Origin of the sequence: Paenibacillus sp. MCAF9, from assembly GCF_052114265.1 — a bacterium.
GTDB lineage: Bacteria > Bacillota > Bacilli > Paenibacillales > Paenibacillaceae > Pristimantibacillus.
The window spans coordinates 1-57,671 of the sequence record NZ_JBFREL010000031.1 but is presented as its reverse complement, the minus strand read 5'-3'; the positions used below and the strand labels follow the sequence as shown (position 1 = coordinate 57,671).

58 protein-coding genes, 1 tRNA gene and 1 other RNA gene (1 of these 60 running past the window's edge) are annotated in these 57,671 nt (G+C 42.7%); 52 read left to right on the top strand and 8 right to left on the bottom strand.

The features are described from left to right. From AB4Z45_RS27890 to AB4Z45_RS27815, 16 genes are all read left to right on the top strand, one after another. Positions 1–66, top strand: the final stretch of a protein-coding gene (locus tag AB4Z45_RS27890; RefSeq protein WP_441912717.1) for an ATP phosphoribosyltransferase regulatory subunit. It extends 1,167 nt beyond the left edge of the window; the window shows 66 of its 1,233 coding nt (coding positions 1,168–1,233); its start codon lies beyond the left edge, outside the window; its stop codon occupies positions 64–66. Next, positions 63–707 (top strand): ATP phosphoribosyltransferase, encoded by a 645-nt coding sequence (gene hisG / locus AB4Z45_RS27885; protein WP_441912716.1) that lies wholly within the window; start codon positions 63–65, stop codon positions 705–707. The genes AB4Z45_RS27890 and hisG overlap by 4 nt, the downstream gene beginning before the upstream one ends. A 210-nt stretch (positions 708–917) precedes the next feature. Beyond that, a complete protein-coding gene (gene hisD / locus AB4Z45_RS27880; protein WP_441912715.1) occupies positions 918–2,213 on the top strand; it encodes a histidinol dehydrogenase in 1,296 nt (431 codons plus the stop codon). 162 nt (positions 2,214–2,375) lie between these two features. Next, complete coding sequence (hisB, locus tag AB4Z45_RS27875) at positions 2,376–2,975, top strand: imidazoleglycerol-phosphate dehydratase HisB (protein WP_372239028.1); 600 nt, start codon at positions 2,376–2,378, stop codon at positions 2,973–2,975. Between the two features lies 1 nt (position 2,976). Next, positions 2,977–3,594 (top strand): imidazole glycerol phosphate synthase subunit HisH, encoded by a 618-nt coding sequence (hisH, locus tag AB4Z45_RS27870; protein ID WP_441912714.1) that lies wholly within the window; start codon positions 2,977–2,979, stop codon positions 3,592–3,594. A 170-nt stretch (positions 3,595–3,764) separates the two neighbouring features. Continuing rightward, on the top strand, positions 3,765–4,523 hold the full coding sequence (gene hisF, locus AB4Z45_RS27865; protein WP_339206014.1) for an imidazole glycerol phosphate synthase subunit HisF: 759 nt from the start codon (positions 3,765–3,767) through the stop codon (positions 4,521–4,523). After that, positions 4,520–5,212 carry a bifunctional phosphoribosyl-AMP cyclohydrolase/phosphoribosyl-ATP diphosphatase HisIE gene (hisIE, locus tag AB4Z45_RS27860; RefSeq protein WP_441912713.1) on the top strand — a complete coding sequence of 231 codons (693 nt, stop codon included), beginning with the start codon at positions 4,520–4,522 and terminating at the stop codon, positions 5,210–5,212. Before hisF ends, hisIE begins: the two co-directional genes overlap by 4 nt. A 43-nt stretch (positions 5,213–5,255) precedes the next feature. Beyond that, the gene (gene hisJ / locus AB4Z45_RS27855) at positions 5,256–6,062 is read left to right on the top strand and encodes a histidinol-phosphatase HisJ (RefSeq protein WP_441912712.1); all 807 of its coding nucleotides are present in this window, start codon (positions 5,256–5,258) and stop codon (positions 6,060–6,062) included. 115 nt (positions 6,063–6,177) lie between these two features. Then, positions 6,178–7,128: a ribose-phosphate diphosphokinase gene (locus AB4Z45_RS27850; protein WP_076270752.1), complete on the top strand. Its 951-nt coding sequence runs from the start codon at positions 6,178–6,180 to the stop codon at positions 7,126–7,128. A gap of 165 nt (positions 7,129–7,293) precedes the next feature. Further along, positions 7,294–9,045, top strand: coding sequence for a tetratricopeptide repeat protein (locus AB4Z45_RS27845; protein ID WP_076270751.1), 1,752 nt, complete (start codon positions 7,294–7,296; stop codon positions 9,043–9,045). Between the two features lie 20 nt (positions 9,046–9,065). Next, entirely contained in the window at positions 9,066–10,013 is a 948-nt protein-coding gene (gene trxB, locus AB4Z45_RS27840) for a thioredoxin-disulfide reductase (protein WP_076270750.1), read from the top strand. A gap of 208 nt (positions 10,014–10,221) precedes the next feature. Further along, a complete protein-coding gene (locus AB4Z45_RS27835; RefSeq protein WP_339206020.1) occupies positions 10,222–11,172 on the top strand; it encodes an ROK family glucokinase in 951 nt (316 codons plus the stop codon). Positions 11,173–11,312: 140 nt separating this feature from the next. After that, positions 11,313–12,200 (top strand): RNase adapter RapZ, encoded by an 888-nt coding sequence (rapZ, locus tag AB4Z45_RS27830; protein WP_076270748.1) that lies wholly within the window; start codon positions 11,313–11,315, stop codon positions 12,198–12,200. 33 nt (positions 12,201–12,233) lie between these two features. Then, entirely contained in the window at positions 12,234–13,199 is a 966-nt protein-coding gene (locus AB4Z45_RS27825; RefSeq protein WP_339206022.1) for a gluconeogenesis factor YvcK family protein, read from the top strand. 6 nt (positions 13,200–13,205) lie between these two features. Beyond that, positions 13,206–14,135 carry a DNA-binding protein WhiA gene (gene whiA, locus AB4Z45_RS27820; protein WP_076270746.1) on the top strand — a complete coding sequence of 310 codons (930 nt, stop codon included), beginning with the start codon at positions 13,206–13,208 and terminating at the stop codon, positions 14,133–14,135. Between the two features lie 205 nt (positions 14,136–14,340). Continuing rightward, on the top strand, positions 14,341–14,610 hold the full coding sequence (locus AB4Z45_RS27815) for an HPr family phosphocarrier protein (protein ID WP_028609180.1): 270 nt from the start codon (positions 14,341–14,343) through the stop codon (positions 14,608–14,610). A 177-nt stretch (positions 14,611–14,787) separates the two neighbouring features. Here the strand turns inward: AB4Z45_RS27815 and clpP are convergent, their stop codons facing one another. Together clpP and AB4Z45_RS27805 are read right to left on the bottom strand one after the other, a co-directional pair. Further along, on the bottom strand, positions 14,788–15,372 hold the full coding sequence (gene clpP / locus AB4Z45_RS27810; RefSeq protein WP_169091151.1) for an ATP-dependent Clp endopeptidase proteolytic subunit ClpP: 585 nt from the start codon (positions 15,370–15,372) through the stop codon (positions 14,788–14,790). Between the two features lie 316 nt (positions 15,373–15,688). Continuing rightward, positions 15,689–15,763: transfer RNA gene (locus AB4Z45_RS27805), tRNA-Arg, on the bottom strand. 273 nt (positions 15,764–16,036) lie between these two features. Between AB4Z45_RS27805 and AB4Z45_RS27800 the strand changes: the two genes are divergently transcribed. The 10 genes from AB4Z45_RS27800 to AB4Z45_RS27755 all read left to right on the top strand — a co-directional run bounded on the left by AB4Z45_RS27800 (position 16,037) and on the right by AB4Z45_RS27755 (position 28,070). Beyond that, complete coding sequence (locus AB4Z45_RS27800) at positions 16,037–17,101, top strand: sugar-binding transcriptional regulator (RefSeq protein ID WP_441912711.1); 1,065 nt, start codon at positions 16,037–16,039, stop codon at positions 17,099–17,101. A gap of 88 nt (positions 17,102–17,189) precedes the next feature. Continuing rightward, positions 17,190–18,194: a type I glyceraldehyde-3-phosphate dehydrogenase gene (gene gap / locus AB4Z45_RS27795; protein WP_076270744.1), complete on the top strand. Its 1,005-nt coding sequence runs from the start codon at positions 17,190–17,192 to the stop codon at positions 18,192–18,194. Positions 18,195–18,369: 175 nt separating this feature from the next. After that, a complete protein-coding gene (locus tag AB4Z45_RS27790) occupies positions 18,370–19,554 on the top strand; it encodes a phosphoglycerate kinase (RefSeq protein WP_076270743.1) in 1,185 nt (394 codons plus the stop codon). Between the two features lie 39 nt (positions 19,555–19,593). Next, positions 19,594–20,352 carry a triose-phosphate isomerase gene (tpiA, locus tag AB4Z45_RS27785; protein ID WP_076270742.1) on the top strand — a complete coding sequence of 253 codons (759 nt, stop codon included), beginning with the start codon at positions 19,594–19,596 and terminating at the stop codon, positions 20,350–20,352. A 1-nt stretch (position 20,353) separates the two neighbouring features. Further along, positions 20,354–21,895, top strand: a complete 1,542-nt coding sequence (gpmI, locus tag AB4Z45_RS27780; protein ID WP_076270741.1) for a 2,3-bisphosphoglycerate-independent phosphoglycerate mutase — start codon at positions 20,354–20,356, stop codon at positions 21,893–21,895. A gap of 25 nt (positions 21,896–21,920) precedes the next feature. Then, positions 21,921–23,213, top strand: coding sequence for a phosphopyruvate hydratase (eno, locus tag AB4Z45_RS27775; protein ID WP_076270740.1), 1,293 nt, complete (start codon positions 21,921–21,923; stop codon positions 23,211–23,213). A 118-nt stretch (positions 23,214–23,331) separates the two neighbouring features. Next, a complete protein-coding gene (locus AB4Z45_RS27770) occupies positions 23,332–24,099 on the top strand; it encodes a sugar phosphate isomerase/epimerase family protein (RefSeq protein WP_430063731.1) in 768 nt (255 codons plus the stop codon). A 98-nt stretch (positions 24,100–24,197) separates the two neighbouring features. Beyond that, a complete protein-coding gene (gene secG / locus AB4Z45_RS27765; RefSeq protein WP_054025946.1) occupies positions 24,198–24,434 on the top strand; it encodes a preprotein translocase subunit SecG in 237 nt (78 codons plus the stop codon). Between the two features lie 173 nt (positions 24,435–24,607). Continuing rightward, positions 24,608–27,613, top strand: a complete 3,006-nt coding sequence (gene rnr, locus AB4Z45_RS27760; RefSeq protein ID WP_441912725.1) for a ribonuclease R — start codon at positions 24,608–24,610, stop codon at positions 27,611–27,613. A gap of 256 nt (positions 27,614–27,869) precedes the next feature. Further along, a complete protein-coding gene (locus AB4Z45_RS27755; RefSeq protein WP_028609190.1) occupies positions 27,870–28,070 on the top strand; it encodes a cold-shock protein in 201 nt (66 codons plus the stop codon). A gap of 88 nt (positions 28,071–28,158) precedes the next feature. On the opposite strand, the gene AB4Z45_RS27750 is transcribed toward AB4Z45_RS27755, so the two are convergent. Beyond that, positions 28,159–28,887, bottom strand: a complete 729-nt coding sequence (locus AB4Z45_RS27750) for a copper homeostasis protein CutC (RefSeq protein WP_441912710.1) — start codon at positions 28,885–28,887, stop codon at positions 28,159–28,161. Positions 28,888–29,024: 137 nt separating this feature from the next. Here AB4Z45_RS27750 and smpB point away from each other — a divergent pair, with 137 nt between their 5' ends. From smpB to AB4Z45_RS27660, 18 genes are all read left to right on the top strand, one after another. Further along, entirely contained in the window at positions 29,025–29,504 is a 480-nt protein-coding gene (gene smpB, locus AB4Z45_RS27745; RefSeq protein WP_076270736.1) for an SsrA-binding protein SmpB, read from the top strand. Positions 29,505–29,761: 257 nt separating this feature from the next. Beyond that, positions 29,762–30,127, top strand: a transfer-messenger RNA (tmRNA) gene (gene ssrA, locus AB4Z45_RS27740). 265 nt (positions 30,128–30,392) lie between these two features. Continuing rightward, on the top strand, positions 30,393–31,544 hold the full coding sequence (locus AB4Z45_RS27735) for a DNA cytosine methyltransferase (RefSeq protein ID WP_441912709.1): 1,152 nt from the start codon (positions 30,393–30,395) through the stop codon (positions 31,542–31,544). A 14-nt stretch (positions 31,545–31,558) separates the two neighbouring features. Next, a complete protein-coding gene (locus AB4Z45_RS27730; protein ID WP_441912708.1) occupies positions 31,559–32,722 on the top strand; it encodes a DNA cytosine methyltransferase in 1,164 nt (387 codons plus the stop codon). Then, a complete protein-coding gene (locus tag AB4Z45_RS27725; protein ID WP_441912707.1) occupies positions 32,719–33,507 on the top strand; it encodes a hypothetical protein in 789 nt (262 codons plus the stop codon). Before AB4Z45_RS27730 ends, AB4Z45_RS27725 begins: the two co-directional genes overlap by 4 nt. Next, positions 33,504–34,712 (top strand): AAA family ATPase, encoded by a 1,209-nt coding sequence (locus AB4Z45_RS27720; protein WP_441912706.1) that lies wholly within the window; start codon positions 33,504–33,506, stop codon positions 34,710–34,712. Before AB4Z45_RS27725 ends, AB4Z45_RS27720 begins: the two co-directional genes overlap by 4 nt. A 35-nt stretch (positions 34,713–34,747) precedes the next feature. Further along, positions 34,748–36,022, top strand: coding sequence for a hypothetical protein (locus AB4Z45_RS27715; RefSeq protein WP_441912705.1), 1,275 nt, complete (start codon positions 34,748–34,750; stop codon positions 36,020–36,022). Between the two features lie 271 nt (positions 36,023–36,293). Next, complete coding sequence (locus AB4Z45_RS27710) at positions 36,294–36,947, top strand: recombinase family protein (RefSeq protein WP_441912724.1); 654 nt, start codon at positions 36,294–36,296, stop codon at positions 36,945–36,947. 459 nt (positions 36,948–37,406) lie between these two features. Further along, entirely contained in the window at positions 37,407–37,763 is a 357-nt protein-coding gene (locus AB4Z45_RS27705; RefSeq protein WP_441912704.1) for a hypothetical protein, read from the top strand. Between the two features lie 424 nt (positions 37,764–38,187). Next, the gene (locus AB4Z45_RS27700) at positions 38,188–38,544 is read left to right on the top strand and encodes a hypothetical protein (RefSeq protein WP_441912703.1); all 357 of its coding nucleotides are present in this window, start codon (positions 38,188–38,190) and stop codon (positions 38,542–38,544) included. Positions 38,545–38,549: 5 nt separating this feature from the next. Next, positions 38,550–38,696 carry a hypothetical protein gene (locus AB4Z45_RS27695; protein WP_441912702.1) on the top strand — a complete coding sequence of 49 codons (147 nt, stop codon included), beginning with the start codon at positions 38,550–38,552 and terminating at the stop codon, positions 38,694–38,696. Then, entirely contained in the window at positions 38,693–38,866 is a 174-nt protein-coding gene (locus AB4Z45_RS27690) for a hypothetical protein (protein WP_441912701.1), read from the top strand. The genes AB4Z45_RS27695 and AB4Z45_RS27690 overlap by 4 nt, the downstream gene beginning before the upstream one ends. A 12-nt stretch (positions 38,867–38,878) precedes the next feature. Beyond that, positions 38,879–39,172 (top strand): hypothetical protein, encoded by a 294-nt coding sequence (locus AB4Z45_RS27685; RefSeq protein ID WP_441912700.1) that lies wholly within the window; start codon positions 38,879–38,881, stop codon positions 39,170–39,172. Positions 39,173–39,188: 16 nt separating this feature from the next. Continuing rightward, a complete protein-coding gene (locus AB4Z45_RS27680) occupies positions 39,189–39,539 on the top strand; it encodes a hypothetical protein (protein ID WP_441912699.1) in 351 nt (116 codons plus the stop codon). A gap of 19 nt (positions 39,540–39,558) precedes the next feature. After that, positions 39,559–39,771 carry a hypothetical protein gene (locus AB4Z45_RS27675; protein ID WP_441912698.1) on the top strand — a complete coding sequence of 71 codons (213 nt, stop codon included), beginning with the start codon at positions 39,559–39,561 and terminating at the stop codon, positions 39,769–39,771. Next, entirely contained in the window at positions 39,761–40,111 is a 351-nt protein-coding gene (locus AB4Z45_RS27670) for a hypothetical protein (RefSeq protein WP_441912697.1), read from the top strand. The genes AB4Z45_RS27675 and AB4Z45_RS27670 overlap by 11 nt, the downstream gene beginning before the upstream one ends. Before the next feature lie 213 nt (positions 40,112–40,324). Next, positions 40,325–41,554, top strand: coding sequence for a hypothetical protein (locus AB4Z45_RS27665; RefSeq protein ID WP_441912696.1), 1,230 nt, complete (start codon positions 40,325–40,327; stop codon positions 41,552–41,554). A gap of 1,459 nt (positions 41,555–43,013) precedes the next feature. Then, complete coding sequence (locus tag AB4Z45_RS27660) at positions 43,014–44,228, top strand: tyrosine-type recombinase/integrase (protein WP_441912695.1); 1,215 nt, start codon at positions 43,014–43,016, stop codon at positions 44,226–44,228. Between the two features lie 1,166 nt (positions 44,229–45,394). Here AB4Z45_RS27660 and AB4Z45_RS27655 read toward each other — a convergent pair. Next, a complete protein-coding gene (locus AB4Z45_RS27655; RefSeq protein WP_441912694.1) occupies positions 45,395–45,577 on the bottom strand; it encodes a hypothetical protein in 183 nt (60 codons plus the stop codon). 545 nt (positions 45,578–46,122) lie between these two features. On the opposite strand from AB4Z45_RS27655, the gene AB4Z45_RS27650 reads away from it, so the two are divergent. The 3 genes from AB4Z45_RS27650 (at position 46,123) to AB4Z45_RS27640 (ending at position 48,539) form a co-directional block, all read left to right on the top strand. Further along, positions 46,123–46,482 (top strand): hypothetical protein, encoded by a 360-nt coding sequence (locus AB4Z45_RS27650; RefSeq protein ID WP_441912693.1) that lies wholly within the window; start codon positions 46,123–46,125, stop codon positions 46,480–46,482. A gap of 179 nt (positions 46,483–46,661) precedes the next feature. After that, complete coding sequence (locus tag AB4Z45_RS27645; RefSeq protein ID WP_441912692.1) at positions 46,662–47,120, top strand: hypothetical protein; 459 nt, start codon at positions 46,662–46,664, stop codon at positions 47,118–47,120. A 318-nt stretch (positions 47,121–47,438) separates the two neighbouring features. Further along, positions 47,439–48,539 carry a hypothetical protein gene (locus AB4Z45_RS27640; protein ID WP_441912691.1) on the top strand — a complete coding sequence of 367 codons (1,101 nt, stop codon included), beginning with the start codon at positions 47,439–47,441 and terminating at the stop codon, positions 48,537–48,539. Between the two features lie 1,746 nt (positions 48,540–50,285). On the opposite strand, the gene AB4Z45_RS27635 is transcribed toward AB4Z45_RS27640, so the two are convergent. From AB4Z45_RS27635 to AB4Z45_RS27625, 3 genes are all read right to left on the bottom strand, one after another. Continuing rightward, entirely contained in the window at positions 50,286–50,480 is a 195-nt protein-coding gene (locus AB4Z45_RS27635) for a hypothetical protein (RefSeq protein WP_441912690.1), read from the bottom strand. 25 nt (positions 50,481–50,505) lie between these two features. Further along, complete coding sequence (locus AB4Z45_RS27630) at positions 50,506–50,676, bottom strand: hypothetical protein (RefSeq protein ID WP_441912689.1); 171 nt, start codon at positions 50,674–50,676, stop codon at positions 50,506–50,508. 70 nt (positions 50,677–50,746) lie between these two features. Next, complete coding sequence (locus tag AB4Z45_RS27625) at positions 50,747–51,325, bottom strand: helix-turn-helix domain-containing protein (RefSeq protein ID WP_441912688.1); 579 nt, start codon at positions 51,323–51,325, stop codon at positions 50,747–50,749. A gap of 251 nt (positions 51,326–51,576) precedes the next feature. On the opposite strand from AB4Z45_RS27625, the gene AB4Z45_RS27620 reads away from it, so the two are divergent. From AB4Z45_RS27620 to AB4Z45_RS27610, 3 genes are all read left to right on the top strand, one after another. Further along, on the top strand, positions 51,577–51,768 hold the full coding sequence (locus AB4Z45_RS27620) for a helix-turn-helix domain-containing protein (protein ID WP_441912687.1): 192 nt from the start codon (positions 51,577–51,579) through the stop codon (positions 51,766–51,768). Positions 51,769–51,846: 78 nt separating this feature from the next. Further along, positions 51,847–52,968, top strand: coding sequence for a tyrosine-type recombinase/integrase (locus AB4Z45_RS27615; protein WP_441912686.1), 1,122 nt, complete (start codon positions 51,847–51,849; stop codon positions 52,966–52,968). Between the two features lie 360 nt (positions 52,969–53,328). Continuing rightward, positions 53,329–53,613, top strand: coding sequence for a hypothetical protein (locus tag AB4Z45_RS27610; RefSeq protein WP_441912685.1), 285 nt, complete (start codon positions 53,329–53,331; stop codon positions 53,611–53,613). Positions 53,614–53,866: 253 nt separating this feature from the next. Here AB4Z45_RS27610 and AB4Z45_RS27605 read toward each other — a convergent pair whose 3' ends face one another. After that, complete coding sequence (locus AB4Z45_RS27605) at positions 53,867–54,658, bottom strand: hypothetical protein (RefSeq protein ID WP_441912684.1); 792 nt, start codon at positions 54,656–54,658, stop codon at positions 53,867–53,869. Positions 54,659–55,417: 759 nt separating this feature from the next. Here AB4Z45_RS27605 and AB4Z45_RS27600 point away from each other — a divergent pair. Then, complete coding sequence (locus AB4Z45_RS27600; protein WP_441912683.1) at positions 55,418–55,942, top strand: phosphotransferase-like protein; 525 nt, start codon at positions 55,418–55,420, stop codon at positions 55,940–55,942. Between the two features lie 575 nt (positions 55,943–56,517). Further along, positions 56,518–57,423, top strand: coding sequence for an AraC family transcriptional regulator (locus AB4Z45_RS27595; RefSeq protein ID WP_441912682.1), 906 nt, complete (start codon positions 56,518–56,520; stop codon positions 57,421–57,423). Positions 57,424–57,671 lie beyond the last annotated feature (248 nt).

Here is a 57,671-nt window from a genome sequence, read left to right as displayed (position 1 = left end):
GGCGTAGCCTACACAGCATTGCTGACATTTGACGGAAGCGGAATTAAAGGAGGCAGCGCCACATGAGCGGAGCGACAAAAGATATATTGAAAGTGGCGATGCCGAAGGGCCGCATTTATAAGGTAGCTTCCAAGCTGTTCCGTGAAGCGGGGCTTCCGATTCCTAGCGACTTTGATGATACGCGAAAGCTGATCATTGAGCTTCCAGAGGTAGGGATGGAGTTCATTATGGCAAAGCCTGTTGACGTACCGACTTATGTGGAATACGGCGTAGCGGACATCGGGATCGTGGGCAAAGACGTGCTCATGGAGGAAAATAAAGATGTTTATGAGCTGCTTGATCTTGGCATTGCCAAATGCCGGATGTCTGTTATTGGCATGCCGGATTGGAAGCCGGCCATGAATCCGCGTGTAGCGACCAAATACCCGAATGTGGCTTCGGCGTATTTCCGTGAGCTTGGGCAGCAGGTAGAGGTTATTAAGCTGAACGGCTCCATCGAGCTTGCGCCAATGATCGGGTTAGCTGACCGTATAGTTGATATGGTGGAAACCGGCCAAACTCTTCGTGAGAATGGGCTTGTGGAGATGGAATCAATCTTCGGTATTACGAGCCGCTTGATCGCGAATCGAGTAAGCTACCGGATGAAGAATGAAGCGATTCAAGGACTGTGTGATCGCTTGCAGGAAGCGTTGGCTAAACGGGGGTAGAAGAGGGCGGAAAGTAAGAAAAAGCATAAGCGGACAAAGAGAGTCCAGCAAGAGCGGGAAATGCATAGCGAGTGTCAACGAAGCAGGAGCAAACGCAAAGTAGGGCTTGCAGCACTTCATGTATAGACGAGGCATGACAAGTGAATTGCCTGCTGGACTGGACGGATTAATAGATTAATAGCCTTGTGAGTATTGGAAGGAGTGGATGATATGCGTATTATGCGAGCGGAGCAATTTGGTTTGAAGCGTGAGGTGGAGTATGGGACGCCTGAGCAAAATGAGTCTGCTTTGAAGATCGTCGCAGACGTAAAGTCTGAGGGGGATGCAGCGCTGCTGAGGTACACTGAGCAGCATGACCGCGTTAAGCTGGACGCTGCGTCGCTGCGTGTGACGCAGGAGGAAATTCAGGCGGCGTATGAGCATGTTGACGCCGACTTTCTCACGGCTATTCGCGAAGCAGCCGTGAACATTCGGGTATTCCACGAGAAGCAAATGCGTACCTCGTGGATGGATTTGCAGCAGGACGGAACGCTGCTCGGGCAAATTATGCGACCGCTCAAGCGGGTCGGCGTATACGTGCCCGGAGGCAAGGCGGCTTATCCGTCGTCCGTGCTGATGAATGTTATACCGGCGCAGGTAGCTGGCGTGCCGGAAATTGTTATGGTGACGCCGCCGGCAACTGGCGGCACGGAAGGCATCGACCCGTATATTCTCGTTGCCGCCGCGGAATCGGGCGTCAAGGAGATGTACCGGGTCGGCGGCGCACAGGCCATAGCCGCGCTTGCGTACGGCACGGCCACAATTGCTCCGGTCGATAAAATATGCGGACCGGGCAATATTTATGTGGCGCTTGCGAAGCGCGCCGTATTCGGTGCCGTCGATATCGACAGTATCGCCGGGCCAAGTGAAATCGTCGTGCTTGCTGACGATTCAGCTGATCCCGCGTATGTAGCCGCGGATCTGCTGTCGCAGGCGGAGCACGATGAGATGTCATCGGCGATCCTTGTAACGCCATCGCAGCAGCTTGCGGAAGCTGTAGCAGCGGAGGTGGAGCGTCAGCTGTCCACTCTGCCGCGCCAAGACATTGCACGCAGCTCCATCGACAACTATGGCGCTGTGCTGCTGGTCGATTCGCTTGAAGCGGGTATCGGCGTTATTAATCAGATCGCACCTGAACACTTAGAGGTGCTGACGGTTGACCCGATGCGTTTGCTCGGCTACATTCAGAACGCAGGCGCTATTTTCCTTGGGCCTTACAGCTCGGAGCCGGTCGGGGATTATTTTGCTGGACCTAACCACATCATTCCGACAAACGGCACAGCACGGTTCTCATCGCCAGTTAACGTTGATGATTTCTTGAAGAAATCGAGCTTGATTTACTATAGTAAAGAAGCGCTGATGGCTAATGGCGATAAAATCATGACGCTGGCTCGTCACGAAGGGCTTGAAGGGCACGCTCGTGCAATCGAGGTTCGTCTTGAGAAGGAACGCGGGCAAACATTTTAACGTAAATAGATAAATTTGTTAGGCAAACAATTAAGTATAGGAGAGTTATTACCTAGGTAATAACTCTTATGCTCTTTAGCGGCATCTGCTGGAATTCCCTTATGCGGCAGGGCATTTGAGATGATGAAAACAAACATAATCATATAGGAAGAAGGAATGAAAGTGTCGGAAAATCGCGTACGTGAAGCATCGGTGGCACGCAAGACGAATGAAACGGATATTAAGCTTACTTTTGCAGTAGATGGAACAGGTGAAGCAAAGATTGATACAGATGTCCCTTTCTTTAACCATATGCTGGATCTATTTATTAAGCACGGCCAGTTTAATCTGGAATTAGAAGCACGCGGCGACATCGACATCGATGATCACCATACGGTAGAGGATATCGGAATTTGCATCGGTCAAACGCTTCGTGAAGCGCTTGGCGACAAACGCGGTATCAAACGTTACGCTAGTGTATTTGTACCAATGGATGAGGCGCTGGCTCAGGTTATTATTGATGTGAGCAACCGCCCACACTTTGAATATCGTGCCGAATACCCATCTACACAAGTAGGCAGCTTCTCGACAGAGCTTGTTCATGAGTTTTTGTGGAAGCTTGCACTTGAGTCACGCATCACGCTTCACGTCATCGTACATTACGGCAAAAACACGCACCACATGATTGAAGCGGTGTTTAAAGCGCTTGGACGAGCGCTTGATGAAGCAACGAGCATTGATCCTCGCGTACAAGGAGTGCCTTCAACGAAAGGAGTGCTCTAGGATGATCGCGATTATTGATTATGGGATGGGCAACCTCCACAGCGTAAGCAAAGCGGTTGAGCGTCTTGGATATGAGACGGTTATCACTGACGATCCCGCGACGATTGCAGCTTCAGACGGAGCGATTCTTCCTGGCGTTGGCGCGTTTGGCGATGCCATGCAAAACCTGCGGGAAACGAAGATGGATGAAGTGACTAAAGCGTATGCAGCTTCTGGTAAGCCGCTGCTCGGCATTTGCCTTGGCATGCAGCTTCTCTTCACCGAAAGTGACGAATATGGAACGAATGAGGGATTGAATCTTCTTCCAGGCAAAGTTAGCCGTTTCACAGGGGATTACAAGATACCGCATATGGGCTGGAACAAGTTAAATTTCCTTCAAGAGCAGTCGCCTCTATTTAACGGTTTGACTGAAGGGCATGTTTATTTCGTACACTCGTTCCATGCGAAGCCGGAGGTAGGTTCCGACCTGCTCGCAACAACAGACTATTATCAGCAGGTAACAGCCATTGTTGGTCGCGGAAACGTATATGGCATGCAATTTCACCCCGAAAAAAGCGGAGAGCTTGGCATGGAGCTGCTGGGCAACTTTCTTGCACTAACTAAAAATAACGAAGCATAACAAGCTTACTTACTTAAGCAATTTTATCATTTAATATTCGCTGCTTGGTAAGGATGCCTCTTCCTTAATCCAAGCAGTTTCATCAAAGTGATTCCAAGTAATCCTAAGTAATGCCGAGTGTTACCGGAAAGACAATTAAGCTCGACTACGGGCATAAAGGAGAGTGCAATATGCTGGCGAAACGTATCATTCCTTGTCTTGACGTGAAGGATGGCCGCGTTGTGAAGGGTGTTAATTTTGTGAACCTGCGCGATGCGGGAGACCCAGTCGAGCTGGCGGCCACTTATGACCAAGAGGGCGCAGATGAGCTTGTATTTCTAGATATATCGGCTTCCGTTGAAGGGCGTGCGACGATGATTGAAGTCGTCAAGCGGACCGCTGGGGAAATTACGATTCCGTTTACGGTAGGCGGCGGCATATCTCATGTCGATGATATGAAGCGGCTGCTGCGCGCCGGAGCGGACAAAATCGGCATAAATACAGCTGCGGTTTTAAACAAGGCACTCATTCAAGAGGGGTCACGCAAGTTTGGATCACAGTGCATCGTGGTGGCGATTGATGCGAAGTTTAATGCTGAGTGGGGCGAATGGGAAGTTTATACGCACGGCGGACGCAAAACGACTGGCATTAAGGCGCTCGAATGGGCACGTGAAGTGGAGAAGCTAGGCGCGGGTGAAATTTTGCTGACCAGCATGGATGCCGATGGCACCAAAGATGGCTTCGACATCAAGCTCACGCAGGCGGTGTCAGATTCGCTTGGCATCCCCGTTATTGCTTCGGGCGGAGCGGGTAGAGTGGAGCATTTTAACGATGTGTTCCAAATGGCACATGCGGATGCGGCTCTAGCTGCAACGATTTTTCACTATAAAGAGATGACGATTCGTGAAGTGAAGGACGACTTGCGCTTGAAGGGAGTAGAGGTACGATGACGGAAAACAATCATAATGAACTTATCTCAAAAATTAAATGGGACGATGCGGGGCTAGTACCAGCTATTGTTCAAGATGTGCAAAGCAAAGAAGTGCTTATGATGGCTTATATGAATAAGGAATCACTTCAGCTATCCGTTGAATCCGGCGTGACTTGGTATTGGAGCCGCTCGCGTAATGAGCTTTGGAACAAAGGAGCGACAAGCGGTAATACGCAGCGCATCGTCTCTTTGGCTTATGATTGCGACGGTGATACATTACTCGTTAAGGTGGAGCAAAAAGGTCCAGCTTGCCACACAGGGCGCTATAGCTGCTTCTTTAATTCGGTTGAAGTAGCCGGGAACACAGATGCTACCTCAGAGGCTGGACAACCCGCTGCAGACCGCTTCGCAACGCTTGGACAGCTAGAGAGCGTGATTGCCGAGCGTTACGCAGAGCGTCCTGAAGGCTCTTACACCTCATACCTGTTCGATAAAGGTGTCGATAAGATTTTGAAAAAAGTAGGCGAAGAAGCATCCGAGGTTATCATAGCAGCGAAAAATAAAGATAACGACGAGCTTCGCAGCGAGGTTGGCGATCTTATTTTTCACCTGATGGTATTGCTTCGTGAACGCGGATTGCCGCTAGATGATGTAATCAGCGAAATTAACAATCGTCACGGCAAGCCAACAACAAATAAAATGAGATAATGGAAGCTGAATGATAAATGACAGCAGAAAGGCCGGTACGCACATGTTTATCGATTACCATACGCATCATGCTCGTTGTGGTCATGCCGTTGGAGAGCTAGAGGAATATGTAAAGAAGGGCATAGAGATCGGACTCGTGCAGCTCGGCCTTTCCGATCATATGCCACTGCTCCATGTTGACCCTGCAACTTATTATCCGGAAATGGCTATGCCGATGGATGAACTTCCGCGTTATGTGGAGGAGTGCCTTGCGCTTAAGGAAAAGTATAAGGGACAAATCGACATACGTGTTGGGCTTGAAGGCGATTATATTGAGGGCTGCGAGGAGCAGATCGCTGCGATCGTGAACGCGTACCCTTGGGACTATGTGATTGGCTCTGTTCATTTTCTTGAGGAGTGGGACATCACCGATTTCCGGCAAACGGGAGGCTGGGAAGGCCGCAATCGTATGGCTGTATACGAACAGTACTACGCAGCCGTGGGCAAAGCAGCCGCAAGCGGATTTTATGACTACATTGGACATATTGATGTCATCAAGCGTTTTGGCTTTCTGCCGGAGGAAAATGTTACCCATTTGGAGAACGCTGCACTAGAGGCAGTCAAGATGCATGGACTTGCGATTGAGCTCAACGCATCGGGCCTTCGCACACCTGCAGCAGAGATGTTTCCGAGCCGTAGAATGCTGGAATATGCACTGGAACTAGGCATTCCGCTGACGGTTGGTTCAGATGCTCACCAGCCTGAAAGACTGGGCCAATATTTGGATCAAGCGTATGATTTGCTCAAAGAAGTTGGCTTTAAGCAGCTTGCGACATTTAATTGTCGAAAATTAGTGATGATTGATTTTTGAAATATCGTAAATTCCATGTATAATATAGATGATCAAATAAGCTTTGTCGAATGATCCGGCAAAGACGAGTACTTGTTCCGTCAAATTAATTGGTTTTAACGCTCAGGAGGGTATCATGTTAAGCGACAAGGTGCGTATTTTTTCGGGTTCGTCTAATCCGGTATTGGCTCAGAAAATTAGTGCAGAGCTTGGTCTGACGCTAGGTGCGATCAAGATGTCCCGTTTTAAAAGCGGAGAGATTTACGTGCATTACGAGGAAACGATTCGGAATTGCGATGTATTTCTCGTACAATCATTCTCACATCCAATCAACGAGCATTTTGTCGAATTGCTTGTTATGATTGATGCGGCGAAGCGTGCTTCCGCAAGAACGGTCAACATCATCATGCCTTATTACGGTTATGCGCGTCAGGAGCGCAAAGCAGCACCTCGGGAGCCGATTTCAGCGAAAATGCTGGCGGATGTGCTCACGACAGTAGGAGCGAACCGAGTGATTACAATCGACCTACATGCTCCAGCTATTCAAGGCTTCTTCAACATTCCAGTCGATCATATGACTGCGCTAGATTTAATCAGCGATTATTTGAAGTCGAAAAACATCAAGAACCCGGTTGTTGTATCGCCGGATGCAGGACGTGCTTCAACTGCTGAGAAGCTAGCGAACTACTTGGATACATCGTTTGCGATTATGATCAAGAAACGCCCTGCGCATAATGAATCAGTGATCACACATGTTATCGGTGATGTCGAAGGTCAAACTCCGATTATTATCGAGGATCTCATCGATACGGGATCTACGATTGTTAACGTTGTGGAAAGCTTGAAGGAGCGCGGCGCTGAGGATGTATTTGTATGCGCAACGCATCCGTTATTCTCCGGCTCTGCCATTGAGCGTTTGGATCATCCAAATATTAGAGAAGTCATCGTAACAGACTCAATCAGCTTGCCGGAATCGACTCCTGAACGCTTCAAAGTGCTTTCCGTTGCGCCGTTGCTTGCAGAAGCAACACGCATTATTTTGGAGGGCGGCTCCATTAGCACATTGTTCAAAAGCAATGGTGTCTAAACGTTCAAATGGAATGCAGAACTAACGAAATGAATAGTAATGCCGCGGGAAATCGCGGGTGGTGTATTTGCCATCCGCGATTTTCCCACATATTCTTTCATGTTCTCAGGGGTATTGCTATGGTATAATCGTATAAAATCGGAAGTAACGGGAGGTGCCTTGCGGGTGAAAGAAAAGAAACGAGTTGCCGTAGATCAACAGACGAAAGTCATACCGGTTCAATGGGACGCTACGTTTTTTTTCGAACGTGCGGTTCGATCGCTTGATCGGCTCCATTATGACAAGGCACTTAAATATTTTCGTCGCGCCGTCGAATACGAGCCGGAGAATCCGGTAAACCATTGTAATATGGCCGGCATTCTTTCTGAAATGGGCAACTATGAGGAATCAAATAAAATCCTCGGTTGGATTGTAGATGAGCTTGATCCGACGATGACGGAGTGCCATTTCTATATGGCGAACAATTTTGCTAATTTAGAACAATATGAAGCAGCCGAGGGCTCGCTTATTCGATATTTGGAAGAGGACTCCGAAGGACAGTTTCTGGATGAAGCAGAAGATATGATGGATCTACTGCATTTTGAACTGGAGCGTCCTACTCGTCTAACCAACATCAAGTCTCGTGAAGGCATGGTCGAGCATGATTTGGCGCGCACGCTGCTGGAGGAAGGCAAATTCACTGAGGCTGTGCGCATTTTGGAGAAAATTATCGAAGGACAGCCAGATTTTTTAGCTGCTCGAAATAATTTGGCTTTGGCTTATTACTATATGGGCATGTTCGATAAAGCGATGGATACGATCCATGAAGTGCTTGATCTTGAAGCGGGCAACCTGCATGCGCTGTGCAACCTTGCTATTTTTTATCAGCACAAAAACGATGAAAAAAGCTTGAAGCCGCTTGTTGAGCTGCTTGCGAAGACGGTACCGTTCCATCAAGAGCATGTGTTTAAACTGGCAACAACAATGGGCATCTTAGGAGAGCATGGTGCTGCTTATAAGCATTTCACCAGACTTCTCAAAGACTCAGAGCTCACTCAGGATCCAAGCCTGTATCATTACGCGGCTGTTGCAGCTTGCAATATCGGACGTTTGCAGGAAGCAGAGCGCCTATGGAGGCAGACAATCAAGCTCGATCCAAAATCAAGCATTCCACTTTATTATATGGAGCAGCTTGAGCTGGTACGAAGCGGGCAGCAGACGGCTGCCATCAGCTATCACTATCATTTGCCGTTCGAAGAGCAGTTTAAGCTATGGGAGAAATCTTCCGATGGCATTCCCGATCATCTGAAGCGCGATCCGCTAGTACGTTCGTCGTTCTTCTGGGCGCTGCGTCATGGTGATCAGGACACGAAGCTCCAGGTTATTCAGGCTCTAGGGATGATCGCCGACAGCGAAGTGAAGGATGTTCTTCAGACGTTTTTGCTCGAGAAGGAAGAGGATGATTATTTAAAACGGATTGCCATCTTTGTACTCCGAACGATGGGCGTACAAGAGCCTTTACATGTGGTGCTGGAAGGCAAAGAAACGGTCATTGAGCCGAACCGGGTCCCTTCAAGTCTGCCTGTATGGGAAGATAAATGGCAGGCTGTTGCAGATATCGCTCTTGATCGCATGAGCAAGCAGTATGATTTGGTCCAGCAGCATGATTTGATGACCTTATGGGTGGAATTTTTGACGCGAGTATATCCAGATGCTCCGAAGCTTACGAAGCCGGAGAGCTGGGCGGCCGCATTAGAATATTTGACTGCAAAAATGCATCGTCGTGCTATCTCCTATCACGAGGTTTCCACCAGATACGGTACATCTATTGCGACAGTCAGCAAGAACGTCAAGATTATTGATGAAGTTTGCGGCATCAAAGAAAAGATGAAGTCGATGAGTTCCGTCTTCTTTACGCAAGAATTACAGGACGAATAAACTTTTACGAGGTGAAGCTTATGTACAAATCAATTATTATCGGTACTGGTCCTGCGGGGCTTACAGCAGCTATTTATTTGGCTCGCGCTAACATGAGCCCACTCATTATTGAAGGTCCAGAACCTGGCGGTCAATTGACAACAACAACAGAGGTTGAGAATTTCCCTGGTTTCCCGGAAGGGATTATGGGTCCTGAGCTGATGGAAAACATGCGTAAGCAAGCGGAGCGCTTTGGCGCTAAGTTTATTACGGGTTGGGTTAATAGCGTGGATATGTCAGAGCGTCCATTCAAGCTTCAAGTGGAAGGCCACGGCGAGCTTGTTGGGGAGAGCATCATTATTTCTACTGGTGCATCGGCTAGATACCTCGGCATTCCAGGCGAGAAAGAAAACGTTGGCCGCGGCGTAAGCACATGCGCAACATGCGATGGCTTCTTCTTCCGCGGTAAAAAAATTATCGTAGTGGGCGGCGGCGACTCTGCGATGGAGGAAGCAAACTTCCTTACTCGTTTTGCTTCAAACGTAGAGCTTGTTAACCGTCGTGATGAGCTTCGCGCATCAAAAATCATGCAGGATCGCGCTCGTGAGAACGAGAAAATCAGCTGGAGCCTAAACCGCACACCGGTTGAGGTTGTAGCAACTGGCATGGGTGTTACTGGGCTTAAAGTTCGCGACAACGAGACAGGTGAAGAGGATGTTATTGAGACAGACGGAATCTTTATCGCTATCGGCCACACGCCAAACACGAAATTCCTAGCAGGTCAAATCGATACGGACGATCATGGTTACATTGTTGTAAAACCAGGCACATCTGAAACGAATGTACCGGGCGTGTTCGCTTGTGGAGATGTTCAAGACAGCAAATATCGTCAAGCAATTACAGCAGCAGGCAGCGGTTGTATGGCTGCACTGGATTGTGAAAGATATTTGGAGGGTGCAATTACGCACGACTGGAGCAAATCGCTTTAATACTTGACGAGTTGCAACATAAGATAAAGAAGAGGCTATACCAGCAGAGCGACATGCTTGAAGGTATAGCTTTTTCATTAAATGATGAAGGCGTTTTTTCTAAGCCCAGAATGGTTGATTTGCCAGTATTCCTCTATCTTGACCAGAGGATGAAGGTCGCTTATAGTGTTACAAGAGAAGATTAACATATTGATGAGGTGGACTAGTGATGTCTGAGAAGATTTACGTTGGAGTCGATGTCGGCGGAACTGCTATTAAAGTAGGTATTTGTAATTCGGATGGGCAATTGCTCCAGACGTACGAGGGGCCGACGGAGGCGAGTAAAGGAACGGACACTATCCTTCAAAATATTGCGAAATATGCACAACAAATCGTAGTGGAATCGGACTATGATTGGGAGCAAGTTGACGGGGTAGGCGTTGGTATTGCTGGTTTCTTAGATATTCCAAACGGAATTGTGAAATTTGCACCAAACTTAAAAATCGAGAACGTCAATCTAAAGGCTTATTTGGAGCAAGAGCTGAATAAGACAGTTAAAGTTAATAATGATGCGAATGTTGCTGCACTAGGCGAAGCTTGGGGCGGAGCGGGCAAAGGCATCGCGCACTGCGTATGCTACACGCTCGGCACAGGCGTAGGCGGCGGTATTATTATAGATGGTAAAATCGTTGAAGGTTCTATGGGTATGGCTGGCGAGCTTGGTCATATGGCTATCGTGCCTGATCTTGAAGCTATTGTATGCGGCTGCGGCAAAATCGGCTGCTTGGAAACGGTATCCTCTGCAACAGGTATTATCCGTATGGCAAAGGATGCGGTTGAACGCGGCGATCGTACATCGCTTTCACTTGTTGAGGATATTATGGCGAAGGATGTTCTTGATGCAGCTAAAGCAGGAGACGAAGTAGCAACTCGCATCGTAAACCGTGCTGCTTATTATTTGGGTAAATCAATGGCGATGATCGCTATTGTATTGAATCCGCAATATTTCATCATTGGCGGCGGCGTTTCGAAGGCTGGAGAATTTTTATTCGAGCAAATTCGTGAAGTATTCGACAAGTATACACAGGATCAAGCGAAAGAAAATGTGCAAATCGTAGCGGCAACACTAGGCAACAACGCTGGCGTTGTAGGCGCAGCCGGCCTTATTCTAAGAGGTTAATTTCATAGTTGTAAATGACGAAGAGACTTTGCATCTGCAAAGTCTTAGCCTATTCTAACGAAGTAGGTTTGCGTTCGCAAACCTTAAGCATATCCTTACGAAGTGACTTTGCATTCGCAAAGTCTTTAGGAGGTTTATTCATGGAAACGACAGCAGCAGTAGCAAAGCTTGTCATAATAACCGGGATGTCTGGCGCGGGCAAGACCATTGCTGTCCAAAGCCTGGAGGATCTCGGTTTCTTCTGCGTAGATAATCTGCCGCCCGTTCTTATTCCTAAATTTGCAGAGTTGATCGATCAGTCGAACGGTAAAATCGGCAACGTTGCGCTTGTTATCGATTTGCGCGGGCGTGAATTTTTCACGGCGCTTTCGGAGTCGTTGGCCTATATCAAGGAGCATTATACGATTAGCTGTGAAATCTTATTTTTGGATGCAACTGATTCTGTCTTGGTTCAGCGCTATAAGGAAAGTAGGCGGCGCCATCCGCTGGCACCTGAGGGCATGCCGCTTGAGGGCATTCGCAACGAACGTCGCCTGCTAGAAGACTTAAAGGGCTGGGCATCACAGGTTATTGATACGAGTATTTTGAAACCAGCTCAATTGAAGGAACGTATTATTTCTCATTTTACACACCTAGAGCAAAACAGCTTGTCGATAAATGTAACTTCCTTTGGCTTTAAATATGGCATTCCTATCGATGCGGATTTGATCTATGATGTTCGTTTCTTGCCTAATCCGCATTATGTCGAGCATCTGCGCCCAAATACCGGTCAAAATCCCGATGTATATGAATACGTTATGAAATGGCCTGAAACTCAGCAATTTCTAACGAAGCTGCTGGATATGTTGCAATTCCTTATTCCGCTTTATCGTAAGGAAGGGAAAAGTCAGGTTGTTATCGGTATTGGCTGTACTGGCGGTAAGCATCGTTCCGTTGCTATAGCAGAATATTTGGGACGCATGCTCGGCAGCAGTGATACGGAACGTGTGCGTGTCAGCCATCGCGATGCCGAACGTGACAAGCATTGACGAGGTGAGAGAATGCAAAGTAGACACAAGATAATGAGACGGCCTAAAATCGTCGTAATTGGCGGCGGTACAGGTCTCTCTGTTATGCTGCGAGGTCTTAAGGAGAAGCCGCTCGATATTACCGCAATTGTTACGGTTGCCGATGATGGCGGGAGCTCAGGCATTTTACGCAATGAGCTGCAAATTCCGCCTCCGGGTGACATTCGGAACGTACTTATGGCATTAGCGGATGCTGAGCCGCTGCTGACTGAGGTTCTTCAGTATCGTTTCAAAACGGTGCCGGGACTTGCAGGCCACAGCCTTGGCAATCTTATGCTGGCAGCAATGACCGATATATCCGGCGACTTTGTAACGGGGATTCGTGAGCTGAGCCGTGTGTTAGCCGTTCGAGGACGGGTTCTGCCCGCAGCGAATCAGGCTATCGTACTTAAAGCGGAAATGGCTGATGGCAGCATTGTCACAGGGGAATCCATGATTCCGAAAGCTGGCAAGGTCATTAAACGAGTATTTTTGGAACCAGCCGATGTCGAACCGCTGCGAGAGGCGGTCGAGGCCATCGAACAGGCCGATGCTATATTGATTGGACCGGGCAGCTTATATACAAGTATTATTCCAAACTTGTTAGTTCCTAAACTGGCAACTGCCATCGTGGAATCAGAAGCGGTAAAATTATTTGTATGTAATGTTATGACGCAGCCTGGGGAGACTGATAATTATTCGGTAGGCGATCACCTTGATGCCATTCATGCTCATATCGGTCAACATCTATTCGATTATGTCATTGTAAATGACGGCGAAATTCCGCCGCAAATCGAAAGCAGATATGCTGAGCTTGGCGCAAAGGCCGTCCATTTGGATTTAGATGCAGTTACGCAAAAGGGATATGAAGTCATTGCGGATCGGCTAGTATTGTTTCGCACTTTTCTTCGGCATGATGCCGAACGCTTAAGCCATCATATTTATAAGCTGGTAGAGAACTGGATGTTACGAAAGAGGTGATACACAATGTCATTTGCGGCCCAAACAAAGAAAGAGCTGACATTAATTGAAGCGGACAGCTGCTGTGAGATAGCGGAGCTATCTGCACTCATACGGATGAATGGTTCGGTTAGCGTATCTAGCCGCAAAGTCGTTTTGGACATCTCAACGGAAAATGCCGCGATTGCCAGAAGGATTTATTCCCTGCTCAAAAAACATTATGATGTGCATGTAGAGCTGCTTGTCCGTAAAAAGATGAGATTGAAAAAAAACAACGTGTATATTGTCCGTATACCGGCTAGAGTTCAGGAAATATTAAGCGAGCTCAAAATTGTATCGGAAGGCTTTATGTTCAATTTAGGCATCGATAAGGAAATCATTCGCAAGCCTTGCTGCAAACGCTCCTATCTACGGGGTGCGTTTCTTGCTGGCGGATCGGTTAACAATCCAGAAGGTTCATCTTATCATCTGGAAATTTCTTCGATGTACCAAGAGCATTGTGAGTCGTTAGTTGACCTTGCGAACAAATTTGATCTAAACGCGAGATGCATTGAACGAAAAAAGGGATTTATCTTCTACATCAAAGAGGGCGAGAAAATTATCGAGCTCCTCAATATTATTGGTGCGCACCAAGCTCTGTTCAAGTTTGAAGATGTTCGAATCATGCGCGACATGCGCAATTCAGTAAACCGGATCGTAAACTGCGAAACGGCCAATCTAAATAAAACGATCGGTGCAGCTGTTCGTCAGATCGAAAACATCAAACTGCTTCAACGTGAGGTAGGACTGGATAGCTTGCCTGATAAGCTGAAGGAAGTAGCTGAAATAAGGCTTCAGCATCCGGATATGAATTTGACAGAGGTCGGCGAAATGCTCGGAGGAAAGGTCAGTAAGTCAGGCGTAAACCATCGTTTGCGCAAAATCGACGCACTTGCGGAAAAAATCCGCGGTGTCTGAACTTTTATCCTAGTGCATCAGCTGGTATAATGATATAATAATTTAAAATGACGCAATTTTTAAAGATAAGAATAAGCAGCATTGATACTTACACATCTTATCTTTGTCCGGAAACGAGCTTTTGCAGCCAGAAGACGGCAAACAGAGCCGTATACGCTTTTGCCGCATGCTAATGATTGAGAAAAATATAGGGGGTATGGTTTCCATGACAAGGCTTCCGGTTGTTGTTCGTCTTAAGACTGGACTACATGCAAGACCAGCAGCATTATTCGTACAAGAAGCGAACAAATTTTCCTCCGAAGTATTTGTAGAGAAAGACGACAAAAAAGTAAACGCTAAATCCATAATGGGTATTATGAGTTTGGCTATCAGTTCTGGCACTGAAGTATCCATTAGTGCTGAGGGTTCGGACGCAGAACAGGCTGTAAACGCTTTAGTCGCTTTGGTAAGCAAAGAAGAGCTGGAGAACCAATAATGAAGAAGGAGAGAAGTCACGCAGGTTCATTATGAGCTTGCGGCGGCAGCTCTTTTTTTATATGGAATGTAAAATAATCTTACGAATGTGTTTGCAATAAAAAAAGAGCAGGCTCGGATGAATCCGAACTTGCTCTTTTTTGCGTTCAAACCTATTACCTAGCGGAATCGGAATGAATTATGCGAGTTTCTCAATTACTTTATCAACCAAGCCATATTCTTTGGCTTCTGCTGCACTCATGAAGTAATCGCGGTCTGTATCTTTCTCGATACGTTCAAGCGATTGTCCACTGCGCTCTGCCAAAATACCGTTCAGCTTGTCGCGCATGCCGATAATGCGTTTTGCACGAATGGCGATATCGCTTGCTTGGCCTTCTGCACCGCCAAGTGGCTGATGGATCATGACTTCGCTGTTCGGAAGCGCGTAACGTTTGCCAATTGCACCTGCAGTAAGCAAGAAAGCACCCATAGAAGCAGCCATACCTACACAAATCGTAGATACATCAGGTTTAATATATTGCATCGTATCGTAAATAGCCATGCCTGCCGTAATTGAGCCGCCCGGGCTGTTAATATAAAGAGAAATGTCCTTCTCAGGGTCGTCTGCCGCCAGGAATAACAATTGAGCGATGATGGAGTTGGCCACCACGTCATTTACACCTGATCCTAGAAAAATAATGCGATCTTTCAGTAGGCGAGAGTAAATGTCATACGCACGCTCACCCCGATTGTTTTGCTCAATAACCATAGGAACGAAATTCATATCCAACGTAAGCCCCCTCCTAAAAAACAATGAATGGTTAAATCGTATTCTCATAATAACGGATGAAAAGTCAAAAGTCAAAGATAGTCAAACAGGTCTGCAATTCCCTTGCTGCGTATACGAAAAAAATGGGTTTGAAGTGGATTGGATGAAATATACAAGCGCAATTTGGAGTGTTTTCCATGAGGCATAGGTTGGATGTTGTAGCGGGAGATTAATCACTTGGCCGTTGCTTAAAATAAAAAAAACGTTCCAGCGTATAGGAACGGTTCGTGTGTATCAATATAGAGTTTGAACTTGCGATAATAAAAAGTAATGGCGCGCCCGCAAGGAATCGAACCTAGATCTCAGCCTTCGGAGGGCTGCGTCATATCCATTGGACCACGGGCGCATAAGGAAAAGCTGCTGTTGCTGCTATCTGCTTTTGTAAGAAAATAGTCGCAAAAATGATTATATGATATTAAAGATTTTAAAGCAAGCGATGTTCAAAAATTAAATTTGTTAAAAATGCGTCGGAAACCGTTTCCAATTGATAATCGGCTATTGCTACAATTGGTTATTTCCGATAAACTAAAGGTGGGACTTGAAATGATACCGCGGGACATATTGAGTCCAACGTATTTGAAGCGAATACGCTATAGGCCGATGGAGTGAAGGATGAGAAATGCGTCAGATCATTGAACTGCAGCAGCAGCTTGTGCCTGATCTGCTAGAGGTCATGAAGAAACGATATTCGATTTTGCATCAAGTAATGGTATCGGATTTAATCGGACGTCGAACGTTGGCTTCTGTATTATCGATGACGGAGCGTATGCTTCGGGCAGAGACCGATTTCCTAAAGACGCAGGGGCTGCTAGAGATTCATTCGGGAGGCATGCGGATTAGCGATTCAGGCAAGCTTCTATTAGAGCAGCTTGAGCCATTCTACAAGACAATGTTCGGACTATCCGAACTGGAGGAAACGATTCGGAGTCACTACGGCCTATCACAGGTCATTATAGTTGCTGGCGATTCGGAAGTCTCTGCCCAAACAAAGCGAGAGCTTGGTCGTGCGGGATGTCAGGTGCTTATCAAGGTAATGCAGCCTAACGACGTTGTAGCTGTAACAGGCGGAACGACGATTGCACAGCTGTCGAATCAACTGATTAGTTCTTCTCAGCTGAATACGAACTTGTTCGTACCGGCTAGAGGCGGTCTAGGGGAGAGCTTGGATTACCAAGCGAATACGATTGCTTCCATGATGGCTAAGCGTACAGGAGCGCAGTACAGACTTCTGCATGTGCCGGATCATCTGGGAGAGGAAGCTTTTGCATCTATTATGCAGGAGCCGAACATTCGAGAAATTGTGGATGTCATCCGCAGTGCTCGCATCGTTGTACATGGTATCGGAGATGCTATGGTTATGGCAAGACGCAGGCGGCTAGAGCGTGAAGTTATTGATGCGATGGAAGCTGAGGGTGCTTTGGCGGAGTCGTTCGGGTTTTATTTTGACCGAAAAGGCGCTGTCGTGCACAAAATGCAAACGGTGGGGTTACGGCTCGAGGATATTGTTAAAACTGAAGTTGTTATAGGTGTAGCCGGCGGCAAGAGCAAAGGCGAGGCTATAGCGGCAGTGATGCGCTTTGGACACAATGATGTACTCGTAACGGATGAAGCAGCTGCACTTGAAATCGTAGCTTTGATCGATCAAGAGAAGCACAGTCAAGAAGAAAGCAATAAGGAATCATGACGCTTTGCAAATTGCTGTTAAGGCATACCTGCAAAATGTCTTGAAATATATTCATAAATCTTTTAAAAACGCTTAGGAGGAAACAAAAATGGTTAAAGTTGGTATTAATGGTTTTGGTCGCATCGGCCGTAACGTATTCCGCGCAGCACTGAACAACCCTGATGTTCAAATCGTGGCAGTAAATGATCTTACGGATACTGCAACACTGGCACATCTTCTGAAATACGATACAACACACGGTCAACTTGACGGTACTGTTGAAGCTAAAGAAGGCGCGCTTATCGTAAATGGCCGTGAAATCAAAGTATTCGCAGAGCGCAACCCTGCAGACCTTCCTTGGGGTTCAGTAGGCGTTGAAATCGTAGTTGAATCAACTGGTATTTTCACAGCGAAAGAAAAAGCTGAGCTTCACTTGCAAGGCGGCGCTAAAAAAGTTATCATCTCCGCACCTGCAACGAACGAAGATATTACAGTAGTTATCGGCGTTAACGAAGATAAATACGACGCTGCGGCACACACCATTATTTCCAACGCTTCTTGCACAACGAACTGCCTAGCACCTTTCGCAAAAGTATTGAACGACAAATTCGGAATCGTTAAAGGTATGATGACTACAATTCACTCATACACAAATGACCAATCCGTTCTTGACGTTCCTCACAAAGACTTGCGTCGTGCTCGCGCAGCTGCTGAGAACATCATTCCTTCTTCAACTGGCGCAGCAAAAGCTGTTGCACTTGTTCTTCCTGAGCTTAAAGGCAAACTAAACGGTATGGCAATGCGCGTTCCTACGCCTAACGTATCTGTAACTGATCTTGTAGCTGAGCTTAAAGTTAATGTTACTGTAGAAGAAGTTAACGCAGCATTGAAAGAAGCTGCTGACGGTCCTCTTAAAGGCATCTTGAACTACAACGAATTGCCGCTTGTATCAAGCGACTACAATAGCGACCCTGCTTCTTCCACAATCGATGGTCTTTCGACTATGGTTGTTGAAGGCAACATGGTTAAAGTTATTTCATGGTACGACAACGAGTGGGGCTACTCGAACCGCGTAGTTGATCTTGCTGCTTACATTGCTAGCAAAGGTCTGTAAGCAAAGAAGACGGACTAAAGACCGCAGCATTCCGCGCATGCGGAGCTAAGGTTTTTGATTTGCGGCTTCTAGAGTCGTAAGTCATGGGGGCGTTTCTTCTTTGAAGGAACGCCCTTCTTTTTTTTGTATTCTACCGCTATACCTTTCCATAACACATTTTCGGGAGGCTTCATAGATGAATAAGAAAAGTGTACGTGATGTTGCAGAACTAGCTGGTAAACGAGTATTTGTTCGCGTTGATTTTAACGTGCCGCTTGAAGATGGAAAAATTACGGATGACAAGCGTATTCGTGAAACGCTTCCTACAATCAACTTTTTGATCGAAAAAGGCGCAAAAGTTATTCTTGCAAGTCATCTTGGACGTCCGAACGGTCAAGTAGTAGAAGAGCTTCGCCACACAGCTTCCGCAGTACGTCTATCCGAGCTGCTTGGAAAGCAAGTAACGAAAGCGAACGAAGCTATCGGTGAAGCTGTCGAAGCACAAGTTGCTGCACTAAACAACGGTGATGTGCTGTTGCTTGAAAACGTACGTTTCTATGAAGGTGAAGAGAAAAACGATCCAGAACTAGCGAAAGCTTTTGCAAAACTTGCTGACCTGTTCGTAAACGATGCATTTGGCGCTGCTCACCGCGCTCACGCTTCGACAGAAGGCATTGCACACATTTTGCCAGCTGTATCAGGCCTTCTTATGGAGAGAGAGCTTGAAGTACTAGGCAAAGCGCTTAACAACCCAGAGCGTCCTTTCACAGCGATCGTTGGCGGTTCGAAAGTTAAAGATAAAATCGCTGTAATCGATAAAATGCTTGAAATTGCTGACAATGTCATCATTGGCGGCGGCTTGTCTTATACATTCTTCAAAGCACAAGGCCACGAAATCGGCAAATCGCTTGTAGACAACAGCAAGCTTGATTTGGCTCTTGAGTTCATGGAAAAAGCGAAAAAACTAGGCAAAAACTTCTTGATCCCAGTTGATATCGTTGTAACTGACGATTTCAGCGCTAACGCTAACACGCAAATCGTTGACGTTGACAGCATCCCTGCTGATTGGGAAGGCATCGACATCGGTCCTAAAACACGTGAACTTTATGCTGATGTGATCAAAAACTCCAAGCTGGTTGTATGGAACGGACCTATGGGCGTATTCGAAATCGAGCCATTCTCCCATGGTACACAAGCCGTTGCTCGCGCTTGCGCAGAAACAGCTGGCTATACTGTAATTGGCGGCGGCGATTCCGCAGCAGCAGCTGAGAAATTCCACCTAGCTGACAAAATGGACTTCATCTCGACAGGCGGCGGCGCTTCCCTAGAGTTTATGGAAGGCAAAGTGCTTCCAGGCGTAGTTGCTCTTAACGATAAATAATACATTTACCCAACTATATAGATTTGAGGAGGATTACGCATGAGCAACAGAACACCGATTATTGCAGGTAACTGGAAAATGTTCAAAACGGTATCCGAGGCTGTAACATTTTTCTCCGAAATTAAAGGCAAAGCTGAAGTTGCAGGTGTAGAGAGCGTGATCTGCGCGCCATACACAACACTTCCGGCACTTGTTGAAGCTGCGAAAGGTACGTCGATTGCTATTGGAGCACAAAACGTACATTTTGAAGACAACGGTGCATTCACAGGTGAAATCAGCGGCGTTATGCTGAAGGATCTTGGTGTGAAATACGTAATTATCGGTCACTCCGAGCGCCGCGCTTATTTCGCGGAATCAGATGAGATCGTAAACAAGAAGGTTCATGCTTCCTTCAAAAATGGCTTGCTTCCTATCGTTTGTGTAGGCGAGAAGCTGGAAGAGCGCGAAGCTGGACAAACAAAAGAAGTATGCAAAGTGCAAACAGAAGCAGCTTTTGTAGGCCTATCTGCAGCACAAGCAGCTGAAGTTGTTATCGCTTATGAGCCAATCTGGGCTATCGGTACTGGCAAATCATCTACTTCCGAGGATGCACAAGATGTTATCGGTTATATCCGCAGCGTTGTTGCTGGTCTTTACGATCAAGCGACTGCTGATGCAGTTCGCATTCAATACGGCGGCAGCGTGAAGCCTAATAACGTAGCTGAGTACATGGGTCAAGCTGATATTGACGGTGCACTTGTTGGGGGCGCGAGCTTGGAGCCTGCATCCTACATTGCACTGGTCGAGGGGGCCAAGTAATATGGCTGCTCCGAAACCTGTAGCGCTTATTATTCTCGACGGCTTCGGTTTGCGCGATGATGTAACGGGCAACGCGGTTGCACAAGCAAACAAACCAAACTATGACCGTTATTGGTCAACTTATCCGCATACGACATTGACAGCGTGCGGCGAAGCGGTTGGACTTCCTGAAGGTCAAATGGGCAACTCCGAGGTTGGCCACTTGAACATCGGCGCAGGCCGCATCGTTTATCAGGATTTGACTCGTATTAGTAAATCGATCCGCGATGGTGAATTTTACGACAATGAGACGATCCTTGGTGCTGTTCGCCATGTAAAAACAAATAGCAAAAAGCTTCATCTATACGGCTTGCTGTCGGATGGAGGCGTTCATAGCCACATTGAGCATTTGTTCGCATTGCTCGATCTAGCGAAGAAGGAAGAGCTTGAAGAAGTGTACATTCATGCTTTTCTTGATGGCCGCGACGTGTCCCCGGACAGTGCAAAGGGCTATCTAGAGCGTCTTCAAGCCAAAATCGAAGAGGTTGGCGTAGGCCGCATTGCGACGGTTCAAGGCCGTTACTATGCAATGGACCGCGACAAGCGTTGGGAGCGTACGGAGAAATCCTACCGCGCTATGGTATATGGCGAGGGCCCTCAATATTTCGATCCGATTCAAGCGGTAGTTGAATCCTACGAGAAATCGGTTTATGATGAATTCGTTATGCCAACGGTTATTGTAGACGGTGAAAATAAGCCAGTTGGCCTTGTTGAATCCGAGGACGCAGTGATTTTCTTCAACTTCCGTCCTGACCGTGCGATTCAATTGTCGCAAGTATTCACGAACGAGGACTTCCGCGGCTTTGACCGTGGCGAGAAGCGCCCTGTTAATCTGTATTTCGTCTGCTTGACGCTATTCAGTGAAACCGTTGGCGGATTCGTTGCGTATTCACCAAAGAACCTTGATAATACGCTTGGCGAAGTGCTCGTGCAAAACAACAAGACTCAATTACGTACTGCAGAAACAGAAAAATATCCGCACGTTACATTTTTCTTCAGCGGCGGACGCGATCATGAGCTTCCTGGCGAAACTCGTGTGCTTATTAACTCCCCTAAGGTCGCAACGTACGATCTCAAGCCGGAAATGAGCGCATATGAGCTAGCTGAGTCCACGGTACGCGAGATTGAATCTGACAAGCATGACGCAATCATTCTGAATTTCGCCAACCCTGATATGGTAGGTCATTCCGGCATGCTGGAGCCTACGATCAAAGCGGTTGAAGCGACGGATGAATGCCTTGGCAAAGTAGTGGAAGCAGTACTAGCCAAAGGCGGCGTCTGCATCATCACGGCTGACCATGGCAATGCTGACATGGTGTTCGACGAGAATGGCCGTCCGTTTACGGCACATACAACGAACCCGGTTCCGCTTATCGTAACGAAAGCAGGCGAGACTCTTCGCGACGGCGGTATTCTTGCAGATATCGCACCAACAGTTCTTGATCTGCTTGAGCTTGCTAAGCCAGCTGAAATGACGGGCATTACATTAATCAACAAAAAATAAAACTTTAAAAGGAGTGTTTTCTCTCATGTCAATTATCGTTGATGTATACGCACGCGAAGTGCTTGATTCCCGCGGGAATCCAACTGTAGAAGTAGAGGTTTCTCTTGAGTCCGGCGGCAAAGGCCGTGCAATCGTTCCATCCGGCGCTTCCACTGGCGCATACGAAGCTGTTGAGCTTCGTGACGGCGACAAATCCCGTTACCTTGGTAAAGGCGTTTTGAAAGCTGTTGAAAATGTTAACACTGAAATCGCTCCTGAAATCATTGGCCTAGATGCTCTTGATCAAGTAGCTATCGACCGCAAAATGATCGAGCTTGATGGTACGCCAAACAAAGCTAAGCTAGGCGCTAACGCAATTCTAGCTGTATCGATGGCAGTAGCTCGCGCAGCTGCTGACGCTCTTGATGTACCTCTTTACACTTACCTTGGCGGATTCAACGCTAAGACGCTTCCAGTTCCAATGATGAACATCATCAACGGCGGCGAGCACGCTGACAACAACATCGACGTTCAAGAATTTATGGTTCTTCCTGTTGGTGCTGAAAGCTTCAAAGAAGCGCTTCGTATCGGCGCTGAAATTTTCCACAACCTAAAAGCAGTATTGCATGATAAAGGCCTAAACACAGCTGTTGGCGACGAAGGCGGCTTTGCTCCTAACCTTGGTTCAAACGAAGAAGCAATTACAACAATTATCTCGGCTATCGAGCGCGCAGGCTACAAGCCAGGCGTTGACGTATTCCTAGGTATGGACGTTGCTTCCACTGAGTTCTTCAAAGACGGCAAATACGTGCTTGCAGGCGAAGGCAAATCGTTTACACCTGCTGAGTTCGTTGACCTACTTGCTTCATGGGCTGACAAATACCCAATCCTTACAATCGAAGACGGCTGTTCTGAAGACGATTGGGATGGTTGGAAATTGCTTACTGAGAAGCTTGGCAAAAAAGTTCAACTCGTTGGTGACGATCTGTTCGTTACGAACACTGAGCGTCTATCCGATGGTATCGACAAAGGGGTAGGTAACTCTATCCTTGTAAAAGTTAACCAAATCGGTACGCTTACTGAAACTTTTGATGCAATCGAAATGGCTAAACGCGCTGGTTACACAGCAGTTATCTCTCACCGTTCAGGCGAGAGCGAAGACAGCACAATCGCTGACATCGCTGTAGCTACAAACGCTGGCCAAATCAAAACAGGCGCTCCTTCCCGTACGGACCGCGTTGCGAAATACAACCAATTGCTTCGCATTGAGGACCAGCTTGGTTCGACAGCTCAATACGCTGGCAAATCAGCTTTCTACAACTTGAAACACGTAAAATAAGACGCATTTAGCGGCTTATATAGAAGGGTATGCCTCATCAGGCATATCCTTCTTTTTTTTTCGCTCATACAGGACATAATAAGAGGGTAAAGCATCAACGATTAGGCGGTGTGTTTGATTGGCGAAACCTGTTATAGGCATTCAAATGTATTCTCTTCGTGATCAAACGGAGATTGATTTTTTGTCCACGCTGGAGAAGGTAGCCAAAATCGGCTATAAAGCGGTAGAATTCACAGGGTATTTCAAAATGCCGGCCAAAGAGTTGAAAAGCAAGATGGATGGACTCGGATTAATTGCCCCCTCCGTTCATGTACCTTTGAATTTTAGCGATACCAAGCAAATGGAGTCTGATTTTGAAGGACAAATTGAATATGCCATGGAGCTTGATGTGACTTATATTATTACGCCTTGGTCGCCGCTTCCTGAACTTCCGACAAAGGATAATGTGCAGTATTTAGTTGATGTTTTCACAAAATGCGCAAAACAGGTGAAGGCAACAGGTATGCAATACGGCTACCATAATCATGATTTTGAATTTAAGCTGGTGGAGAAGAAGCCTATTATCGATCAAATATTGTCGGATGTTCCAGAGGAGCTCTTGCAGATGGAGTTTGATTTGGGCTGGATTTATATCGCTGGTTATAAACCGGCTGATTATTTGAAGAAATATAAGGGACGCGTTCCTTGCGTGCATTTGAAAGACTTTTTGAAAGGGCGGAAGGATGCAGAAATCGGCAAAGGCGAGGTAGGTTATGATGAGCTGTTAAAAGAGCTTGAGCCTGCAGGCGTTAAATATATGTTTGTGGAGCAGGAGCAATTCAGCTCAAGCTCCCTTGATAGCGCAGCAAATAATTTTAACTATTTGAAAGAGCATGGCTTTGCGTGAACAGCGAGAATAAGGCCTGTCCTATTGTAATTTGTGCCCATCTATGGTACACTCGATTTATGTGTTTCTACGGAGCTCCTATGCTGGAGGTGGAATGAATGGATATCATATTGAAAATCGTGCTTGTTATATTTTCTGTCGGCCTTATTGCTGTCGTATTGTTGCAAAAAGGTAAGAGTGCAGGCTTGTCCGGAGCGATTACGGGTGGCGCTGAGCACCTTTTCGGAAAACAGAAAGCGCGCGGTTTGGATTTGTTCTTGCAACGTTTGACAGTTGCTCTTGCAGCTGGTTTCTTCATATTGGCGCTTGTTGTATCTTACTTCGTAAAACAATAACGAACACACACGCAGAAAGCGAGGATATTCCTCGCTTTTTTTGTATTTTCATCATATTCACGGATGCTGGGCTTCCATTTCGTGTATACTACAAGTTATATGATAATCTATCAACCTGCTGCAAATGGCGCTAGAGCAATACGGCAGGTTTATGAGGAGAAAAACTAATAATGATTAATTACGAGCAGGAACTGCTTGATTTTATGAGAGAGACGGCGTATAAGCCGATGACGTACCAAGAGCTTGAGAAACATTTTGGTATCGTAGATGCAGTGGAGTTTAAGGAGTTCCTTAAGCTGCTGAACAAATTAGAGGATGAAGGCAAAATCATTCGTACGCCAAATGATCATTACGGCGTGCCGGAACGAATGAACTTATTGCGCGGCAAGCTGCAATCGCATGCCAAGGGCTTCGGTTTTCTAATCCCGGATGAGAAGGATCATGGAGATGTGTATTTGCATGCCAATGATTTGAAGAGCGCAATGAATGGAGACATCATTCTGGTTCGTGTCACTTCGAGAAGTGAGCATGGAGGCCGGATGGAGGGCGAGGTCGTCCGTATTGTAGAACGTGCCGTTACGCAAATCGTAGGAACGTTCGAGGATCACGAGGTTTATGCTTTTGTCGTGCCGGATGATAAACGGATCAATCGGGATATCTTTATTCCAAAAGGCGGCTATCAAGGTGCTGTCTCCGGACAGAAGGTTGTCGTTAAAATCGTTTCCTATCCAGAAGGGCGTTCTGCTGCCGAAGGGGAAATTGTCGAAATTTTGGGACATAAAAATGATCCCGGTGTCGACATCCTGTCGATTATTCGCAAGCATCAGCTGCCAGAGGGCTTTCCTGATGAAGTAATGAGAGAAGCTGAAGCGGCACCTGATTCCATTACAGACGATGAGATTGTGCAGCAAGGCAGACGAGATTTGCGCGATGAGGTCATCGTGACGATAGATGGCGAGGACGCAAAGGATCTAGATGATGCGGTGCATGTGAAGCGTCTGGAGAACGGCAATTATTTGTTAGGTGTACATATTGCCGATGTCGGCTATTACGTAAAAGAAAATTCAGAGCTCGATCAGGAAGCATACCTTAGAGGCTGCAGCGTATATTTGGTGGATCGCGTTATTCCGATGCTGCCGCATCGTTTGTCGAATGGCATATGCTCGCTCAACCCGCAGGTTGATCGTCTGACGCTTTCATGTGAAATGGAATTTGATGCGGCGACGCTTAAGCGTGTACGTCATGATGTGTTTACGAGTGTGATTCGCACGAAAGAGCGTATGACCTATACGAATGTGAAAAAAATATTGACTGCAACGGAAGAAGAGCCGCAAACCGAGTTGAAAGAGCGTTACGCCGGCTTGCTTGATATGTTTGGCTTGATGGAGGATCTAGCGATGCGTCTTCGTTCAAAACGAATGAAGCGCGGAGCGATTGACTTCGATTTCCAAGAGTCTAAGGTTATCGTGGATGAGAACGGCAAAGCGGTTGATATTGTGAAGCGCGAGCGTTCGGTAGCGGAGCAAATCATCGAGGAATTTATGCTCGTGGCGAATGAAACGGTGGCCGAGCATTTTCACTGGCTTCGTGTGCCGTTCCTGTACCGGATTCATGAAGATCCGTCACAAGAGAAATTGCTTAACTTCGTTCAGTTTGCAGCAAACTTCGGTTATGTCGTGAAGGGCAAAGGCAATTCCATTCATCCAAAAGCATTGCAGACGCTGCTTGAGGACATTCGCGGCACGAAGGAAGCGACCGTTATTTCCACAGTGATGCTTCGTTCGATGAAGCAGGCGAAATACGATGCGGAGAGCTTGGGGCATTTTGGCCTTGCAGCTGAGTTTTATTCACACTTTACATCCCCAATTCGCCGCTATCCTGACTTGGTCATTCACCGTATCATTCGCGAGGTGCTTGATGGCAAAGGCCAATTGACGGAAGCAAGACATGAGTCGCTAACGGCAAGGATGCCGGAAATTGCGCAGCATTCCTCGGAACGTGAGCGTGTAGCGGTTGATGCAGAGCGTGATACTGAGCAGTTGAAAAAATGTGAATTCATGCTCGATAAAGTGGGCGAAGAGTTCGAAGGCATTATTAGCAGCGTAACGAGCTTCGGCATGTTTATCGAATTGGACAATTCGGTCGAAGGACTAATTCGTTTGAGCGACATGTCTGATGATTATTATAACTTCCATGAGCAGCATATGATATTGGTCGGCGAGCGTACGTCGAAAGTGTACCGAATTGGCGATGAAGTTAAAATTCGCGTTACTCGGGTGAGTATGACGGAGCACACGATTGATTTCGAGCTTGTAGATATGAAGCCGCGCAGCGGCTATAAAGGCATACCAAGCAGCGGTTTTGGCGGCGGCGAACGCGGCGGCAAAAAACGCGGTGGTTTCGGTGATCGCAATCGCGGCGGCAAAGGTCAAGGCGGTGCAGGAGAGGGCAACCGCGGAAGAGGCGAGCGCGGCGCGAGCGGTGCTGGTAAAGGTGGCGCAAGCGAAGTTTACCGTGGAAAAAACGAGCGCGGAGCAAGCGCGGCTGGCAAAGGCCAAGGCGGAGCAGCCGAAGGTTATCGTGGTAAAACGGATCGTGGTGCAAATGCCGGAGGTAAAGGTCAAGGCGGTGCAGCCGAGGGCGGCCGCGGCAAAGGTCGCGGAGGCAAAGGCGGACGCGGCGGATTTGGCGGCGGCGTCGACCGCAGCGTGGTTGGCATTGTCGAGCAGGCCAATCCATGGCGCATCGATGCACCTGATAGCGGGCGCGGCGGCAAGCGGCGCGGACGTGGCGGCGAAGGCGCAGCCGGAGCTGGCGTGAACGACGGTGGAAATCCGGCGGAGCGTGGGCCGGGGCAAGAGGCGGATTTGTCGCCTGGCAACGGTAGAGATTCATCGCGCGGGAACAATGCGCGTACGGATATGTGGGGCCTGCCCATCCGCAATAGCGGCGGGCCAGGCGGAAATGGTCGTGGAGCCGGGCAGCGGCGGAGCGATGGAAGTGGCGGCGGCGCGAAGCGGCGGCATACGCCGCAGGGCGGCGTGGTCGGTAGTGAGCGAGGCGCGGAATTGCCGAGCGTGGAAGGCAGCGGCGGCGATGCGGTGAAGAGCAAGCGGAAGAAAAAAAGCGGAGGCGGCGGCAACGCCACAGCTGCTTTTGTCCGGAAAAATCGCAAATAAATAAGGGCGGCGACTTCCGTTCTATGGCATAATTGGAAGTCGCCGCGATCTGGGCAATTTGGGAAAATATATTTAAGCTCGTCACTTGCATTTTAATTCTGGGTATAGTACACTCAAATCAATCGATAATATGAACCTGAATTCACATATTGAAAAGGGTATCATTATAGTCATGAAACCCTTTCCAATGTGTGAATTTTTTGTTTAAAGACAAACCAGGCGCATATTAATATTATTTTTTTGGAGGTTTTTACACATGCAACAAGGTACAGTTAAATGGTTTAACGCAGAAAAAGGTTTCGGCTTTATCGAAGTTGAAGGCGGCAACGATGTATTCGTACATTTCTCCGCAATCACTGGCGAAGGCTTCAAAACTCTTGAAGAAGGACAACGCGTAGAATTTAACGTTGTTCAAGGCAACCGTGGACCACAAGCAGAAAACGTTGTAAAGCTGTAGTAGCTTACGAACGTTGATAAAACCGCCTTTGACCTTTTAGGTTGAGGGCGGTTTTTTTGTGCATAAAAGGAGCTTCTGTTTTGTTTCTTTATAGGAATTCGTTAAGCAATTGACGGGCATGACGAACGAGCATTCCATCGATAGGAGAATCTGTTCCACCGGTTCTAACACCAGTTCCGAGATGAACGGCTTGTGCTCCGGTAGATTTTATAAAGGCAGGCAATGAAGGAACCGATAGACCGCTTCCTGGGAGTATGGTAACAGTATGTCCAATACTTTGTTTAACCAACCTATTAATTTGATCTGTTGCTTCAAGAACGCTCGGTTTACCGCCTGAGGTAAGTATCCATTTGATTTGAGGGTATTTTAGGAGTGTGGCTAACGCCTCTTCTTGGTCAGGCACCTCATCAAATGCTCGGTGGAAGGTAACAGGACGATCACCGGCAGCTTCCAATAAACTTTCTAATGCATCTGTATTAATAGTCCCATCAAGCTGAAGCGTGCCTAAGACGAACGCATGAACGCCTGATGTACGCATTCTAATCATTTGAGCAGCCATTTCACTAAGATCTGCCTTATCGTAAACAAAGGACTTGCTATGAGGCCTAACCATCGCATGTACGGGATATACTTTAGTTATAGGTGTGTGATTAGCTTGCTCAAGCCGTTTTAACGCCTCAAGCACCGAAACCGTAACGTCCTCTTGTGGAGTTAGTCCACCTTCTTCAAAGGCGGATATAAGCTCTACACGGTCCGCACCGTGCACTACAGCTGTAACCGCTTCATCTGCAGTCGTAGCAATGATTTCAAGCAGCATGGGAAATCTCCTTTTTTGGCAGAGCGACAGAGCGGGATGCTCCATGGCCGCCTTGATTTTCGTTGTTAAAGTTGTTACAATGAACACCAGTATACGTGCAACCATTATTTTAGCTTAATTAAGTCGAGGTGACTAGCATGGGTAAGAAGAGTGACGGCAAGCAGCTCGCCCAGAATAAGAAAGCTTCCCATGACTATTTCATTGAGGAAACGTTCGAAGCTGGCATGGTGCTTTTGGGTACAGAAATTAAATCGCTGCGAACAGGTCGTGCAAATATTAGTGATGCATTTGCTACCATTCGCAACGGTGAAATTTTCATACACAATATGCATATTAGTCCGTTCGAGCAAGGGAATATTCACAACCCTACCGATCCAACGCGTGCTCGCAAGCTGTTGATGCACAAGATGCAAATTCATAAGCTTCTAGGCTTATCCAAGCAAGAAGGTTATGCTATTGTACCCTTGAAGATTTATGTGCGCAATGGTTACGCGAAGTTATTGATTGGTCTCGGTAAAGGTAAGAAGCAATACGACAAGCGCGATAGTGCTGCTAAACGTGATGCTCAGCGTGATATCCAGCGCGTGCTGCGTGAGAAACAGAAGGTTTCTAACTAAGGTGTAGATTTCCATGGCAGCAAGCGACCATGATTGCCAATAACAATTGTGCACGGAAGCAGCTGATTCGTGGTATACTAAGACAGTAGCAACGGCAAGACAATCAATAAATGCAAGTGCAATTGTGCTAGACAATCGGAACAGCCTGCTTGGTCAGATGCTGATCCTTAATCCTAAAGCTTCAATCGAGCTAAACGTTAGTGTAGATCTACTTTTCGGAGTAGTGTTAATCTGCAGCTAACCGTTTATGCAAAATTGGGGGCGTTTATGGATTCGACGGGGATTGTACGAGCGCGGGTTGCGGGTAGCGGGGAGTCGTCCGCTTCATCAACGCTAAAGCCTATTAAACGGCAAACAACAAACAAACTACGCTTTCGCAGCCTAAGAAACTGTGTGCGTGCTTCTACCCAGCATCGTCCATGTGACTGGATTAGGGGCTAACAAGTAGTGGAATACGCTGTCTCATCTCCGCCTGCGGTGAGCTGAAGAAGACAATCAGGCTGACCTTAGCGAAAGCCGGTTACGGGGCGTTTGCTTGGGTGACATCAAAACTGTGACTACACCCGTAGAAGCCTGTGTGGCGTGATCTTCGGACAGGGGTTCAAATCCCCTCGCCTCCACCATGAAAACCCAGTCCGCATGAGGGCTGGGTTTTGTGCTGTCTAGATATTGTAGACGGATTGTAGACATAGCGACTAATTATTTCGAATTAGTTTCCAGACTATAGACATGATGTCTACAAATTTGCTTCGGTATTGTTTGATGAAAAGGAACATTTGTTCTATACTTAGAAAAGTGTTATTGTGAGTCAAACAGTTTTATCGTAGTGTTACTGCATGTAGTATAATAGTTTCTATACTTAAGTATATTGCTCAAGGAGTCTATAACATGAAGACATTGATATATGAAGCAGTTGAACTGGATTTAAAGGAAGTTGCTAAGGATGATTATTCGTTTCTCAGGCAAAGTTTTTCAGCAGATTTAGGAACAAGTGAGCGAGCTATTAATGTAATAGATTTGTTTAGTGGATGCGGTGGGATTTCTTTAGGAATCAAGGAAGCATGTAAAGCTTTAGGTTTTGATTTTAGAGTACCATTAGCAGTAGATTTTGATAAAAATGCATATGAGACTTATAAACATAATTTTAAGGGCAGTAATGCTATACACGCTGATGTAAGTGAGATAATGACATGTAATCTAGGAAGTGAACCAAATGAAGCTGAATTGAAACTGATTAAAGATATGCCTCCGATTGATTTTTTAGTAGGTGGTCCACCATGCCAAGGTCATTCTGATTTAAACAATTCCACAAGAAGAAATGACCCCAAAAATCTTCTGTATTTATATATGGCGAGAGCGGCGGAGTTATTTTCCCCTGAACATATAATTATTGAGAATGTTAACGGAGCAATTCATGATAAGAACCAAGTAGTACAAACCGTGGCTGAATATCTTAAAAAACTTGGGTATTTTGTGAGTATGGGAACATCCAACTTGGCAAAAATCGGCGTCCCGCAATACAGAAAAAGACTAGTAATGATTGCATCAAAAAATCGAAGTTTAGATGTAGAGTATATTGAGGATAAGTATGGCATCGAAGAAAGAGGGCTCAAATGGGCAATAGGAGACCTCGTAGATATAGAGTACATGTCAATCTATGACCAACCATCCACACCATCTAAAGATAATAAACGGAGAATCGAATATCTCTTTGAAAATAATATTTACGATTTGCCAGATGATGAACGTCCTCCATGTCATAGAAATAAGAAGCATTCTTATAAAAGTATTTATGGACGTCTAAGTTGGGACAAACCCTCACAAACGATTACAAGTGGTTTTTACAGTATGTGTATGGGACGATATGTCCATCCGGATAATCGGAGAACTTTGACAGCGCATGAGGCTGCACGAATTCAGTTCTTTCCCGATTACTTTGATTTTTCGGTTGTTAAAAATCGGACTGCCCTGGCGACTATAATTGGAAACGCAGTTCCAATGAAATTGCCCTATTTAATTGCATTGGAATTATTACAGTAATAGGAGGCTAGCTAATGAGTGGTTTTACAGTTATGAGCGATAAAAAACTAGTCGTTGCTGGCTTGTTTTCAGGAATAGGTGGTTTTGAATTAGGTTTTAAAAAAGCAGGATTTCAAACATCTTTTTTGTGTGAGTTGGATAAAGTTGCAAGAGAAGTATTAAAGGATAAATTCCCTGGGACGGAATTACTTCAAGATGTAAGAGAAGTTGAGTCTATTCCGAGTAACGTAGATGTGCTTTGTGCGGGGTTCCCATGTCAGAATCTAAGTTCTGTAGGACAGAAAGAAGGTATAGAAGGTGGGCAATCCTCACTAGTAAATGAAGTATTTAGGATTTTGAGACAACGTCCTGTAGAATGGGTAATCATCGAAAATGTTGCTTTTATGTTAAAGCTTAAAGCTGGGGAAGCAATGAATACTATCATGACCCAATTAGAGGAACTTGGGTATAGTTGGGCTTACCGTATTATTGATTCTTCTGCTTATTTACCACAAAGAAGAAAACGGGTATATATAGTTGCCTCCTTAAACCATGACCCCCGTTCGGTAATTCTAAGTGATGATTTTTCAAATTCTATTAGTCCAACAGTAGATACTTTTGATGTACCTATGGGGTTTTATTGGACGGAGGGAAAGTATGCAGTAGGACTAGCGAAAAATGCAATACCACCTATAAAAGCGGGTTCTACAATTGGGATTCCATCGCCTCCGGCAATATTATATCCAGATGGTACTGCTGTTACGCCTGATATAAGGGATGCTGAGAGACTTCAAGGTTTTGAAGCGGATTGGACAAAAGCTGCGGAGCTAATTTCTCGTCCATCTGCAAGATGGAAGTTAGTTGGCAATGCAGTTACTGTTGATGTTATCACGTGGATTGCAAATAAAATTTTAGAACCAAATTCGTATGATTACTCGACGGACACACATATGTCTACAAAAGTTTGGGCTAATGCAGGGTGGTCAATTGGCGGGGAAAGGTTTGAGGCGAATGTTTCAGACAGACCCGTAAGCGGATTTGAAATCGGGATAGATAAGTTTTTAAGATACGAACCTAAACCACTTTCATATAAGGCATCTAGAGGGTTTATAAAAAGGGCAAAAGAGGGGAATTTGAGATTCCCCCCAAACTTTATTGAACTTCTCGAAAGTCATATGAGGCATATGGAGGTAGGATGATGGATGCTGAGACTGTAAAATATGATAGTTTTATTAATTCCTTAGAATATTTGGTGAACGCAAAATCTCAGGATAGTACAAAAGGTAAATTCGTAACACAATGGTTTGCTGACTATTATAATGTCCCTGGGAAAGCAAGTTATATAAGAGAGCAGAAGCAAGTTCAAAACAGAGTAACAGAACAGTTTAAGCATGGTGTAGAACATATTGTTTTTGTTTGTCACGTAGATGTTTCGTTAAACGGACTTGCTAAGCAGATTTTTGAGTACGCATATCAAGAATTGCAATCGGTGTTAGTCGTGGTTTCTGATAATGCAAGTCTTGTTCCAGTAAACCTATTAATATCCAGCGCTAGTGATGTCTCAAAATACTATGAGGAACAGTTTCCTGATATTAAAAAATTCGAGCTACCGAAATTTGAGCAACCCACGTCTCAATTAGAGGTGAAAGAGTCTCCTGCAGTGTATGGGGAAGATGATGATATAACTAACATAATTATACTTGAGAATTTCAAAGATGATGAAGATATTGTAACTGTTGTCATAGAAAGTGCAGAACTATCACTAGGGTCTGAATTGATTGTTCTGGCTAAATCTCTCGATTTCAAAGTGAAAGCAATATGGATAGTGGATTCCGTTGAGCAACAAGAAACATCACAGAAAGTAAAACTAAGGAAAGCGTTTAGAACGAATGAAGTAACCGTTGATGAACTGTTGGAGAGTGACTTTTTGGATGTTTCTCAAAAGCATGTATTGAAAGAAAAGTTAGGGGAGATATCTAAATGACACTCTTAAGTGGTGGAAGGCGTAGCAAATTATTGAAGCTACTCGCACCCTCAGTGCCAGTAATAAAAGAGGAGAATCTTGAAAAAAACCTTCAAATCCCCTTACCACGCAACATAATCTCGCAAATTTGTGCATCTATAAATTCAGGGAAGCATATTATATTAGCTGGCGCGCCGGGAACAGGTAAAACGACAATAGCCCAGGCTATATGCAAGACTGCCTATGAACAACTACTATCTTTAGAAAGAGGGATATTTTCAACCGCTACTTCGGATTGGAGCACTTTCGACACGGTTGGGGGGTATTTGCCTGACTTCAATGATAATGGAAAGTTGAGATTTAGTGAAGGTATTATAACGCGGGCAATTAAGAGGCGCGAATGGCTAATTATTGATGAAATTAACCGAGCTGATATTGATAAAGCGATAGGACCTTTTTTTTCCGTACTAAGTGACCATGAAGTCGTGCTCCCATTTAAGAGCCAAATGGGAGTCAATATTAGAATTACTCCTGGGACCGGAAATACATCAGATGACGTAATTTATGTTCATCCGAATTGGCGTTTAATCGGAACGATGAATGATTTTGATAAACTATCGCTTTTTGAAATTTCATACGCCTTTTTAAGGCGCTTTGCAGTCGTTAAAATTCCTCTTCCTTCAGTTGATGAATTATCTAAAATTGTTTCAAAAGTGGTCCCTAATTGTAACTTAGATAATGGAATGAAGAAGTTGTTTTCTATTACCAAACACAGAGAAATTGGTCCATCTATTTTTCTCGATATGGCAATGTATATTGCTCAGAGATGTCCTCAAGCTTCCTCCCAGACATCTGAATATTTAAAAGAAGCAGTTGAAATATTCCTTACCCCACAATTTGAAGGGTTAAATAAGAATGTAAAAAGAGAAATAGCAAATATAATTACTGTTGCAATACCTGATTATGTATTTAACGAAGAGAATCTTGTTTTCTCGCTAAAAGAGGAGGTAGCAGCACCAGTTTCATTGGATACAGCAGTTGAGCCGGTAGAGGGTACAGCAACCGCTGTAGAAGGTGTGACAGTAGCGCAAGAAGAATTAGTTTCACCAAAAGTCGAATTAAATGAAGAAGCAATACAAGCTCTAGGTGAAGGGATAACAATTAAGTCAGAAGCTACCCCGGCTCCAGAGGAAGAAGTAAATGCAAGCAATGCAGAGGGCGAATAATTTAGGTAATTCTCTAAAGTAAAGGCATTGGATGTGTGAAAAAAATGCAAAATAGGGACGTCTTTCTACAAAAGATTAGGGATTTCTTATTACTAAACACATATCCTAGTAGCTATCTAGTCTTAGGGATGATAACATCCCAGCGTTTTAATCTATCAGAAATAGATGCAAAACTAAGACCTACTTTATTTCATATACAGTTTTTAATAAATCCGCGTGTTGTGAGTTTCATAAGGTCATTACCAGAACTCAGGCAAAAACTTGCTAAGAGCAGTAATTTAGAGGAGGAAGTGACATCTGGTGTTGTAAGGGGTCCAATCAACTGGGGGAAAACTATTTCATTAAGATTAACACAAGGTTCCTTACAAATGCCGATATACTCAACTAAGATACGAAATAAGACCTTTGAATTGCCTCATAACAAGTTACTAGTCTTTTTACTTAACGCATTAAATAAATTGCTGATTGAAACAAAAATTGAATTGGATGAAATAGATAATACGGATGTGCTAGCTAACGAATCATTAAAATTCAAGGATTATATTACATTTTCAAGTTATCAAGTGAAAAAGACTCTTCAATCCCCATATCTAGAAAACGTTATGGCACCACAAGTGATTAATCAAAAGTTGTTGGATGTAGTGGAAAGTAGCCGGAATGAACATTACGTCAATCTTAGTGAGTTATACAGATTTTACGAATTTATGATTATCCAGAAAGATGAGGGGACTTTAGAAGAAAGTATAATACAGTCATATTTAGAGAGAATTAAGGAAGAAGATTTAATGGAGATGGCAGTAGCCGTTAATATAATATTGAGTATAAATTCACAGTTACCTACGGTGATTAGGAAATACGGCTTATTTTCATCAAATTCAGACTATCTGATAACCTGGGAATTACCGAAAGGAAACTTATCGTTATCATTGTATAATTTGCCCCCCTTTATTGATAGTACAGTTTATAAGTCTTTATTGGATAAGTTGGGTGTTACTCTAAAAATGCGCATGCCTGATATATCTTTATCATGGGAGGGGCATGATGGGTCAAAGTGGGTACACTTCGTAGAAGTTAAATATACTAACGCTTCCTCCGAATACTTTAGGGCAAGTTTGTACAAAGTAATGGGCTATGTTAAAGATTTTGAAGATTGGTATAGTAGAGAAACAGTTGCCCCTAAAATTACGCTTGTCATAAGTTCAGGGTTAAAGAGAGCTGTTAATGATGGGGAGATATATGTTATTGAATATGCTGACAATGAGTCAATAAGAAAAATGACAGAAGATATCCTTAACGGATTGCCAAGCTAAAGCTCTTTCAAGTTACACTGGAATGATATAATAAAGGTGGTATTCAGGATGACTCTCAGTTGCGTACGCACTGGGAGTCTTTTTATTTAAATGGATTTATACTTAGATTAAATCAAAGACCTATTAAGTTTGTTTTCAGTGTTTATAAAAGCATGCTTTCCGAGGATAATGAAATAGTGGTCAAATTTAATTGAAAAAAAGAGAAATAGCGTTTATAAAATAGGAAGGGGTTTTACAAACGGTGATGAAAAATAGAAAGGGGAGAGGATGAATTATGACTTGGTACGGGTACATTCGGATATCGGATAAGCACCAACATGAAGACCGGCAGCGGATTAAAATGTTGGAGCTTGGAATTAAGCCGAATCATATCTTTTGTGATAAGGCTTCCGGGAAGAATTTCGATAGAAAAGAATACGAAACCGTGAGGAGGGTCATCGAGGAAGGCGACGTGCTATTCCTGGATGCATTAGACCGATTAGGTAGAGATTACGATGGCATTATAAATGAATGGAAGTATATAACTCGCGAACTCAATGCTGATATCGTCGTTCTTGAGCAAGAAAGTTTGTTCGATAGTAGAAAATTCAAAGCGATGGGCGACTTCGGAAAGGTTATGGAAGACCAATTCTTATCGTTGCTGTCTTACGTAGCTTCAGAGGAGCGAAAAAAAATGCTGACCCGGCAAAAGGAAGGGTACAATGCTGCGCGTTTAAGAGGGCAAACATTCGGAAGACCAAAAATTGAAATGGATTCGCTTACTAAGGAACAACGAAGGAATTTCAATAAATTTTATAAAGTGTGGGAAAGTGGAGACCTAATTGCTGTGGCGTTTATGGGTATGTTGTCACTGAAGAAAAACACGTTTTATAAAATTGTAAAAGAATACGAACAGACTAAAAAAGGAACTGCGATGGAGGGTTAAATACATCGCCTCTTCACGCAATAAAAAAACGATTTAGAAGAAGAACGAAAATTGATGCGCATAGCCGCAATGAAAGAAAATATCTGGACTAAGCACATTGAGAAACAGCGAGAAACGCAAGTTGTTTATGAAGTCGTTTCATTCAATAATGAGGCGTATGAAATCAAAAGATATACCAAATCCGGTTATAAAAAGTACGCTACAACCAACGTAGCACAGTTAGATGACATTCTGTCCGAATTGGACGGAAAAGAAGTGAAGAGGAAGTAGAAATATGTTGTCGAGAACAAAAAATAACGATTAGAGGAAGTCTGTGCTATTGATGCAGCAATGTAACGCCCGCGTATCTGTGGGCGTTTTTTGTTGCCACCAAATCACAGGAGTATCAGAAAAAAAGTTGAAAACACAAACATGTGTTCTGTATAATTGGTACAATCCCCCAAGAATACGGAGAATGCCATGAACAATGTTGAGGTCGAACTAGCCGGTGTGATGTATCGTCTAATTGCCACGAAATCAGGTATTAACTACATCGAGGACATGTTGATGATGGGATTTAACTGTTCTGCTTCATTGAAGTTGCCTCCTTTCACCACCTTTGGATTCGATTTGCTTGTCTGCGTGCATTCAGGTGCCCAGATATCGCAAGAACACATCACGATATGGCATCATAGGCGTCCTGAGCCGGCTTTTTATCAAAATCGGTACAAAATCTTTCTTGTACTCAGACCGTTCGTGCTTGAGGAGATTGACCGTAAAGAAGTCGATAGGTTGCCGGAATTCAGGCACCTGAGACTTGCATTATTACCGCTCTAAATAGGTTAAAAGTGGTAAAATAGAACCATGAACGAATAAGCCGACACTGATAGTGGTGATAAGAATGCTGATATTCGAAAAGGCGCATCAAGAGGCTAAAGTTGGTTTGAAAGAATTCATGAAGCATGAGGAAGAGCAGCACGATAGCTGTCTGCTCCTGAAAAGAGAAGTGAACGATGAGAACCGAACAAAAAAAACGATGAACCAAATGGAGGTTAGTCTAGAGCATCTAATGAAACAGTGTTGTTGCATGGTTGCCGCGAAAAACAAATGAGGTAAATTTTTCTAATGAGAAAAATATATACAGGTCATTTATGTGCATACGGTGCGAAAGGTCAGTACCTAACCACGGTCCGAAGTTAATTGGCACATCAAAACATTCATTTGTAGATAGTAGAAGATGATACTAAGGAGTCGAATAGAAATGAAGAAGCCATTAAACTACGACGTGAAAATCATTATGGCGTCACGTCAAATTGGAGAAGCGTTTAAGAAAAGTCATCCGGATGCTGTGGTGATTAAAGATTTCTTCGATTATCACAACGACACGTGCCCTCGATGCCAGGAAAGTTTCAAGGTGTCGAACAATACCGTTCAAAAAGTCGGTAGCATAAGTGGTTTTGTAGTGCCGGAGAACAAAAGAGCCTACATTTACGCGCTGTGTCGGAACTGTTCGAGCAATATTACCAAAGATTCGAGATTTGGAAGTAAAGTAGTTCACGGTTCGCCAGCCGCCGAAAACACAGAGAAATTCATACTTAACGCATTACTCCAGAGGTGAATGTATTGAAACTAACCGTCAAACAATGGATTGAGCAGAACAAACAAAGACGAGAAGCGGAAATTATGGAGGTCATGGGGAAGATTGAAGATTTGAAAGCCCAAATTGCAAATGCCGGTGCAAATAACCAACCAGAGGATGCCGGCAAATGAGTGATTGGAGTATCTACTTGTTCGGCGTTGCATTGTGTATCTGCGGTTTTTTTACTATTCCTCGACTCGTTAAAACCGAAGAGAATGACGAGCTGCGGGTTATCTTAAAAGCAACACAGCCAATTATGAAAATAGGCGGCATTTTTGTTTGTGTGATATCTCTTATGTGATGGAGGTGTTGTATGTCGGAGAATAAACGCAAGCCGACATATGTATTAATCCGAGAAATGAATCAAGCACAGACGGAAAGGACTCAGAAGGTCTTACGGCGTGCCCGGGAAGTTGTGAACGACATTCAGCGTAGGCATGAAGAACAGAGACGATTTGAGAGCGCCAAAGCTAGTGTAGAAATGGAATGTGGTCCATTAAGTGAAGCTCAAATGGACTTAGTTCGGCTTAAAGCACGCGGCGAAATATCACACGCAGATTTTTTAGAATCCGCTAAAATGTTGGCTAGGAAGGGTGATTCAAATTAGGTTAAGCGGAAGAGAATTGGGTCAAGAAACGTCTAAAAAAATCGCCGAGAAGATGAAAGGGAATCTGAAAGCCTCTCCTGAAAAAAAGAAATTCATACAACAATGCATCCGGCAGGTACGCGCAGGTCAGAACAACTTGACGTTCCGACAAATCGAATCTCTTTTGAAAAAGTTATCATTCGAAGAAATTGAAATGGATAAAGTGATTAGTTTCGAACATCCGCCCACTCGGGCGACCATTTTTGTTCCGAAGAAACCTTTAGAACGTCATATTGAAATTGTGAAACAGTTTTTATTGGACAATGAAATTATCGTAAAAACCGAACTGGATAATCTCATTTCACAAACAATAAATTCGATAAAATGACGAAGAAGGAGGTATGAGAGTGTTGTTGTATCGTTTCACGGTTAATGATGAGGTGGGTGCTCAATTCGAAATCCGACACGGGAAAAAGCCAGGAAAGGGATGGGGAGAACCTAGTCCAGATGAGTCACTATGGGATGTATTCACTAGATTGTCTGCCCAAAACGGTATACCAATGGAATCGTGGGGGTCCAGCAAGGGAGTTTTGAATACGGAGACGGACGATGACGATTGAAGATTTGGAACAGATATTTATCGCCGCCGGTATCGAAGAAGAATTTAAAAAGCATCGCTTGAAACTGCTGTTTGAATTGGATAACAATCTGATATTCCAGGAACCAGGTGCCGAAGTAGCATGTCGGAAAATTATAATGAAAATATTCGGACTGGTGAAGCATTTTGATTTAGAAAGACTTTATGGGTTCATGAAATATGAACTAGACCCCACTAAGAATCCCGCTAACAATAAGCCGGGCAACTTTCTGGAACGGTGGCTTGAGATGCAAGCACTCACCGGTGATAAAGGAGCGTTGTGTGACTTGGCTTTTTATAGAATGGCGAACGGTTTATTATAAGTCGAGACACTCTGCGAAAATAAAGGGTCTTTTTTTATCTATAAAACGAAAGCTGTATTATAATAAGAAAGATTTCCTCAAGAAATCAATCATCCGACTTGGCGGAAGGATGATACGCGCCGGGAGGCAGGGTTAAACAAGAGGAACTGAATAACGACCCTTTCTATGCTTCCGGACCCGGGAGTTTTTTTGCTTTTTAAGGAGCGTGATTATATGGATAGGAATATGTTTACCGATTTATTATCATTAAACGATGAAGAGTTGATGAAACAACTTTATCAAATCTACAAAGAAACACCGGAATTTAAAGAAAAATTCGTCGATGTGGACGTTTTGTTAGAAGAAGAAAAAGAGATTGTTCAGAAGATAGATGCTTCGACATTGGACGAGGAGGAAATAAAAAGACTTGAAAAAAGAAAAGATATTTTAAAAGATGAGTACGTGCAGCTCTATGATTGGAAAAACGTCGCAAAATTTTGTAAACAGGACCTTGAAAAACATATATTCACTTTTCCAGAATACGATGAACGAAAATATGTAGCCTTCACGAAGAACGAGAAGCGAATCGTTGATGGTGGGGGCTTCGACAAGCTTATGATTGAAATTGTTCGATATCCACTCGGTGTGATAAAAATGGTTGCTACTTCATGCAAAATAATCAGGAATCGAAATAACGTTTTACACGATAGCGTTGAACGAATTGGAAAACCTCACGAGGAATATTACATGTTCGATTACGAAAACGGGATTTATGTTCAAGTAAATCCTGAAAGCAAAAAAGACGATAAAAAAGAGGTTTTCGACATCCGATTTAACCATGTGATTCCACGCCTTGTTCAACGGAGCAAGGTTATTTTGAGGGATTATTACCTGCAATTCGACGAGGCTTCTTTGGTTGCAACGTCACGCCCAGACAACAAAATAGAAAGTGTAGTTCATTACTACAAGAGGCTGCTTCAATTCTTCAATGAAGAAGCTGAACTCGGTTGGATGGCAAAATTAATTGCATCCGGAATCATTTTCGAAGAATACGAGAAATTAATAGAAAGAAAAAGATATTTTACAGAAGAGATTATTGAATTTGGGAATTTGCTCGGAGAGAGAATAGAAAAAGCAAAAAAAATGTCTCCTGATACCTCAGAAATAAGCACGCTTCAGGACTTGGATTTACCGTTGTACTTAAACGATAGCAATATCGAAGATGCGCACAAAGAATTGATGGATAAAATCATCCATGCATTTACTCCAGGACTCGAAAACCCATTCAAAAACGAAAAGAGCAAAGCTCCGCGAGGCTTTTTTATAGACGATTCGAAGCCAGGAACCCTATATCCAAATTTTGCTGAAATTGAGCGAAGAAAAGATAAATACAGCGAAGAAAAATATTCAGAACTCGATATAGTAGATAAACATCGCCGATTTGTGGAATCTAAAATGCATTAAGAGAAATGAAGTGGTAAAAATCGACCCATTTTGGGGAAATTTTTTACCACTTTTTTATTTTCGGTTTACAATTGAAATTGGAAAATAACAACCAATTTTTATGAGACCCGACGGTCAAGTAAAGTATTGAAGTTTCCTTCAATAGAAAATTTCATTGCACGAATGCAATAAATCAATGTTTCAAAAAAGAATAATATAGGACATTAGAAACAAGGTGTTCTGTATTTGATTACGGAGCACAACCTAGCATTGAATCGCTTTATCCTTACTATTAAACAATCGGTCGACACAACGATTGTAACCACAACAGGGAACTGTTATGGAAAAAGAAAAGTAGCTTCAGGTGCAATCCGGAAGGAGAGCATTTTACAACAGACGACTCTGTTGGTGCATGACAAAGAACAAATTTTAACTATGAATTGGAGTGATTGAACCCCGGAAACACATCGGGAAAGAAAAAAAGAGCTAAGAGAATTCAACCAGGAAAGGTCGATGAACTAAAACAAAGCGGACCTTTTTAGGGAAACTTTGTACCTGAAATGCTGAATCGAGACGGGATTAGATTGGAAAGAGTAGAGGAGTAGTTGAGATTAGAATAGCGAAGTTTTAGGAAGCCGAGGTAAGGACCAAACCGCAGAAGAAACCGATTAATGGTCAGTATGCGTACCTGGTGGAATGAGACGGAAGTTGAGTAGAAAGTCGATTTTTAAGAATTAAAGATTTAAACCTGATTTTCAGATTTACCTGATTTACATGACGTTAGCGGAAGTTTACTGCTTCTTCCCCGCCGTACGAAACGGCAAATCAAATAATCGGGGTGTGATTTGCGTCTACGGACATTCGCAACAGCAATCCATGTGAGCGGCTAACATCATGGAACAAATTCATGTAAAGAAGGTTTCATTGGCTTTGGTCTTTTGAATTAAAGGCTTTCATTTGAATGGAGTATCGCCGAGGGCGATATGGAATTCAAATGCGCAGCGTCGTGAAACGACGCGTGTGGAGCATCGCCGGGGGCGATGTGGAGCACGCGGCGGAGCGCGAAGGTGCGATGGTTTACGTAGCGCAGCTACGCGAACGAGGTGACGGCTGTTGCCGGCACTGAGGAAGCGAAGCGAGCAACGTGCCTTTGACTTTAGTGTGAAAGAGCGAAGCGAATGAGCATGCTTTAGAAACGGTTATATGACCGTTTGAGTGGTTTTCTCAAACTGTCATATAACCAGTTTCTGAAGTTTTGAAAAAAATCTGGGGAGGAAAGGGATTTTTGTACTGCCCCATATGGTTTTAATCTTTTGGAAACAAAGAGAAAAGAAGTGTTCACTGCCCCTTGTGGGCAGAGGGCATAGCTTGGTCGACAGACCAAGTATAGAGCATTCATTTTAAAAGATTTGAAAGAATGGTTTCTCCGGGCAAATCCAGTCCGGAGAAACCCGAACGTTAATTTAAATGGAGGTGTTTGATGAGCAAACTTGAAAAAAGCAAGAAAAAAATCGAGACAGTCTTTAGAGCTGCTCGAAATCAAAACGTAACTGTCAAAGACGGAAAAGGAAGACTTTCTGACGGGAGCTATAATACCTATGAACGAATCATCCTGGAGTACGCTGAAAAAATCAGTCGAGATTTTAATATTTCCGATGTAACAAAGTGGAAGCCAGAATTCTTTATGAAGTATGTCGATGAAGCAGTAGAAAAATGGAAAGATGGAAATCTTGGAGTTGCTTTCTCGATTAAGCAGGAACGTGCCGCTCTTGAATTTTTTCGGCATGCCACAATAAAAACCAACACTTTCAAGAGCGAGATTGAATGCGTGAGAAAAGATGAAGTAAAAAGAGTCCTAGATTATAACCATATTCGTCGGTCCGGTTCCTTTACGCATACGTTGTCGGCGAATTTGAAAATTAGTGAAAAATTATTGGAGAAAATTCAGGATTCTCGGTCGCAACATGCAGAAGCTGCTTATTATGCTTATAAAATAGCAATGTTGACTGGCGCAAGATTAAAAGACATCATTAATCTAAAGGTAGAGAATATAAATTCAGATGGGACTGTAAATTTTGCTGGCTCAGTGAAGTTTGAAAAAAGTAAAGGCGGTCTAACGCGAAATGTGCCGCTGCCAGAAGAAACTCTGAAGTATTTGGAAAGTCTTGCTGAAGGAAAAAGCTCCAGTGAAAAGCTCATTCGTCTTTATAAAAATGGCGACAAGCGAAATGCGATGAGCAATGGTAGTGCGATGCGAAAACTAAGTGAAATCGTTACGACCGCCGGCGAACGAGCTGGCTTAAATCGAACAGAAACGGTTTCCTATAAACATAGAGATAAAAATGGAGAAACGAAATACAGAACTACAGAAATCCACATAACTGCAAGTTTCCACACAGCACGGAAAACGTTCGTAAATGAAAGGTTCAGTTTCTACAATAAACTAGATGCTGCGGAGCAGCAGAAACACTTAGATGAGCGATTACTAGATGAGAAAGTGAAAAAGAAATACGAGAAAGCTGTCGAACGAATCAATAAAAATAGAAAATCCGGAGACAGGGCACTTCATCATTATGAAAATGCCGTATTTCTCGCCAGTTTGGATAGTGGTCACTTCCGAAACGACGTGCTCGAGCAATTCTATTTGATTAAAGAAACAATTGAATTCGAACGTAAAAAGGTTGGTAAACGATAAAATCTTCACTTTCCATTTTTCTATTAACGTGGTAAAATAAACTGGACCAAAAGCATCGGCAAAGCGACAGAGCACTTGGAGGGAAAGCATCCCCCAGGGGCTTTTTTTTATATTTGGCTTTGTTAAACTGTATTGTTGATTTTCCCATTAAGCTAACTGGGCAGTTTAGTAGCATAAGATATAATAATTAAGTGCAAACAATCAATATGATATATGCTAAAATAAAGGCGGTTCATTGAGCTTATTATGTATTTTTTAAATAAATAGAATAGGGGCATGTATAAAATGGCTGAACAATGTTTTGCATGCGGAAACAAAAAAGAAAAAGAGCTCGAGTATAGATATGTGATTCTTGACGACGGTGAGAAAGAGACTAAGGAACTAAAATTGGTATGCAAAGACCCAAATGATTGTGGATTGAGAGCGCATGGTTACAAGAAATAGTTTTATAATCTATTCAGGAAAAACCTGATTAATCAATAATCAATCATTTCATGGAACTGACGGAGAAACGATAGCTCAATGAACCGCCTTTGTGAAGGTGGTTTTCTTATGTTCAAAAATCAACATCATAATTTAACATAGCCTTATATTTATTGCAGAAGGTGAAGCAATGTACGAAGTAATCAAAGAGCTTTTGAGGTTACCTGATTATGTAGAAATATAACCGAAAAGGTCTGTATTGCTTGAAACGTGTTTAATTAGACACTAAAATCTATCTCTTAGTACACTGATTTTATCGACTGCTGTAATTCCGAGAATAGAGAATTATTTCCGACTGTAGAAAAACAACTATATTCCTCAGGGTGGAAGTACCAACAATTTGACGGTTTTACCACTAAAGCGTTCATCCAACTAAGCTGCAGTTCTTATTGTTTCCAAACTAAAGTTACAATGCGGGATGCATCTGAGTAGATTGGAAATGGGTGTCTGTTGCAACAGCAAGTGTATGGAATTTTCGGTGTTTTAAACATAGTGCCTAGAGGATTTTGCAGGGCGGATTTAGAAAGAAACAATCATGATTTTGCGATTGATTGCATATGCTAGAAGACTTTTAGGAAAAATCAGGTATGCCCRCAACCAGAATAACCGAGTATAATAAAAGAAGCCCCGAACCGGCATGTTCGAAGGCTTCTCTAGCTTAGTACATTGGGTTGCAGCCCGTCCTAAGCTGGGTTATCTTCATTTTTAGAATCGACTCTCGATTTATTGTCGGGGGTCTTTTCTTTTGGTTTCTTCACGGCTCTCGCTACGACGAAGAGTTCTAAGTAACTCGTGATGAGTTCAATGTTCTCTGTGTTCGTCAGAAAGGAGATTGCTTCGTTAATTAGCAGAAGAAATAAGTCCATTTATGCTTCCTCCTCTCTCTATGCTGTTGTAGGTACTGTATTAAACAATCAAATTAACCACCTCCTCGAATCAGTATAAGCAGGAACTTTTTTTCAATAACTGATTCTCGTTCCCTATTTTCATAACTTCCAGCAACAGACAAATTGATGCACTGCTCTCTTCTATGAATATAGTCATTTCAGAAGAGATTATTCATTGAAAATGCGTTCTTCCTGATAGTATATGACGGTCGCCTATAGAAAATTCCATCATTATGTTTTAGTTAAAGACGAACTTTCCTACTTTACAAAATAAGCAGTGATTATAAATGGTGTTCAAAATCGAAACAATGAAATTGGTAAATCACACAGAGGCTCCATGTCGAGTCGCCGTATCATCAGTGCAAAAATCTGCTTATCCGCTAAGTAGAGCGGTCAGCCTAATTTCTTGACATTATTGAATTTTGTTTTATAACTTTTGAATTATGTTTCATGACTTAAAAAACAGGCAGAGCTTCCGGCTCTGCTTCAAAGCTATGTCTAATTTTAGAAGAGAGGTGATACTGATGAAAAAGACATTATTAATTACAATAGCTTGTATTCTATCTGCGTTGTTTGTTTATACATTTGTAGTGATGGCGAACGAGCCGTTGGCACAAAAAACAAATGGCACGGGCATGGTAAAACAAGAGCAAGCTCCAGTAACAACTCCTACAGCTGTTGTTATTGACGTAGAGGAAGCAGAGGACATTTTATACATCATGCTTAATCGCAAGAAGCGCAGTGACTTAGAGAGTCAGGCAAAACGACAGGCAACAGTTATGGCAAAAGCGGATTCAGACAAGAGCGTCGGAACATTCAACACAGAATTAAAAGAAAAGAACAGTGAAATGGGAGTTACTGGACGGATTCTATTGATGAATTAACGACTGCAAAAGAAATCTTTGACGACATGAACATTGACTCAGGGGGCAAGGCGAACGACTTAAAGTACAAAGCAGTCGGAGTAGGTTGTGCATCGACAGGTAAGAAACTGTATTGCGTTATTTTATTAACGACGAATGAATTCACTCATTGGTGGGGTTAATTTTAGGAGGTGAGAGTGATGTTGTTTAAAAAATTGATATTATGCTTTACGATGGGATTGGTCATTACATTAGGAATCATTCTGGTTACAGATGCTGCATCGCCAAGAGAGGCGCAGTCGGCATCAGCGCAAGCATTGCAGGTATTGAGTTACCAGACACCGCAGTATTTAGAAGATGATGCAAATGGCATCATGCAGGGCAACAAGAGGGGCAAAGGAGACGGCATTCTGTACTTCCTGTACACAGACACTAACAAAGCCGCCGCTATAACGAATTATCTGAGCAAGTCAGGCTACTACCCTCCCAGCAAAGTAAAAATGGGAACCAGCTGTGAACCAAGAGACGGGCAAATCTACTGTGTTCTCGTCTTTGAAAATATAGATAAGACCTGTACAGCAGAAATGAGACACTCACAAATTAAAGAATGCCAGGAGTGGATGCGAGATAGAACAAAGAAAGCACCGAAATACAACTAAATTTCTAATAAAATGGGGTGATTGTGATGTGTGATGGCAACAGCGCAGATTGTTATTTAGTGGACGAGTAGAGAGTCTTATTAATGATGAAAATCTCAAGACGAAAAAGGAGTTAAGCAGCAAACTAGAAATATTTAAGTGTGTAATATACAAAAAAAAGACAGGTCCTGTTGTACCAGTACCTGCCGGGATTAATGCTAACGGAATATCGTCATTAACAGTGAACCTCTATTTTTATATTATTGTAAGTTAATAAAAATCCTTTATCAGAGAATGTATTAATCCCCTGAATTTTTTATTTTATTGGGGGAATTAAAATTGAAGAATGAAACTAAAATTGAGCAGGACCTAATTATAACCAAAGATGACGTACCATACAGAATAATAGCAATAAAGAACAATAAATTTGAAGTTGTAAATATTTATACAGGGGAGATTAAACTTTTACTGACTTCGGACTTGGAAACTGAGTATAATCGTTCGAAAAAAGCAATTGAAGCTGCCAAACGAAAGTTTCAACAGAAGAACGATTTTTTTGAACCAACAGCTCATTGGGTCGCTTCCTTTCACAAAGAGAATGAAGCACTCAGCGAAATTTCCATTCAGACAGCCGGAGCTATTATGACGTTAATGTTATATTTAAATATCCACGGTGATGGCATATTAATGATTAATGGAGAACCGGTCACCAAACAAGATATTGATGATATTTTAGGGGTAGACGACAAGACCTCCAAGTCGTACTTAGACGAAGCGATAGAGTATAAAATTCTCTCCTGGACGAGACAAAAAATAGAGGTTCCTATCACTTTTGGTAAAGATAAAGGCAAGAGAAAAAAGATTTCTGCAAACGTTTATACAATCAATCCCGAGTACATCTGTATGGGGACTTTTCCAAACACTAAAACTCCGTTTACTCGTGTTTTCAAAACTAAGGCAAAGAAACACATTGAATTTCTATCAATTGAAGCAAGAGGTTTTCTATATAAATTGTTACCCAAAATTCATTTTCAATCGCACTATATAACAAATAATCCGAATCTTGATTTAAGAAAAGACAAGAACTACACTTATTTTAAAAACATAGAACAAAAAACTTTATTCGCAAACGAATGCTTAAATATATATGATTTGACCCAAATAGCAGGGAAGAGCAAAGCTGTGGTTGATAGATATTATCTCGAATTTGAAGCTGCGAGAATCATGTTAAAAGATGGTATGGGAAGGAAGTCAAAATTTTTTGTCAACCCTGGTTTGTTGACTAGAAATAATTTTAACTGTGAGTTCGCAGTGAGTTTGGAGTACATATTTGACCAGACTGAACCATCTTATTCTGAAGTGAGAAAACAGGTAGTAGAAAGCAAAAAAAAGAAATCACCCATTGTGAAAAAAAAATCTTCAACAAAGAAGAAAGTTTAATCGTTTTAAAAAGACAGCAATTTATAAATTGCCTGTCTTTTTTTTAGTATTTTGAATCGTATTTTCCGTGTTGGTCTAATTTTTAAATCGTATTTTCCGATTTACCCCCTGTTTTTGAATCGTATTTTCCGAGTGAATAATCCGCCAAAAAGCCTTGTAACATCAATGTTTTGGGAAAATACCGCCTATGTCTCTTCTTAATATTTACTCTTAATCTTCTAAGTTTTTTTGTATCATTAGGGTTTATATTCAATGAAGTGCATGTGAGCATATATATATTACAAGTTCACTAAATACGAACCTAAAATTCTGCACTAAATGTTCCACAACCAGTGGACATACTTAAACACTAAATTATTTGGGTTTCAGTCCTCTAATTTATCGAACTAATATTCATTAACTTTAAACCCACTGAACGGCAACCGGGATGAACCCCGGCTACCTAAAACCTTCTTCTCGCAAAACCCTAAAAACAAAAGTACAATCGCTCAAGTCCTTTAGAAAATAGCACAAAAATGAAAGCAGAAAGACTTCCATAAAAAATGGTTGCTTCCCAAACCCTTAGACCATTTAGAAAACAGTCGAATTCACCTTGGCTTTGGCTCTTTCTTGCCATTCAAATGAACAAAACATTAAAACCTTCCCAAAAGCAGTGATTTCTCTCGCAAAGTCAAAAACATACAAAGAACTTGCTCAATGCTCGAAGTTACTCGGAATGAGCAAACGGACGGGCAGTACCACTGCTTTTAGATAGAGATATGCCCTTTGGGGGTTTTGATGTTTCTCCCGAAGGGGATTGAATCCAGACAACAGCATAAAAAATCAAGGGGCGATGTCTTCGTAAGAAAAGTAGGAGTATTGACAGTGTGTAGGGGTGGGAGCAATAAACCCAATTCTGCTCTTCTTATGAATTGGTGATTTAGAGATAAAATATAATGTTAATTCCTATATATATTCAAACATTTTTGCGTAGAGAACTACTGCATTTACTTCAATACATAAGTTTGTTTTCGAGAGTTCCAATTGAATTCACACAATAATATTGAAGCTGACTTAAATTGTGAAAGGTCGAAAACGTCCCCATCAGAGTATTCCAGTGTCTTTTTAATTGCCTTTGCCTGTACAGGTTTTTCTAAATCACTTGAATGATTCCACCAATTCCAGCAATTCAATGCGTCTTTATGTATATTGTAATCTTCGATTCGCCCGCATTCTATAAATATGTCCTTGATAGTCAACTTTAGATAACCTCCCTTCGATAGGATTAATTCAAGTTATTCTAACCAAAAACATTATATAAATCAATATATTGTTTATATCTCAAAAGAACACACTATATGTAGTAACAGTGTATATACATAGTATGAACATTTTAGTGAACGTAGTTAATATCTTTGATTTCAGATTTTTAAACTTTTATAATCAAGTGGTTTTTGTATATACATTGTTATAACAATGTGGTAACCAGGTGTGAACGAAGTATTCACTATGTTATATAAATTAAAAAAAAGCAGCTCAATGGCTGCTTATCTTATGTGCTCAGATAACGACGAACAAGTCTGCAATTCTAACTAGTGAAAACGAAAGCTTGTGAACGGTATGGAGTGGAGAGTAATAAGGTGAGCGAAACAGAAAAATCATTCTGTTTAGGCTAATAATCTAGATAAGTTGACAAAGAATAATCTGAACCTCTAAGGATTAATTGCCCTGACATTGAAATCCGTTTGAAAGTATGGCGCGTTAGCTTTAATTTGAAGCATCATAGTCCAACAAATGAACAGACATTTTTCTTATTTTTTCTGCTAGTTCTCGTCGTAATTCCGCTTCTATACCGGTTAACTTCTTCTTTCGGATAGTCTCTAAGTGAATTGCAGCCAATATCAACATCTTCTCCGCGCCATTGTAAGCTTCTTCCCAGTCTCGCTTTTCGTGCTCTTCCATCGAAATCAGCTCCTTTGATGCTTGTTTAAGACTCTTTCTTAGTTTGTCGAGAATCATTTTGCTGGCTTTCTCGCCCATTTCCTCGCATTTGAATTTTACCAAGCTCCCCTAAAGCCTCCTTGTGTTTCCTTTCTTCCTCCAGCATGTGCTCACGAATCCCTTGTTTTACTTCGATATGGGCTTTTTTAAATAACATATTTAGCCTCCTATACTTAGTACACTGGTGATTGCGATAACAGTAGTTGCACATTAAACTACCCATCCCATTATATTTTCGATTGCTCTACACAATATTCGATAAATTCGATAAAGGTATTCCAGTCCCAATGAACACCGTGGTCTTTCAGGTTTTCATACTTCCCTTCGATATCAAATGGACTATATTCAACTTTTAAACGTTGAGGTAATAAAAAAAATTGTAGATGGTTCTTAAAGAAATCGGTGGGGTCTTTAATATTTCCATTAGATTTAATGAAGAAATTTTCCGATAATTCCACCGTTGATTCTGTGTACACAACAAGGTAGCCCCATTTAACCTCTACACCTTGTGTGCTTTGCGATGTACCAGTCAATATGTATGCTTCATTGTCGGTTTCAGGGGATAGTCTGATTATTGAGAACAGCTTATGGTTAAACTCCAAGGATTCTGGGGACCGAACTAATTCCGAGACAGGTATATCCAAAGCATTACTAATTTTTTTTATTACCCCCCATGTTGGGTCTTGTTTCCCCAACTCAATCTTTGCTAGGGCAGGTTCGCTAATTTGTGCTTTAGCTGAAAGTTCCTTTATGGTCAGTCCTTTTTCTTTTCGAAGATTCCTTATGTTTGTTGCTAAATGGTCCATTCAACTCAACTCCTTCTACAGACAGTATATTATATCACTCACACTAAATCAACAATAATGAGTACAAAAGTATGTAAAAACAGTATGGATAACAAAAAAATGCGTATAATAGTATTGACTGCTAGATTGGTAGGGGATATACTTGGTTTACAAAATCACATATCACCCCCATTTTTAAAACGTGGACGGGGACATAAAGAAATAAATGATTACATAACGGATTATCGAAAACACACGGAGGGTCAATAGACATGGCAAACACACAAAGATTGCTCACAATTGATGAGGCAAGAGCCTTTTTAAAGGTCGGAAAAAATACAATGTACGGTTTGGTGCGGGAAGGATTGCCGGCAATCAGGATTGGAAAACAAATCCGTATTCCAGAGGAATCACTTTCCAGATGGATTGATGTAATGGCATTCGGTGAGCCAATCAAGGATTAAATCACTCAGCTCATACATGTTCTTGACTGGATGTGTATGAGCGAAACCAACAAAGATAATGAAGGAGACTAAAATAAAATGGCGGGAAGCATTCTAAAAATCGGTAAGAAGCACAGGGTTACATTGGAGTTGGGTATGAATGAGAAAGGGAAAAGGGAGCGAGATTATAAAACGTTTGATACTCTAAAAGAAGCAGAGGAATACTTAAATGAATTTAAATACAATAAACAAAGGAACATGATTGTCCAGTTGAAAGACATGACAACTGCTGAATTTATGGAACATTGGTTAGAAAACTATGTTAAGTATAGATGTGAGGAAACAACAATTTACGGGTATAGCAATATAATACGTAATCACTTTGTTCCCTACTTTGGTAACATAAAGCTGCGTGATTTACTTACACCACATATTCAACGATATTACAATAAATACTTAATGGATGAAAAGAAACTTTCCCCTATTACGGTTCATAAGCATCATGCTGTAATTAGTAATGCATTGAAATTTGCAACAGAACAAGAATTGGTATATCGTAATGTTGCAACGGCAGTCAGTCTGCCAAAGATTAAAAAAAAATTTAAAGGTAAATCATATACCAGGGAACAGCTCAATACACTGCTGGATGCAGTCGTAAATACAAATCTTGAGCTTCCAGTGTATCTTGGGGTTTTTCTTGGTCTTCGTAGGTCGGAAATAGCTGGGCTGAAGTGGAAGTTTGTTGATTTAAATAGAATGGTTTTAAATATTGAAAAAGTTCGAACAAGTGCGGGAAAGCGTGTAATCGAAAAAGACCCGAAATCTGAGGAAAGTAAACGGGGGTTGGGTATTGAAGACAGATTACTTGAAGTCTTATTAAAGCATAAGGATAGACAGGGATATTTTAAAGGGCTTCTCGGTAAGGACTACCATGACTCCGATTACGTCTGGACAAGAGATGATGGAAAGCCATACCGAGTTAATACTCTTTCTGACCAGTTTAAGGTCTTCCTTAGAAAACATGAATTTCCACCAATTCGGTTTCATGACTTAAGGCATACGTACTGCAGCATTTTGTTTGATGAAGGAGTACGAATTGATATAATTTCTGAATTGCTGGGTCACTCAACCATTGAAACTACAAGGAGAATTTACAAACATAAACTGAGTGAAACTCCAAAAACGCCAGCAAATGTAATGGCTAATGCGTTAATGAGATAAACCAATTAGAAAAGACTCTGAATTTGTTTAACGGGTTCCGTTTTGAGGTGCAAAACAGAAAATGACATGGAAAATGGAGCGGAAACTGGCAACGGTTTGGTGCTCCATTTTTGTTGAATTTACTGGGTTTTAGCTATATTCTTAAGTAAATTGACAGCGAATTGATATTCAAATTTTAGCTGCCAATAGATTTATTGACTGGATCAATTGACTGTCAATTTTACTGCCAATTTCGGTGACAATTTTTTGGCATGTCTCGTTGCGCTAACTGGGCAGAATAGGTAAATATTCCCTTGAAGTTGGATTGGCGTTATACTGTTTAATATCATTACATTTTAAAATATAGATTGGAGAACGATAATGAGAGGGTTAATAGGAGAAATCTTCGATAATACAAGAAATGGGTTAAGGGAATCAGATATTAAACGAATGAATGGAGCATTTGATGAAGGTTACGATGAGGCTGCTAATATATGTTTGGGAGTTATAACAAAAAAAATTGATGAATTATTTAGTAAAATCAATTCTGATTCTGATTCATACCTATCCAAAGAGGAACAATTCATGCTGTCAAAGCTGAAGGAACTAAAATCTGAAACAGAAGAACAATTACGAAACTTTTATGTTAACGGTACGAATAGTTGAATTAGCTGCCTTTCATTCACAGGCAAAAAGGATGGCAATATGCCATCCTTTTCTGTTGAATTTTGTGTTAAATCCATCGCCAAAACTTGCGTCAAATTAATTTTTGCACCCGAAAACGGAACCCGTTAGAATTTGTTCAGGGTCTTTTGTTTTTGGTGTGTTATTGAAATCTCATTCAAAGAGTAGTTGCTATTGCCAAGAGCGATTAATGGTAATGTTCCTAGCTAGTATTATATTTTAAGAAATCTAACCATTAGGATTTCTTTAATAATATCCTGTGTACATGGTAATTCCGATGCCAATCATAAAACTTAGCTGATATTTCGTTTACGTTCCTACATTCTTTTTCTACTACGTTTTGAATCGCCATTTCAAGATGCTGTGTGCTCTTTTCTGTACGAATTCGAACTACACGCCTATCCATTACTCCAACCCAACCATCCTCAAACAAAGCATCACAGCCCAATTTGCACATGGGTACGACGATGGATAATTTTTTTCGTTCGTCCTCTGTTGCATGCTTTCGCTTTTTTATGTGCGCCGTAATAAGCAATTCATTAGGAAACAGATTTCCACATAGTACACAATGATGATTAGGAGCATCCCTCATCAGCATTGCACGTAAAGCCGGTTGTTCCTTGCGTCTCTTGGAAACGGTATATCCATCTGTCGGACCATCCGGAATATTGACCTCTATTTCACCTTCTTCATGCATCACAACTTCAGGCGTTGAATAGTACAGTTCTTCAAAGAATGCGGTTCTGCTTTCATTCTGATAAGGCTCACCAATTTTCAGTATCAAAAATTCTTTGAAATTTTTTACGCTAAACTTTTGGTTTTCATATCGAGTCATTCCTTTTCCGTCACCAACATCAACTTTCTCAACGAGCACCGTCTTCTCCGCAGGTTCAACCACTTTATCCTTTACTTTCTTTTTGTTCGTCTCATAAAGTTCAATAATGACTGAGCCTATACTTCCTTTCAATTCGAAATACTTATACTCTGTGCTTGGCGTTGGTCGGCTGCTTAAAAAATGTTTCTCCATCTATTTGCCCCCCTCGACATGAGTGTTTTTCATACAGAAATTGTAGCAGAATAACTGTGTTCTAAAATCATTTATATTTGTACATAGGGAGCTAGTCGCCATATTCCTCCAATCATCACTTAACACTTAAAATAGACTTGGGGAAAAACACGTAGCCATGAGTAATTTTGAAGATGTAATAACAGCATTGTCACATACTGAAAGTCAATGACACACATTGTAGATGTCTTTATGGATACACTGATACTAATGTTGTGAAATCGGAGACAGCGAAGTGGCAAATCATCGTTACTTCAATGCATGTGCTAAACAAGCATATATAACGTTGTTTAACAAATCGTCTACTTTCCGAGAAATCCCGTCCGATTTATGTAGTCGCGGCATAGACCTCGACCGAAATTATGGTTAATACGGGTTAACGATAAGTAACACATCTTAAGAAGGTAGCACCCAGCGATGCATATAGAATAAAGACTTTCGAAGTACAGGGATATATGGTGATTCAAGTCGATAAGAAGCGTACAACAGTTCAAATCCCCTCGCCTCCACCAATACCATGAAGAAACCCGACCTCGTGAGGTCGGGTTTTTTGATTTTTTATTCATATTAAGAGCATGTCTTTTATAAAAATAACGGGCAGGATTAATTATAACAGTTCTTTACATCACCACGTTTTGGTGCAAATGTTATACTAATCAGGAAATCACCGTCACCATAGTATTCTTTTTTGATGATCATGAATAAGAGAGGCATATTAAGATGAAAAAAGGGAAAATCGTATTTCTAAATGGTGTAACTAGTGCTGGGAAAACATCTATAGTAGATGCTATACAGTTAAAATCAGATGAATTTTTTTATGTTGTTGCAAATGACCTTTTTGAGAATACAATAGGCGATAACTATCTCCGTGAAGATTATTGGAAATATTTAAGTGATGCAATTATTATGATGTATCATACTGCTAAACTATTTTCTGACCATGGTAAGAATGTACTAATAGACGGAATTTTGGTTGAAAGACCCGAATTAAAACCGCATTATGAAAAAGTTAAGGATATATTTGCGGGGTATCCTTTCTATATTGTCGAAGTTTTTTGTCCTTTAGACATTTGTCGCCAAAGAAATATTGAACGTGGAGATAGAACCGAAGACCAATCTGAGTGGCAAAATAATATTATGGCCAAAGATATACAATACAATTGTACTGTCAATACACACATAAATTCCTCAGAAGAATGTGCAGATTCAATTATAAAGTATTTATTTGATAGGTCCGAGGTTTAAGCTATCGGGGAACGTTTGTTTTATAAAAAAACGGAAGCAGCCGACCACAATGATTGGCTGCTTCATTACACTAACGGACAGAATTGTTCAATAACTTCGCGAATACTTCAAAATTGATAATTTTCGTTAAGTTCGTAAATACACTGTTAGCTGAAAGATACGCAAAAATAAAATTATGAAAGGCGTATCCATCAGCTAACACCATATTCACGCTTCGGGCCATTCGGCTCTCGGTCCTGTTAAGCTAAAGGGGAATGATAGTTCCACCCCTGAAGGGCTGCAATATGGCAGCCCTTCGCTACGCTAACAGGCAGGTTAGTTTTAATACCTTCACGAATACCGTAATACGAGGCTATTAAAAAAGTGGTTATATGATAGGATTTAAGACAGACTTAATGACAGGGGAAAATCGAGTGGAAAAATATTACTTGACGCTTCAAACTAATAAAGACTGGAATCAATTTAGGAAACAGGACTTCTGTATTCGGATGATTACCACCTGATATTATCTTGCACGGAAAGTCAGGCGACATAAACTACCGGATGATATGCTTCTTACGAAAGGAGGGATTGCCGTGGATTGGCTAGAGCGAATGAATCGAGCTGTCAGCTATATCGAAGACAACTTAGAACAAGATATTGATTACGACCAAATCGCTAAAATCGCCTTATGTTCAGTTTACCAATTTCAACGCATGTTTTCATTTGTACTTGATGTCCCATTGTCCGAATATATCAGGCGCAGAAGGCTGACGCTTGCTGCATTTGATTTAAAGAACAGAAAAAACACTGTGACGGATATTGCCTTGAAGTACAGATATGAAACACCTGAATCATTCTCACGAGCATTTCAAAATCTACATGGAATGACGCCTACATTAGCGCGAAATGCTGAAAGTGAGTTAAGAGCCTTTCCTCGCATCTCCTTTCAAATCATATTAAAGGGAGTTGTTGGAATGAATTATCGGATTGAAAAACGGGATGCTTTTCAAGTTTATGGGCTGGAGGATATCTACCACTACGACACTATTGCAAATGAGGAGGGCATATCGATCCCCGATGTTTGGCAAACCATCAGCAGTAATGGTGAGTTGGACCGTTTATCCCAGTCGGTTAGCGGGGATTGGAGAGACGAAGGCAGTTTCAGCAAGGAACTTGGAGCTGTCTTCTCATTCGATTCCTATAAATTCACAAACAATACGACGTTCCCTTATCTGATTGGGTGTTACAAAGCGGTCGATAGCAAGGTGAATGGATATACAGTTGTTGATGTTCCGCCATCCACGTGGGCAGTATTTTCAACTTTACATGATGGGAATGGCAGCGGCAAGTATGATTTGCGGTCTTTGAAGAATCGGATATTTTCGGAATGGCTGCAAACATCAACATTTACGATTTTAGATGGCGGCAACTTCGAAATGTATGGTACAAGCGTTGATGGCTACGAATATTGTGAACTATGGTATAGGGTCGAGGGATAGAATGGAAAAACGCGGCTGCCGACATGACCGGTCACTGCATGTTCTTAACTCGAAGATCGCACAAGGATCATTTCAGCATGGTTCATTAAACTAACGGGAAACGATAGTTGAAGACTAAAAGGGCTGCCACGTGGCCAATGTCATTAAGTTAATCTCCGAGACAAGATCGTAAATAGAAAGTGAATCTGAAACGGCATGGGAAAAGCCCTGTGCCGTTTATTTTTTTGATGCAAGACTGATAAATAGGA

Bases quoted from the DNA above. Each gene is read 5' to 3' on its own strand.
- hisG (WP_441912716.1), top strand. From the start codon at position 63: ATGAGCGGAGCGACAAAAGATATATTGAAAGTGGCGATGCCGAAGGGC.
- hisD (WP_441912715.1), top strand. From the start codon at position 918: ATGCGTATTATGCGAGCGGAGCAATTTGGTTTGAAGCGTGAGGTGGAG.
- hisH (WP_441912714.1), top strand. From the start codon at position 2,977: ATGATCGCGATTATTGATTATGGGATGGGCAACCTCCACAGCGTAAGC.
- hisF (WP_339206014.1), top strand. From the start codon at position 3,765: ATGCTGGCGAAACGTATCATTCCTTGTCTTGACGTGAAGGATGGCCGC.
- hisIE (WP_441912713.1), top strand. From the start codon at position 4,520: ATGACGGAAAACAATCATAATGAACTTATCTCAAAAATTAAATGGGAC.
- hisJ (WP_441912712.1), top strand. From the start codon at position 5,256: ATGTTTATCGATTACCATACGCATCATGCTCGTTGTGGTCATGCCGTT.
- AB4Z45_RS27850 (WP_076270752.1), top strand. From the start codon at position 6,178: ATGTTAAGCGACAAGGTGCGTATTTTTTCGGGTTCGTCTAATCCGGTA.
- trxB (WP_076270750.1), top strand. From the start codon at position 9,066: ATGTACAAATCAATTATTATCGGTACTGGTCCTGCGGGGCTTACAGCA.
- AB4Z45_RS27835 (WP_339206020.1), top strand. From the start codon at position 10,222: ATGTCTGAGAAGATTTACGTTGGAGTCGATGTCGGCGGAACTGCTATT.
- rapZ (WP_076270748.1), top strand. From the start codon at position 11,313: ATGGAAACGACAGCAGCAGTAGCAAAGCTTGTCATAATAACCGGGATG.
- AB4Z45_RS27825 (WP_339206022.1), top strand. From the start codon at position 12,234: ATGAGACGGCCTAAAATCGTCGTAATTGGCGGCGGTACAGGTCTCTCT.
- whiA (WP_076270746.1), top strand. From the start codon at position 13,206: ATGTCATTTGCGGCCCAAACAAAGAAAGAGCTGACATTAATTGAAGCG.
- AB4Z45_RS27815 (WP_028609180.1), top strand. From the start codon at position 14,341: ATGACAAGGCTTCCGGTTGTTGTTCGTCTTAAGACTGGACTACATGCA.
- clpP (WP_169091151.1), bottom strand. From the start codon at position 15,372: ATGAATTTCGTTCCTATGGTTATTGAGCAAAACAATCGGGGTGAGCGT.
- AB4Z45_RS27800 (WP_441912711.1), top strand. From the start codon at position 16,037: ATGCGTCAGATCATTGAACTGCAGCAGCAGCTTGTGCCTGATCTGCTA.
- gap (WP_076270744.1), top strand. From the start codon at position 17,190: ATGGTTAAAGTTGGTATTAATGGTTTTGGTCGCATCGGCCGTAACGTA.
- AB4Z45_RS27790 (WP_076270743.1), top strand. From the start codon at position 18,370: ATGAATAAGAAAAGTGTACGTGATGTTGCAGAACTAGCTGGTAAACGA.
- tpiA (WP_076270742.1), top strand. From the start codon at position 19,594: ATGAGCAACAGAACACCGATTATTGCAGGTAACTGGAAAATGTTCAAA.
- gpmI (WP_076270741.1), top strand. From the start codon at position 20,354: ATGGCTGCTCCGAAACCTGTAGCGCTTATTATTCTCGACGGCTTCGGT.
- eno (WP_076270740.1), top strand. From the start codon at position 21,921: ATGTCAATTATCGTTGATGTATACGCACGCGAAGTGCTTGATTCCCGC.
- secG (WP_054025946.1), top strand. From the start codon at position 24,198: ATGGATATCATATTGAAAATCGTGCTTGTTATATTTTCTGTCGGCCTT.
- AB4Z45_RS27755 (WP_028609190.1), top strand. From the start codon at position 27,870: ATGCAACAAGGTACAGTTAAATGGTTTAACGCAGAAAAAGGTTTCGGC.
- AB4Z45_RS27750 (WP_441912710.1), bottom strand. From the start codon at position 28,887: ATGCTGCTTGAAATCATTGCTACGACTGCAGATGAAGCGGTTACAGCT.
- smpB (WP_076270736.1), top strand. From the start codon at position 29,025: ATGGGTAAGAAGAGTGACGGCAAGCAGCTCGCCCAGAATAAGAAAGCT.
- AB4Z45_RS27735 (WP_441912709.1), top strand. From the start codon at position 30,393: ATGAAGACATTGATATATGAAGCAGTTGAACTGGATTTAAAGGAAGTT.
- AB4Z45_RS27730 (WP_441912708.1), top strand. From the start codon at position 31,559: ATGAGTGGTTTTACAGTTATGAGCGATAAAAAACTAGTCGTTGCTGGC.
- AB4Z45_RS27725 (WP_441912707.1), top strand. From the start codon at position 32,719: ATGATGGATGCTGAGACTGTAAAATATGATAGTTTTATTAATTCCTTA.
- AB4Z45_RS27720 (WP_441912706.1), top strand. From the start codon at position 33,504: ATGACACTCTTAAGTGGTGGAAGGCGTAGCAAATTATTGAAGCTACTC.
- AB4Z45_RS27705 (WP_441912704.1), top strand. From the start codon at position 37,407: ATGAACAATGTTGAGGTCGAACTAGCCGGTGTGATGTATCGTCTAATT.
- AB4Z45_RS27700 (WP_441912703.1), top strand. From the start codon at position 38,188: ATGAAGAAGCCATTAAACTACGACGTGAAAATCATTATGGCGTCACGT.
- AB4Z45_RS27690 (WP_441912701.1), top strand. From the start codon at position 38,693: ATGAGTGATTGGAGTATCTACTTGTTCGGCGTTGCATTGTGTATCTGC.
- AB4Z45_RS27685 (WP_441912700.1), top strand. From the start codon at position 38,879: ATGTCGGAGAATAAACGCAAGCCGACATATGTATTAATCCGAGAAATG.
- AB4Z45_RS27670 (WP_441912697.1), top strand. From the start codon at position 39,761: ATGACGATTGAAGATTTGGAACAGATATTTATCGCCGCCGGTATCGAA.
- AB4Z45_RS27665 (WP_441912696.1), top strand. From the start codon at position 40,325: ATGGATAGGAATATGTTTACCGATTTATTATCATTAAACGATGAAGAG.
- AB4Z45_RS27660 (WP_441912695.1), top strand. From the start codon at position 43,014: ATGAGCAAACTTGAAAAAAGCAAGAAAAAAATCGAGACAGTCTTTAGA.
- AB4Z45_RS27655 (WP_441912694.1), bottom strand. From the start codon at position 45,577: ATGGACTTATTTCTTCTGCTAATTAACGAAGCAATCTCCTTTCTGACG.
- AB4Z45_RS27650 (WP_441912693.1), top strand. From the start codon at position 46,123: ATGAAAAAGACATTATTAATTACAATAGCTTGTATTCTATCTGCGTTG.
- AB4Z45_RS27645 (WP_441912692.1), top strand. From the start codon at position 46,662: ATGTTGTTTAAAAAATTGATATTATGCTTTACGATGGGATTGGTCATT.
- AB4Z45_RS27635 (WP_441912690.1), bottom strand. From the start codon at position 50,480: ATGGAAGAGCACGAAAAGCGAGACTGGGAAGAAGCTTACAATGGCGCG.
- AB4Z45_RS27630 (WP_441912689.1), bottom strand. From the start codon at position 50,676: ATGTTATTTAAAAAAGCCCATATCGAAGTAAAACAAGGGATTCGTGAG.
- AB4Z45_RS27625 (WP_441912688.1), bottom strand. From the start codon at position 51,325: ATGGACCATTTAGCAACAAACATAAGGAATCTTCGAAAAGAAAAAGGA.
- AB4Z45_RS27620 (WP_441912687.1), top strand. From the start codon at position 51,577: ATGGCAAACACACAAAGATTGCTCACAATTGATGAGGCAAGAGCCTTT.
- AB4Z45_RS27615 (WP_441912686.1), top strand. From the start codon at position 51,847: ATGGCGGGAAGCATTCTAAAAATCGGTAAGAAGCACAGGGTTACATTG.
- AB4Z45_RS27610 (WP_441912685.1), top strand. From the start codon at position 53,329: ATGAGAGGGTTAATAGGAGAAATCTTCGATAATACAAGAAATGGGTTA.
- AB4Z45_RS27605 (WP_441912684.1), bottom strand. From the start codon at position 54,658: ATGGAGAAACATTTTTTAAGCAGCCGACCAACGCCAAGCACAGAGTAT.
- AB4Z45_RS27600 (WP_441912683.1), top strand. From the start codon at position 55,418: ATGAAAAAAGGGAAAATCGTATTTCTAAATGGTGTAACTAGTGCTGGG.